56 protein-coding genes and 3 other annotated features (1 of these 59 running past the window's edge) are annotated in these 57,671 nt (G+C 38.8%); of the genes, 5 read left to right on the top strand and 51 right to left on the bottom strand.

The features are described from left to right. The 8 genes from CD31_RS03590 to CD31_RS03555 form a co-directional block, all read right to left on the bottom strand. Window positions 1-171, bottom strand: the 5' portion of a protein-coding gene (locus CD31_RS03590) for an adenine phosphoribosyltransferase (protein ID WP_016991635.1). 342 nt of this gene lie to the left of the window's left edge; only the first 171 of its 513 coding nucleotides appear in the window; the start codon lies at window positions 169-171; its stop codon lies beyond the left edge, outside the window. A 35-nt stretch (window positions 172-206) separates the two neighbouring features. Further along, window positions 207-2,525, bottom strand: a complete 2,319-nt coding sequence (gene recJ, locus CD31_RS03585) for a single-stranded-DNA-specific exonuclease RecJ (protein WP_036075827.1) — start codon at window positions 2,523-2,525, stop codon at window positions 207-209. A 190-nt stretch (window positions 2,526-2,715) separates the two neighbouring features. Next, window positions 2,716-3,507, bottom strand: coding sequence for a tryptophan synthase subunit alpha (gene trpA, locus CD31_RS03580; RefSeq protein WP_036075826.1), 792 nt, complete (start codon window positions 3,505-3,507; stop codon window positions 2,716-2,718). Continuing rightward, window positions 3,504-4,715, bottom strand: coding sequence for a tryptophan synthase subunit beta (gene trpB / locus CD31_RS03575; protein ID WP_036075825.1), 1,212 nt, complete (start codon window positions 4,713-4,715; stop codon window positions 3,504-3,506). The genes trpA and trpB overlap by 4 nt, the downstream gene beginning before the upstream one ends. Next, entirely contained in the window at window positions 4,715-5,329 is a 615-nt protein-coding gene (locus tag CD31_RS03570) for a phosphoribosylanthranilate isomerase (RefSeq protein ID WP_016991638.1), read from the bottom strand. The genes trpB and CD31_RS03570 overlap by 1 nt, the downstream gene beginning before the upstream one ends. Next, window positions 5,326-6,117 carry an indole-3-glycerol phosphate synthase TrpC gene (trpC, locus tag CD31_RS03565; RefSeq protein WP_036075824.1) on the bottom strand — a complete coding sequence of 264 codons (792 nt, stop codon included), beginning with the start codon at window positions 6,115-6,117 and terminating at the stop codon, window positions 5,326-5,328. The genes CD31_RS03570 and trpC overlap by 4 nt, the downstream gene beginning before the upstream one ends. Next, window positions 6,117-7,145, bottom strand: a complete 1,029-nt coding sequence (gene trpD / locus CD31_RS03560; protein WP_016991642.1) for an anthranilate phosphoribosyltransferase — start codon at window positions 7,143-7,145, stop codon at window positions 6,117-6,119. Before trpD ends, trpC begins: the two co-directional genes overlap by 1 nt. Then, on the bottom strand, window positions 7,145-8,473 hold the full coding sequence (locus CD31_RS03555) for a chorismate-binding protein (RefSeq protein WP_036075823.1): 1,329 nt from the start codon (window positions 8,471-8,473) through the stop codon (window positions 7,145-7,147). Before CD31_RS03555 ends, trpD begins: the two co-directional genes overlap by 1 nt. Window positions 8,474-8,572: 99 nt before the next feature. Beyond that, window positions 8,573-8,813, bottom strand: a binding site (T-box leader). A 320-nt stretch (window positions 8,814-9,133) separates the two neighbouring features. Here CD31_RS03555 and CD31_RS03550 point away from each other — a divergent pair. Next, complete coding sequence (locus CD31_RS03550) at window positions 9,134-10,822, top strand: methyl-accepting chemotaxis protein (protein ID WP_036075822.1); 1,689 nt, start codon at window positions 9,134-9,136, stop codon at window positions 10,820-10,822. A 105-nt stretch (window positions 10,823-10,927) separates the two neighbouring features. Here the strand turns inward: CD31_RS03550 and secDF are convergent, their stop codons facing one another. Then, window positions 10,928-13,195, bottom strand: coding sequence for a protein translocase subunit SecDF (secDF, locus tag CD31_RS03545; protein ID WP_036075820.1), 2,268 nt, complete (start codon window positions 13,193-13,195; stop codon window positions 10,928-10,930). 345 nt (window positions 13,196-13,540) lie between these two features. Continuing rightward, a complete protein-coding gene (locus CD31_RS03540) occupies window positions 13,541-13,849 on the bottom strand; it encodes a post-transcriptional regulator (protein WP_036075819.1) in 309 nt (102 codons plus the stop codon). 93 nt (window positions 13,850-13,942) lie between these two features. On the opposite strand from CD31_RS03540, the gene CD31_RS03535 reads away from it, so the two are divergent. Continuing rightward, window positions 13,943-15,460, top strand: coding sequence for a putative polysaccharide biosynthesis protein (locus CD31_RS03535; RefSeq protein ID WP_016991903.1), 1,518 nt, complete (start codon window positions 13,943-13,945; stop codon window positions 15,458-15,460). On the opposite strand, the gene CD31_RS03530 is transcribed toward CD31_RS03535, so the two are convergent. Further along, entirely contained in the window at window positions 15,457-16,092 is a 636-nt protein-coding gene (locus CD31_RS03530; protein WP_036075818.1) for a DUF421 domain-containing protein, read from the bottom strand. The genes CD31_RS03535 and CD31_RS03530 overlap by 4 nt on opposite strands. Window positions 16,093-16,229: 137 nt before the next feature. Here CD31_RS03530 and CD31_RS03525 point away from each other — a divergent pair, with 137 nt between their 5' ends. Continuing rightward, window positions 16,230-17,075, top strand: a complete 846-nt coding sequence (locus tag CD31_RS03525) for a polysaccharide deacetylase family protein (protein ID WP_036075816.1) — start codon at window positions 16,230-16,232, stop codon at window positions 17,073-17,075. A 73-nt stretch (window positions 17,076-17,148) separates the two neighbouring features. On the opposite strand, the gene yajC is transcribed toward CD31_RS03525, so the two are convergent. The 7 genes from yajC to CD31_RS23950 all read right to left on the bottom strand — a co-directional run bounded on the left by yajC (window position 17,149) and on the right by CD31_RS23950 (window position 23,342). Further along, complete coding sequence (yajC, locus tag CD31_RS03520; RefSeq protein WP_004226696.1) at window positions 17,149-17,415, bottom strand: preprotein translocase subunit YajC; 267 nt, start codon at window positions 17,413-17,415, stop codon at window positions 17,149-17,151. 249 nt (window positions 17,416-17,664) lie between these two features. Beyond that, window positions 17,665-18,810 carry a tRNA guanosine(34) transglycosylase Tgt gene (gene tgt, locus CD31_RS03515; protein WP_036075815.1) on the bottom strand — a complete coding sequence of 382 codons (1,146 nt, stop codon included), beginning with the start codon at window positions 18,808-18,810 and terminating at the stop codon, window positions 17,665-17,667. A gap of 56 nt (window positions 18,811-18,866) precedes the next feature. Further along, window positions 18,867-19,907: a tRNA preQ1(34) S-adenosylmethionine ribosyltransferase-isomerase QueA gene (gene queA, locus CD31_RS03510; protein WP_036075813.1), complete on the bottom strand. Its 1,041-nt coding sequence runs from the start codon at window positions 19,905-19,907 to the stop codon at window positions 18,867-18,869. A gap of 17 nt (window positions 19,908-19,924) precedes the next feature. Then, window positions 19,925-20,929 carry a Holliday junction branch migration DNA helicase RuvB gene (gene ruvB / locus CD31_RS03505; protein ID WP_016991899.1) on the bottom strand — a complete coding sequence of 335 codons (1,005 nt, stop codon included), beginning with the start codon at window positions 20,927-20,929 and terminating at the stop codon, window positions 19,925-19,927. Between the two features lie 18 nt (window positions 20,930-20,947). Beyond that, entirely contained in the window at window positions 20,948-21,568 is a 621-nt protein-coding gene (gene ruvA, locus CD31_RS03500; RefSeq protein ID WP_004226690.1) for a Holliday junction branch migration protein RuvA, read from the bottom strand. 111 nt (window positions 21,569-21,679) lie between these two features. After that, window positions 21,680-22,513 (bottom strand): phosphotransferase, encoded by an 834-nt coding sequence (locus tag CD31_RS03495; RefSeq protein WP_081977449.1) that lies wholly within the window; start codon window positions 22,511-22,513, stop codon window positions 21,680-21,682. 34 nt (window positions 22,514-22,547) lie between these two features. Then, a complete protein-coding gene (locus tag CD31_RS23950; RefSeq protein ID WP_036075811.1) occupies window positions 22,548-23,342 on the bottom strand; it encodes a LysM peptidoglycan-binding domain-containing protein in 795 nt (264 codons plus the stop codon). Window positions 23,343-23,483: 141 nt separating this feature from the next. Here CD31_RS23950 and CD31_RS03485 point away from each other — a divergent pair, with 141 nt between their 5' ends. Continuing rightward, on the top strand, window positions 23,484-24,017 hold the full coding sequence (locus tag CD31_RS03485; protein WP_036075810.1) for a transcription repressor NadR: 534 nt from the start codon (window positions 23,484-23,486) through the stop codon (window positions 24,015-24,017). A 132-nt stretch (window positions 24,018-24,149) separates the two neighbouring features. Here CD31_RS03485 and CD31_RS03480 read toward each other — a convergent pair whose 3' ends face one another. From CD31_RS03480 to CD31_RS03375, 22 genes are all read right to left on the bottom strand, one after another. Then, a complete protein-coding gene (locus tag CD31_RS03480) occupies window positions 24,150-24,542 on the bottom strand; it encodes a thiol-disulfide oxidoreductase DCC family protein (RefSeq protein ID WP_036075808.1) in 393 nt (130 codons plus the stop codon). Window positions 24,543-24,566: 24 nt separating this feature from the next. After that, window positions 24,567-25,445 carry a prephenate dehydratase gene (gene pheA / locus CD31_RS03475; RefSeq protein WP_036075807.1) on the bottom strand — a complete coding sequence of 293 codons (879 nt, stop codon included), beginning with the start codon at window positions 25,443-25,445 and terminating at the stop codon, window positions 24,567-24,569. Window positions 25,446-25,610: 165 nt separating this feature from the next. Continuing rightward, entirely contained in the window at window positions 25,611-26,066 is a 456-nt protein-coding gene (locus CD31_RS03470) for an ACT domain-containing protein (RefSeq protein WP_004226679.1), read from the bottom strand. A 24-nt stretch (window positions 26,067-26,090) separates the two neighbouring features. Further along, window positions 26,091-27,380: a GTPase ObgE gene (gene obgE, locus CD31_RS03465; RefSeq protein WP_016991894.1), complete on the bottom strand. Its 1,290-nt coding sequence runs from the start codon at window positions 27,378-27,380 to the stop codon at window positions 26,091-26,093. A 5-nt stretch (window positions 27,381-27,385) separates the two neighbouring features. After that, window positions 27,386-27,913, bottom strand: a complete 528-nt coding sequence (locus tag CD31_RS03460; protein WP_016991893.1) for a Spo0B domain-containing protein — start codon at window positions 27,911-27,913, stop codon at window positions 27,386-27,388. A 179-nt stretch (window positions 27,914-28,092) separates the two neighbouring features. Further along, a complete protein-coding gene (gene rpmA, locus CD31_RS03455; RefSeq protein ID WP_024363181.1) occupies window positions 28,093-28,392 on the bottom strand; it encodes a 50S ribosomal protein L27 in 300 nt (99 codons plus the stop codon). Continuing rightward, the gene (locus CD31_RS03450; protein ID WP_004226670.1) at window positions 28,389-28,745 is read right to left on the bottom strand and encodes a ribosomal-processing cysteine protease Prp; all 357 of its coding nucleotides are present in this window, start codon (window positions 28,743-28,745) and stop codon (window positions 28,389-28,391) included. The genes rpmA and CD31_RS03450 overlap by 4 nt, the downstream gene beginning before the upstream one ends. Window positions 28,746-28,761: 16 nt before the next feature. Further along, entirely contained in the window at window positions 28,762-29,070 is a 309-nt protein-coding gene (rplU, locus tag CD31_RS03445) for a 50S ribosomal protein L21 (RefSeq protein WP_036075803.1), read from the bottom strand. A gap of 14 nt (window positions 29,071-29,084) precedes the next feature. Next, window positions 29,085-29,162, bottom strand: a sequence feature (ribosomal protein L21 leader region). Between the two features lie 45 nt (window positions 29,163-29,207). Further along, window positions 29,208-29,819 (bottom strand): zinc metalloprotease, encoded by a 612-nt coding sequence (locus tag CD31_RS03440; protein WP_036075802.1) that lies wholly within the window; start codon window positions 29,817-29,819, stop codon window positions 29,208-29,210. Continuing rightward, complete coding sequence (locus CD31_RS03435) at window positions 29,809-30,363, bottom strand: peptidoglycan DD-metalloendopeptidase family protein (protein ID WP_036075799.1); 555 nt, start codon at window positions 30,361-30,363, stop codon at window positions 29,809-29,811. The genes CD31_RS03440 and CD31_RS03435 overlap by 11 nt, the downstream gene beginning before the upstream one ends. A gap of 94 nt (window positions 30,364-30,457) precedes the next feature. Next, entirely contained in the window at window positions 30,458-31,255 is a 798-nt protein-coding gene (minD, locus tag CD31_RS03430; protein ID WP_004226660.1) for a septum site-determining protein MinD, read from the bottom strand. A gap of 1 nt (window position 31,256) precedes the next feature. Further along, on the bottom strand, window positions 31,257-31,925 hold the full coding sequence (minC, locus tag CD31_RS03425) for a septum site-determining protein MinC (protein ID WP_036075798.1): 669 nt from the start codon (window positions 31,923-31,925) through the stop codon (window positions 31,257-31,259). A gap of 27 nt (window positions 31,926-31,952) precedes the next feature. Then, on the bottom strand, window positions 31,953-32,477 hold the full coding sequence (mreD, locus tag CD31_RS03420) for a rod shape-determining protein MreD (RefSeq protein WP_004226656.1): 525 nt from the start codon (window positions 32,475-32,477) through the stop codon (window positions 31,953-31,955). Beyond that, on the bottom strand, window positions 32,477-33,391 hold the full coding sequence (gene mreC / locus CD31_RS03415; protein ID WP_036075795.1) for a rod shape-determining protein MreC: 915 nt from the start codon (window positions 33,389-33,391) through the stop codon (window positions 32,477-32,479). The genes mreD and mreC overlap by 1 nt, the downstream gene beginning before the upstream one ends. A 13-nt stretch (window positions 33,392-33,404) precedes the next feature. Beyond that, window positions 33,405-34,424: a rod shape-determining protein gene (locus CD31_RS03410; protein ID WP_004226654.1), complete on the bottom strand. Its 1,020-nt coding sequence runs from the start codon at window positions 34,422-34,424 to the stop codon at window positions 33,405-33,407. A gap of 581 nt (window positions 34,425-35,005) precedes the next feature. After that, a complete protein-coding gene (radC, locus tag CD31_RS03405; protein ID WP_176408531.1) occupies window positions 35,006-35,677 on the bottom strand; it encodes a RadC family protein in 672 nt (223 codons plus the stop codon). A 33-nt stretch (window positions 35,678-35,710) separates the two neighbouring features. After that, window positions 35,711-36,304 carry a Maf family protein gene (locus CD31_RS03400; RefSeq protein WP_036075793.1) on the bottom strand — a complete coding sequence of 198 codons (594 nt, stop codon included), beginning with the start codon at window positions 36,302-36,304 and terminating at the stop codon, window positions 35,711-35,713. 98 nt (window positions 36,305-36,402) lie between these two features. Continuing rightward, window positions 36,403-37,047, bottom strand: coding sequence for a hypothetical protein (locus CD31_RS03395; RefSeq protein WP_016991885.1), 645 nt, complete (start codon window positions 37,045-37,047; stop codon window positions 36,403-36,405). A gap of 165 nt (window positions 37,048-37,212) precedes the next feature. Beyond that, window positions 37,213-38,463, bottom strand: coding sequence for a bifunctional folylpolyglutamate synthase/dihydrofolate synthase (locus CD31_RS03390; protein ID WP_036075791.1), 1,251 nt, complete (start codon window positions 38,461-38,463; stop codon window positions 37,213-37,215). After that, complete coding sequence (locus CD31_RS03385; protein WP_176408530.1) at window positions 38,460-39,740, bottom strand: glutamate ligase domain-containing protein; 1,281 nt, start codon at window positions 39,738-39,740, stop codon at window positions 38,460-38,462. Before CD31_RS03385 ends, CD31_RS03390 begins: the two co-directional genes overlap by 4 nt. 134 nt (window positions 39,741-39,874) lie before the next feature. Next, window positions 39,875-40,273 (bottom strand): hypothetical protein, encoded by a 399-nt coding sequence (locus tag CD31_RS03380; protein WP_016991882.1) that lies wholly within the window; start codon window positions 40,271-40,273, stop codon window positions 39,875-39,877. Between the two features lie 257 nt (window positions 40,274-40,530). Then, on the bottom strand, window positions 40,531-43,176 hold the full coding sequence (locus CD31_RS03375) for a valine--tRNA ligase (protein WP_036075788.1): 2,646 nt from the start codon (window positions 43,174-43,176) through the stop codon (window positions 40,531-40,533). 80 nt (window positions 43,177-43,256) lie between these two features. After that, window positions 43,257-43,515: a binding site (T-box leader), on the bottom strand. A gap of 102 nt (window positions 43,516-43,617) precedes the next feature. Between CD31_RS03375 and CD31_RS22830 the strand changes: the two genes are divergently transcribed. Beyond that, window positions 43,618-43,812 (top strand): hypothetical protein, encoded by a 195-nt coding sequence (locus tag CD31_RS22830; RefSeq protein ID WP_081977448.1) that lies wholly within the window; start codon window positions 43,618-43,620, stop codon window positions 43,810-43,812. On the opposite strand, the gene CD31_RS03370 is transcribed toward CD31_RS22830, so the two are convergent. The 11 genes from CD31_RS03370 to CD31_RS03320 all read right to left on the bottom strand — a co-directional run. Beyond that, window positions 43,789-44,553, bottom strand: coding sequence for a hypothetical protein (locus CD31_RS03370; protein WP_036075786.1), 765 nt, complete (start codon window positions 44,551-44,553; stop codon window positions 43,789-43,791). The two genes, CD31_RS22830 and CD31_RS03370, sit on opposite strands and share 24 nt — an antisense overlap. An 80-nt stretch (window positions 44,554-44,633) precedes the next feature. After that, window positions 44,634-45,080 (bottom strand): SRPBCC family protein, encoded by a 447-nt coding sequence (locus CD31_RS03365; protein WP_016991879.1) that lies wholly within the window; start codon window positions 45,078-45,080, stop codon window positions 44,634-44,636. Window positions 45,081-45,384: 304 nt separating this feature from the next. Next, complete coding sequence (hemL, locus tag CD31_RS03360) at window positions 45,385-46,677, bottom strand: glutamate-1-semialdehyde 2,1-aminomutase (protein WP_036075785.1); 1,293 nt, start codon at window positions 46,675-46,677, stop codon at window positions 45,385-45,387. Then, window positions 46,678-47,658 (bottom strand): porphobilinogen synthase, encoded by a 981-nt coding sequence (gene hemB, locus CD31_RS03355; protein WP_016991877.1) that lies wholly within the window; start codon window positions 47,656-47,658, stop codon window positions 46,678-46,680. Beyond that, window positions 47,655-48,416 (bottom strand): uroporphyrinogen-III synthase, encoded by a 762-nt coding sequence (locus CD31_RS03350; protein ID WP_036075783.1) that lies wholly within the window; start codon window positions 48,414-48,416, stop codon window positions 47,655-47,657. The genes hemB and CD31_RS03350 overlap by 4 nt, the downstream gene beginning before the upstream one ends. Continuing rightward, complete coding sequence (gene hemC, locus CD31_RS03345) at window positions 48,406-49,338, bottom strand: hydroxymethylbilane synthase (RefSeq protein ID WP_016991875.1); 933 nt, start codon at window positions 49,336-49,338, stop codon at window positions 48,406-48,408. Before hemC ends, CD31_RS03350 begins: the two co-directional genes overlap by 11 nt. An 18-nt stretch (window positions 49,339-49,356) precedes the next feature. After that, window positions 49,357-50,184: a cytochrome C assembly family protein gene (locus tag CD31_RS03340; protein WP_016991874.1), complete on the bottom strand. Its 828-nt coding sequence runs from the start codon at window positions 50,182-50,184 to the stop codon at window positions 49,357-49,359. A gap of 182 nt (window positions 50,185-50,366) precedes the next feature. Then, on the bottom strand, window positions 50,367-51,731 hold the full coding sequence (gene hemA, locus CD31_RS03335; protein ID WP_036075782.1) for a glutamyl-tRNA reductase: 1,365 nt from the start codon (window positions 51,729-51,731) through the stop codon (window positions 50,367-50,369). Window positions 51,732-51,927: 196 nt separating this feature from the next. Beyond that, a complete protein-coding gene (locus CD31_RS03330; RefSeq protein ID WP_036075780.1) occupies window positions 51,928-54,846 on the bottom strand; it encodes a VWA domain-containing protein in 2,919 nt (972 codons plus the stop codon). A gap of 18 nt (window positions 54,847-54,864) precedes the next feature. After that, complete coding sequence (locus CD31_RS03325) at window positions 54,865-56,310, bottom strand: S-layer homology domain-containing protein (RefSeq protein ID WP_036075779.1); 1,446 nt, start codon at window positions 56,308-56,310, stop codon at window positions 54,865-54,867. 169 nt (window positions 56,311-56,479) lie between these two features. Beyond that, window positions 56,480-57,671: hypothetical protein (locus CD31_RS03320; protein WP_036075776.1), on the bottom strand; the 1,192-nt coding region annotated here is incomplete at its 5' end.

Here is a 57,671-nt window from a genome sequence, read left to right as displayed (position 1 = left end):
AGCCTCAGGGCCAACTACAATTTCTGCTCCTACTTCTTTTGCATATTCTACAATTTGATCTGTCGCATATTTGTAGGCAGGTCCATTATCCATAATTGTCGTAATATCTCTGAAGGTAATGCCTTCTTTTGGCCAGTTTTCAACCGTTGTAACGTATTGCTTTAAATCCATATTCTTGCTCCTTCTACGAAACGTTATTCGTCCGTTTATGTTAATCGTTCATCAAACCATTGTTTTAATTCTATATAAGGAGCATAGACAAGCTTTTGCTCCATTTCAATCTGTTCTGAACGTTGTTTGTAAGACGGTGCCTCTGTTAGTGCTTGTTTTGGCGCATTCACGTTGACAGTCGTCAGTCCACTCTCCATTTTAACAAAACCAAGCTCAAAAAACACCTGTGTCATAAATTTTAATGTATCTAATGGCCACCCCGTATGCTTCGCTAAATCTGCGATATGCATATCAAGCGGAAAGGCTGGTCGATTTTTTAAGAACTTGTAATACCAAGCAAATTGCTCACGAGTAGGTAAACCACTGAAGTATTGCGAGTCAGGCATATAAAAATGAGCATAAATACGTGAAGGGGCTGTCTTCTGTAAAACGTCTTCTAGCTTTTGAACATTGTGTGGCAAGTCTAAGAGCACAATGTAATCACTTTGTTCAATATTTGAAAGGGCTGGGTCAACCAATGTAATAGGTGCTCCAATTAATGATTGATAATAGGTCACCGTTTCAGGACGAAAGGCAATAAATTTAGCCACGTCCTTCGGTACCGTATTCAGCCATCGAGCTGTTTGACGGATACCCCGAATATCAAAGAGTTGCCATTCTGTTGTTTGGACATCCTCGATCATAAATTGGGCTTTTTTACGTCCCTGCCATTCGTTAATTTGCAAATCACCAATAAAGGAAACTTTGATGCCATACGTTAATTCATCATGTAGATGCCCTTTGTTAAAACCAACACTATCCAATTTATCATAGCCGTTTGTTATTTCCATTTTAATGTGATTCTCGGCCGCTCCAATTTTACGCATGGAGGCGATTTCTACATCCTCAAGCACATACACAGGCTTCGGGAAATCGGTGCCAAATGGTCCTAATGTTGATATTTCCTCAATAGCATCTGCTGAAATTTCGTCAATGCTGAGTGGTATATCAATATGCACGACAGGTGTTAATTGCTCCTCAGTTAAACAGGCTCTTGCCTGAGCATCCAAGCGAGTACGTAATTCATCCACATGCTCTAATGATAGGGTCATACCTGCAGCCATAGGATGTCCGCCAAAGTGTGGTAAAATATCTCGATTTTTAGCTAGTTCATTATATAGATGAAACCCTTCAATACTTCGAGCAGATCCTTTTGCTATGCCCTTTTCGGGATCAAGTGACAGCACAATCGTTGGACGGTAATACAGTTCAACGAGACGTGAGGCTACAATTCCTACAACACCTGCGTTCCAGCCCTCGCCAGCAACAACAAGAACTAAGGAATTGCCGATTTTTTCATCTGCTTCAATCAGTGCGATGGCTTCATCTGTAATACTTTTCACAATATCTTTGCGCTCGGTATTGCAAGCATTCAGCTTTTTTGCCAATGCAGTTGCCTTAGCATTATCCTCCGCCATTAATAATTCGACACCAGGAGTTGCCTCACCAAGTCGACCAACAGCATTTAACCGCGGACCAAAATAAAAGCCAATCGTTTCTTCTGTAATTTTCGTTTGTTCTGTACTGGCTATGTCACACATCGCTTGTACCCATGGACTAAGTGAACGACGCATTTCTTGTATGCCCCGCTTCACGAGATAACGATTTTCGTCCACTAACGGAACCAAATCTGCTACAGTGCCAATCGCCACAAATTCGATGAGATGGCTTGGTAGTTCACCATATAGAGCATGTGCCAGCTTAAAGGCAACCCCTACTCCCGCTAACTCGCCAAATGGATATTGCCCTTCTGGTATTCGGGGATGAAGAATAATATCTGCTGGTGGTAGCTCCTCACCTGGTTCATGGTGATCTGTCACAATGACATCCATACCAAGCTCCTTCGCTACCCTTATAGGCTCAATACCAGATATGCCATTATCCACTGTAATGATTAGCTGTACACCCTCTTCATAGGCCTCCCGAAATAGGGCTTCATGCGGGCCATAGCCATGGATAAAACGATTAGGAATTTTAAAGGAGACGTCCGCGCCAAGATCTAGTAAAACATGTAACATAACAGTTGTGCTTGTCACACCATCTGCATCATAATCACCATACACTAAAATTTTCTCACCATTATCTAGTGCATGTTCAATTCGTGCTACTGCTTCCGCCATACCATGCATAAGAAATGGGTCATGGATATTTGCCTCAGTCATATTTAATAAGCTTTCTGCGTCAGCCGTTGTTTCGCAACCTCGTGCTGCTAAAATTTTTGCTGCAATCGCAGAAAGTTGTAAGTCATTTTGTAATGCTTGTACAAGTGTTGCGTCAGGACGCTCTACCTGCCATCTTTTTTTCGATAGAATCATCTTCTCACTTCCTTACGAAAGCTATTATACCGAATTTCTATAGGTTGCGCACTATCCGTTAGATTGATAGTTTTATCCGTTGCTTTTTAATTTCTATCCGTCACTTTTCCATTTCTATCCGTTACTTTTCCATATCTATCCGCCAATTACAGCGTTCTATCCATATCACTACAAAAAAAGCCTACTCTATCTAAAGAGTAGACTTCTCTAACATCCCTTTTGAGGCGGCTACTAATGCTTCCACCGTTGCCAAATCTCCTTCATGCAATGCCGTAACAATGGCACTACCGACAATTACACCATCTCCCAAAGCCCCCATCTTTTTCACTTGCTCAGGTGTTGAAATACCAAAGCCTGCAAGCACAGGGATTGGACTTGCTTGATTTAAGCTTGCAAAATGCTGTTCTAAATTATTGGCAAAACGCGATCTTGCTCCTGTGATTCCATTCACGGTCACTGCATAAACAAAGCCCTGACTAGCTGCCGCGATTCGTGCTATACGCTCTGGAGGGCTTGTTAATGAGACGAGCTGTACCACATCAATGCCATATGGATTTAGTGCTTCACGTAACAACTCACTTTCTTCCAACGGGACATCTGGTACAATTAATCCCTTCACTCCCCCAGCTACACAGGCTTGCGCAAAAGGCTTTAAGCCATATGCTAATACTGGATTGAAATAAGTCATGACTACGAGAGGCACTGTTATTTCATCTCTAAATGACGCGAGTGTTTGCAACACGCTTCTTAATGTCACACCAGCTGCGAGTGCACGTTCTCCTGCTCGTTCGATCGTTGGACCATCAGCAACAGGATCTGTAAAAGGAATCCCTACTTCAATAGCTGTTACCTTTAATTGCTGCAGTTTTAAGATAGTCGGCTTAATGGTCTCTAGCCCACCGTCACCTGCCATGATATAGGGTATAAAAGCCTTATGACCTGCAGCTTTTGCCTGTTCGATTGCTTGCTGTAAAGTCGTCATTTAACATCCCCTCCTAGTGCTGCTCGAACTGTATGAACATCTTTATCTCCTCGGCCAGATAAGCACACAACAATGACTTGATCTTTTGCCATGGTCTTAGCAAGTTTTGCCGTATAAGCAATGGCATGTGAACTTTCAAGTGCTGGCAGTATCCCTTCAGTCCGGCTTAATAATTGAAGTGCTTCTAGAGCTTCAGCATCGGTGATGGAGTCAAATTGCGCTCGACCAATATCATGTAAATAACAATGCTCAGGCCCTTTCCCTGGATAATCTAATCCAGCTGAAATAGAATGCGCTTCTTGGACAAAACCATTTTCGTCCTGTAATAAATACATGTAGGCGCCATGTAATACACCTAATTGTCCACCTGCGATGGCCGCTGCATGCTTCCCAGTTTCAAGACCACTTCCTGCTGCCTCAACACCGTATAAGGCAACTGATTCATCATCAACAAATGGATGAAACATACCGATCGCATTACTGCCGCCTCCAATACAAGCAACAACTGCATCTGGTAAACGACCCTCTTTTTGCACGATTTGCTTTCTTGTTTCTACCCCGATAACACGCTGAAAGTCTCGAACAATTTTTGGAAATGGATGAGGACCTAAGGCAGAGCCTAAAATATAGTGGGTATCCTCAACATTTGTCACCCAGTAACGTAGTGCAGCGTTCACAGCATCCTTTAATGTTTTGGAACCACTTTCCACCGATTGAACCTTTGTGCCAAGCAGCTCCATACGAAAGACATTTAACTGCTGACGTTTTATATCTTCTGCTCCCATAAAAACAACACATTCTAGATTTAATAATGCACATGCAGTAGCTGTTGCCACACCATGCTGACCTGCTCCTGTTTCAGCAACAATTTTCTTTTTGCCCATGCGTTTGGCTAGAAGTGCTTGCCCAATCGCATTATTAATTTTATGTGCACCTGTATGGTTCAAATCTTCACGCTTTAAATAAATCTTTGCTCCCTCTAGCGCCTTTGTTAAATTTTCTGCGTAATAAAGCGGTGTTTCACGTCCAACATACTCCTCTAAATAATAGGCCAGCTTCTCTATAAATGCAGGATCTAGTAATGCTTCCTCATAAGCAGCTTCTAATTCTAGCAAGGCTGTCATTAATGTTTCTGGCACAAACCGACCACCAAATTGTCCAAAACGTCCCTCTTTTGTCGGTACACTATTTGCTATTGAGATTCCCATCATCTGCTCCTCCTCTTTACTGCCTGTAAAAATGCTTGTATTTTGGTAGAATCCTTGATTCCATCTGTTTCCACACCACTTGATACATCGACCATAAAAGGACCTACATCTGTAATGGCTGCTTCAATATTGTCTACATTGAGACCACCCGCTAATAATAATTTTGCTTTAGGAATACCTACTTGCTCAAGCAGTGTCCAATCAAAAGTGTGACCACTACCGCCTTTAAACTCTGTACCAGGCGCGTCGAACAAATAATAATCTACTTGATAGTTAGCAGCTGCTTGAACGTCCTCTGTTCCTCGTATCGATAATGCCTTAATGGCAGGATAACCTTGCTCCTGAATAAATGCTGGCGTTTCCTCCCCATGATATTGCACATAATCTAAGGGCACTCGTTCAACCGCTTCCTTTAATTCAGCTGGCGTTGGATTGACAAAGACTCCTATTTTCAAAACGCCTTGTGGTACATGCTTCGCTAATTGTTGGGCCTGCTCAATGGATACACGGCGTTTACTCGGTGCAAAAACAAACCCTATCGCATCTGCACCCGCATGAACAGCTGTTTTGACATGTTCTTGTTCCTGTAGACCACAAATTTTGACCTTTGTCATACCGACGCACCCTCTTTACTTACTTGCAAATCTCGTAGTGCTTGCCCCGCATCTCCACTCCGCATTAAGGCTTCACCTACAAGGACACCACTAACCCCCATCGAGGCTACTTGCTTCGCATCTTCTCGTGTCCATATGCCACTCTCACTAATTAATACTCGATTCTCATCAAATGGAAACGTATTAGCAATTTCTTTTGTACGCTCTAGGCTTACTTCAAAGGTACGTAAATCTCGATTATTAACGCCAATTAACTTTGCATCTACTGCAAGAGCGCGTGCAAGCTCCTCACTATCATGTACTTCCACTAAAACTTCTAGGCCTAAGCCCGTTGAATAGCTATATAAATCACGTAAGGCATCGTCCGTTAAAGCAGCCACAATTAATAAAATAATGGATGCACCTGCTGCCTTGGCAAATCGAATTTGTACCCGATCGATCATAAAATCCTTACAAAGAAGGGGTGTATCGACTGCACCAGCAACTGCTGCTAAATCTTCAAAGGAGCCTTTAAAAAATTCCTTATCGGTTAAGACCGAAATAGCTGCTGCCCCTGCTCGTGCATAGATTTGTGCTTGTGCAACTGGGTCTGCCCCACCAGCTATTAACCCTTTGGAAGGCGAAGCACGCTTCATCTCAGCAATGACTTGCAGTGTATGGGCTTGTCGCAATGACTCAATTAACGAGCGACGTGGCGTATCTGTAAAGTTTGCTAAAGGGTCTGGCTGCTCTAACAAAGCGCCCACCTCAATCTTTTTTTGCTGCAAAATTTTATTGAGTATATTCATTATCCTACCTCCACTTCTTTAATTTGCTTGCTATACGTAACAACCGCCTCTAATTTTTGTTGTGCTCTCCCACTAAAAACACTTTCCTTTGCCATGGCTACACCCTCTTTGATGGTTTCCGCTTGACCATAACCAAATAAGCCGATACCAGCATTTAATACTACTGTATCTAAATAAGGACTCTGTTCCCCAGCCAATATTTTTTGCATAATCACCGCATTTTCATCTGCATTGCCACCACGGATGGCCTCTAAAGGTGCCGTTTGAAGACCAACATCTTCGGCAGTTAGAGAAAATGGAATTAAATCACCTTTATCTACTAAAACCAATGTATTTTGTCCTGCTAATGAAGCCTCGTCCAAGCCCTGTGGTCCTGAAACGACAATCGCCCGCTCACGTCCAAGCATTTGTAAGACTGAGGCATATTCCATGACAAAATTCGGACGATTAATACCTGTAAATTGTGTGGATAATGGGACCGGATTTGTTAAAGGACCAACAAGATTAAAGATTGTCGGTTTACCTAATGAACGGCGAATTTCACCAATCCTCTTTAATTTGGGATGGACATTCGGTGCATAAATAAAAGCGATCCCCTCTCTCTCTAGCAAATGAGCTGTTTGTGGGATAGAAATAGCTGTATGAATACCTAGTGCCTCTAGCACATCTGAGCTACCAGAGGAGGAAGAGATTTTACGGTTCCCATGCTTGGCAATTTTGACACCCGCTCCAGCTAACACAAAAGCAGAAGCTGTACTGATGTTAAAGGTATGAAGACCATCTCCACCTGTACCGCAATTATCCATATAGCTACCTTCTTTTACGGCTATATCAAGAGCAAAAGATCGCATAATAGTTGCTAATGCGGCTACTTCATGTGCAGTTTCTCCCTTCGCCGATAAAGCTGTTAAAAAGCTTGCTATTTCTTCTTTAGGTGTATCATCTTGAAATAACCATTGCGCTGCCTGTAACATTTCTTCGTACATGAGATGTGTTCCCTGCAGTACTTTCCTTTGTAATCGTTCCATTAGCTTTGCCCCCCATTGTTCACCAGTAACTGTAAAAATGCCTGTTCTTCCTCTTGCACTTGGTGTAAAACGTCTTGCACATTTGTATATTTGGTAACAGTTATTGTTGCTTGTAAAGTCATGCTATCCTGTTTAACTACAATAGATTTCCCTGTTAAAGCAAAATCCAAATGACCATTAAATCCAATAAAGCCAAGGGCACCAAAATTACCAGCTGTATGCGGAAGCTTCTTAGCTGAAAGTGGAGATATGGTTGCTGCTAAAACATCAAGGGCATGAAGCATTGGTAAAAGCTTTCCTTCAACCCTAGTCGTCATGTGCAGTGCCTTTTTAGACCGCTGGATACGCATTGCCTCCATGACCTGAACAGAATCTCGGAAACAAACCGACTGTAATTCTTGCTGAACAGCACTAACAAGAAGTGCATGGGATTGTCTAATGCTTTCATGGTTGTATAATTTGTGTTCATTTTCTAGGTCTTCATTTTTTGTTTCCCCTCGCGGATATGTTCCCTCTGTAGGAGTCGCAATAACTCTTTCACCTTTTACTTGAATTAGACTTTCAGGAGAAGTACCTAACACAACATGCTCCTCAAATTCTATATAATACATATAGGCTGCAGGCCTTTTTTTGCGTAGCTGCCGATACAAAGCAAACGTATCACCTTGAAAATTTGCTACATAATGATTCGGCAAAACTACCCTTGTTATATCATCATGTAAGTTAGCTTGCATTGTCTGTAAAACCTTTGCAAATGATTCATTTGTTGTAGCATCAAGCGGTTGATAACGATAAGATGCTTCGTCACTGATATGCCCGTTTACTATTTGTTGAGCCAATTCTTCCAAATCAGGTTCTTGCTTTTCTGCATCAATATTTGTATGAATCAATGTCACTTCATCTGTTTGATGATCGAAGACAATAATCGTTTCATAGACATGAAAATAAGCATCAGGCAATTCTATTTTTTTATCTACGAACATCGTTGTACCGCCAAAGCCTATATACCCAACGGCACCACCTGAAAAAGGAAATTGTGTCGTATTGGAAATACGTGGCATAAGGCGTTTAAGAAGAACAAAGAGTTCTCCTTGATGCACATATGTTTTTCCAGTTTTATAGGAAACCTCCTGAATTTCTTGGCCCACACCTTTATATGTTTTTCGTGGATTAGCCCCAATAAAGGAAAACCTTCCCGTTCCTTCATGTTGAGCAGAACTTTCCAATAAAAATTTATGTTTTCCCTGTAAACGTCTGAAAATCAAAATAGGTGTTAAAGAATCGCCATTGATCGTTTTCATTTTTGTTCTTGAACTCGTTGATTGCATAGCTATTTTGCTCCTTTTTCAAAGATTCCTTTAGCTAATGTCTAGACGAATGCTGACTGAAAATAAAAAAGCCCTCTGCAAAAAGGATTATTCCTAATTGCAGAGGACGATTATGACCGCGTTGCCACCTCATATTAGAGCATATGCTCTCACTTTTGTGCTTTTCATTATGGGTATGGTAAACCACACCTTGAAAGCACCCCTATAACGTGGGGAATTACGTTCGCTTTTTATAAGCGACTCTCATAAGTCCATTCACATAAGCTGTAAATCAGTTTACACCATCCACTGACTCTCTTTATTACGCACTTATGCTACTACTCTTATTCAACAATTTCTCAGCTATTCTCATCTAAACTCAGCTCATCTGTTCTTCGGCTGACCTCGCTCCCGAGACCTTCTACCTTGACCGAACAAAAAGTTAGCCTTAATTCTAAGCCAATCCAATACTATTGTCAATCAATTCTGACGAAAAAAGTTAATATTCCTATTTTATTTTGAAGAATTAAAAGTAGGTATATTATCCTTCTATAAAATCTTATTGGAGAATAAGATTTCCTACTATTGAAAATTCCTGGAGTATTGACCATGTAAATATATCAAGTTATAGTAATTTCAGAACATCAATTTTTCCATATAATAAAAGAAAGTAGGAAGTTTATGTCCGTTCGCAAAAAATTAAATATTGGTTTCATTTCCTTAACATGTTTACTACTTATCTCAAGCATCGTTTCATTTATTCAATTTAAAACAACACAGAATGATTTAGAAGAAGTACTCAAGCATCGGATGGTGCAAATCCAATTAACAGATAAAATCCAACAACAACTTGCGTCCCAAGGTTTATTTTTACGCTCCTATATTTTAAATAATAAGGATGAAGCAGCTAAGGCCAATTTAGAGCGCTATGAAAAGTTGTTACCTGAAACAGTTAATGAACTTTCTACTATTGTTCGATCAGATTATACAAAAAATATTATGCAGCAAATCACGGAATTGCAAAAAGAGTTACTTTCAAATTCACAGAAAGCTATACAAGCGTTTAATAGTGGCAACACGAATCTAGCACTCTCTATCATCAATAACGATGTGACAAAATACAATAAAGACATTTTTAAGTTAACAACGGAATTATTAGCTTATCACGATGAACAGCTTCAAAAGGTTGACCAATCTGTTAATCAAACCGTTTCACGAGCTATTGTCATTGCTATTAGCCTTCTAATTGCTAGTACCATTATCGGTTTATATTTTATGCATTTTGTCAAAAACTCCATTGTTCTACCACTACGTAAGGCCATCGGAGCAGCAGATACATTAGCACAAGGTGATTTAACAATCGCTAAGCTTGACCATCAATCAAAGGATGAGATCGGTACACTTGCAGATGCAGTCAATACATTAAAACAAAATCTAGCTGGTTTAATGACAAACATTCAAGATAGTGCATCCCATTTATCGGCTGTCTCAGAAGAGCTTTCTGCTAGTACAGAGGAAGTAACGGCAACCTCTGATAATATTGCGCAAAGAATTCAAGATAATGTAACACATATCACTTCTTCTGCTAGTGCCTCTCAGCAAAGTGCTGTGGCAATGGATGAAACCGCATCAGGTGTCCAACGCATCGCGGAGGCGACACAAAGCCTTCATCACAATGCTGAAAATCTGACTCAGCTTGCCCATACAGGTGGTGCAACGATTGCAACCGCAAAAGAACAGATGGATTTAATTGCACTCACAACTTCTGACATTGCAACACTAACGCAAAAACTAAGTAAGCAATCAGAAGAAATTGGACAAATTACAACAGTGATTACAGCTATCTCAGAACAAACAAATTTACTGGCACTGAATGCTGCCATTGAAGCAGCAAGAGCTGGAGAACACGGGAAAGGCTTTGCAGTTGTAGCGGATGAGGTACGAAAACTTGCTGAGGAATCAAATCAATCTGCCAATCAAATCGTTGCTATTACAAAAGAAATTCTAACAGATACGCAAAATGTTGCAGCATCAGTAGACAATGGTTTAGCCTCTGTAAAGGATGGTGTAGCCAAAATTCATGAGGCTGGAGATGCTTTCTATTCCATCACCTCTGCAGTTGCAGCATTCACAGAGCAAATTGAAGAAATTTCTGCCACATCTGAAGAAATCTCTGCCAGTGCTGAGCAGGTTGCTGCCTCTGTCACGGAAATCGCTAATGTCTCTCATCAATCAGCAACTAATTCTCAAATGATTGCAGAATCCGTTGACGAGCAAGTTGCGACGATGCAGCAAGTAAATACTGTTGCAGAAGAATTAAGTGAAAATGCGCAACAGCTACAAGGCTTAATTCAGCAATTTAAATTGTAAATACTATATGAAAAATCTGCTGCTTTTTATAAAAGGTAGCAGATTTTTTGCATAAAAAAAGCAGAGAGTAGAAAACCATTCGTTTTCCATTCCCTGCTCACTAGATTATACAGTAGGTTCGTCTGTACCCCATTGTTTTTTCTCTTTTTTGCGTAGCTTTCCATCTGATTTTTTCATTTCACGAATTTTTAATGAATACCAGATTTGAGCTGCGATACAGATTGAAGAATACATACCTGTAATCAAACCAATCAATAACGCGATTGAGAAGTTTTGAATAGATGGTGCACCAAAAATTAATAGGGCTACAACAACGATAATAACCGTTAATACTGTATTAACCGAACGACCCATTGTTTGGCGTAGCGATTTATTCACGATATTCGCCAATACTTCACGGTCATTAATTGTATCATAACGATCTAAGTTTTCACGCATACGGTCAAAGGTAACGATCGTATCATTGATGGAATAACCAACAATTGTTAATACAGCCGCAATAAACGTAATATCTACCTCTAAACGCATGAAGCTGAAGACGGCAACGATTAAGAATACATCATGCAATAATGAAACAATTGCACCAATACCCATGCGCCATTCAAAGCGAACTGCCACATAAATGATAATCCCTATTGCTGCAAGAGATAAAGCCTTAATCGCATTTTTTACAAGTTCCTTACCAACTGTAGGTGAAACAGTACTTACAGCTGGTTCATGACCATATTTTTCGCCAGCTTCTTTTTTAAATTTTAAAATTTCTGCTTGTGTAAGGTCATCTTTATAGCGAATGACTGCTGTATTACTTTTCTCACCAGAGAGTATGATATCTTCTGATGAAAAATCAATGCTATCTAGATATTTGGATACTTCTTCTTTTGTTAATGTTTGGTCAGATTCAATTTGGACACGAGTACCGCTTGAGAAATCAATGCCTAGGTTTAGGCGGAAAATACCAATAACCACTAAACCAGCCACTAAAATGGCTAAAGAGAACATATAGAATTTCTTACGGTTGTGAACAAAGTCAAATCGATCGAATTTCGTTGATAAATCTAATGTACCAATATTTTCATCAAGACTATGCTGTTTTGATTTTGCGATACCAAACCATGCTGGATTGTTGAAATACCCACTGTTAACAAGTAGTCCTAATAGGACACGTGAACCCCATACAGCTGTTAAGAAGCTCAATAAAATACTAATAATTAATGTTGTAGCAAATCCTTTAACAGAGCTTGTTCCCCATTGGAACAATACTGCTGCAGCTAATAAAGTTGTCAACTGTGCATCGACAATGGCTGATAAAGATTGTTTAGATCCAATTTGGAAGGCTTGTTTAGCGGAATAGCCCACTCGCAGCTCTTCACGTATACGTTCTGCCGCTAAAATATTGGCATCTACTGCCATCCCTATACCAAGGACAATGGCTGCAATACCTGGTAGCGTTAATACCGCATTAATCCAGTCAAAGACCACTAATACTAGGAATGTAAACACAACCAGTGTAATGATGGAAATAAAGCCTGGTAAACGATAGTAGAATAGCATAAATAAGAAAATAACTACTACGCCGACAATACCAGCAAAAATAGTACTTTTCAGTGCAGCATCACCAAACTGAGCACCAACAGATGTTGAATAAATTTCATCTAGCTTTACAGGCAATGCCCCAGCATTTAAAATATCTGCTAAATTTTTAGTTTCTTCAACAGAGAAATTACCGCTAATCATAACATCTGTTGTATTTAACGTTTGACTAACTGTTGCTGCAGATGCATAGCGAGGCTTTGCTTTTTGTGATTCCGCTTTATAGGAATCGACACCCTCTTCAAAGTCTAACCATACAACCAGTAAATTTTGACCTGCGGGTTTTGCCGCAATTTTACTTGTGATGTCAGCAAATTTTTTCGCATCTTTTAAAGTTAAGGATACAATCGGACGATTTTGTTGGTCAAAAGAGCCTTTAGCACCGTTGGCTTTCAAATCGTCTCCATCTAATAATAAATTATCATCCACATCACGGAATGTTAAATTCGCAGAAGTAGACAATAACTTACGTGCCGATTCCTGATCCTCAACACCAGCTAATTGCACACGAATACGATTTTTGTCCTCAACCTGAATACTCGGTTCACTAACCCCCATCGTATTTACACGTTCACCAAGTGCAGTGGATGTTGCTGTGACAATTTCTGGTGTAATTTTTTGTCCTTCTTTTAATTCATTTACCTCGTAAAGCACTTCAAACCCGCCCTGTAAGTCAAGACCAAGCTTGATGTCCTTTAAGACGCCGTTTACAGTCGTACTAATACCTGCTGCCAATAGCACGATAATCAGTAGGAATGCAACTATACGACTTTTTAGTTTCATCAATAAATCCTCCTCGAATTGGTGTAAGGGCTGTCCTTACACGCCAAACAAGTAACTAGCAATACCTTTTGAAACGTTTAATCCTCCTTTTCATTTAGAATCGTGTTACCTGTGCTTCAAAAAAGGTTGCTTTACTTATTTCAATCGTTCATAACGCGCAAGTTTATCTTTGTATTATTAGGTACTAGCCTTCTAAATGTCAATAAAAGCATAGAAGACTTATGTAAGTAAGAACTTATTCAAAATAAAAAAAGCGCAACACACTTATTATGAAACAGGTTGCGCTTGGTGTCAATTCAACACGTATAGGATTCTTTGAATTATTGTAAAATTTGACACATCATTTTACGTTCTGACTGGACCAAGCAGTAATTGTAACTCTTCTGTATTGACTTCTCCAAACCAATTATTACTTTGTAAAAACTCTACTTGATTAAATGAGACGATATCAGATGGTGATACGGAAAAAATAGTAGAAATGACTTCATGTAAACGTAGTTGTTCAATTTTCTTTTTACGCCATTTTTTTTCAATACAGTAGCGCCAGAGTTCTTCTGCTGTAATAGCATTGTATTGATAATGATGGAACTCTGCTATCTTACTATCAATTGCCGGACGAATCTTTTCAAATAGTTGCTCATATTGCATACTCATTTTGAATCATCTCCAATCAAAGTCGTAACGTAAGACATGCTTGCATACAAATAGTGTAAATGAATTTTTGCGGCTTGAGAAGGGACGGATGGCATGAGTTCTTTTGTACGAGGTACATTATTTTTAATGTTTGTGATTTTTTTATCTAAACTTTTTGGCTTCTTCTATAGAATGCAATTTATGCGAATTGCTGGTGAAGAGGCTGTCGGTATTTATATGACCGTCTATCCAGCATTTATTTTCTTCATCTCACTTATTCAACTAGGACTACCTATCGCTGTGGCTAAAATAGTGGCTGAATTACTAGCAAAAAATAAACGTGAAAACATCTTTGGTGTCATGCGTACAGCCATTCTTTGGTCATTCATTGGCATGATCGTTTTTATGCCACTCGTTGCATTAACAATACCATATATTTCAACAACGCTATTACATAATGAACAGACAACATTTACACTATGGATTGCACTCTTTGCTGTACCAGTATCAGTTGGATCTGGCTTATTACGTGCTTATTTACAAGGTGTCGCTAAAATTACACCGACTGCTTGGGCACAAATGATCGAACAAATTGTACGTATTAGCTTCATTACTTTAATGCTTCCTTATGTGGCTAATTACAATAATGCCGCTGTAACAGCTGCTGCGGCAATGGGTATTACGCTTCTTGCTGAAGTTGTAGCATTCTTATATTTATGGCTACATTATATTGTCTCGAAAAAGAAATTACTGACACGAAAAACTAAAATTGAAGGGTATCCTGCATCACCAATGTTGCGTGTTGCCCTTCCCTCTGCTGGCAGTAAGCTTTTTGGCTCTTTCACTTGGTTTTTAGAGCCGATTATCTTTTTAAAAGCCTTGACTGTAGCCGGTTTAACCGCTTCTGCTGCCACTATTTTATACGGTGTCATCTCAGGTGTTTTGGTGCCATTATTATTATTTCCTGCGTTTGTATCAACAGCCTTATCGATTGTGCTCATTCCAGCGGTTAGTGATGCCGTCGCTCGTCAGCACATCCCCCTATTGCAGGAAAGAATTTCGGTGTCCCTAAGATTGTCTTCCCTAGTGGGTTGCTTTGCTGCTACGTATTTCTTTGTGCACGGTGATGAATTAGCTATGAAGCTTTTCCATTTAGAAGAAAATCGTGGGTACGTTAAAATTTTAGCACCTATTTTTTATTTTTATTATATTCAAAGCCCTCTACATTCCATCTTACAGGCGATTGGTGAGGCAAGAGCTGCCATGATGAACTCCATCTATGGTGGACTAGGTAAACTATTTGTGATGTTTGTACTTGCCTCTCAGCCAGGTATCCAGGAAAAAGGAGCTGTTGTAGCCATTGGCTTTGGGGTTTTACTAACGTCCTTCTTGCATATTGCAACAGTTAGACAACGAAAAAACCTGCGTGCAGGCTTCAGAATGTTTGTCGTACCATATAGTTGCTTTATTGCCGTTTGCGTCGCCCAGTATTTCCTTATTCCCTTATTATCACTACCATTTATTTTAAGTAGTGGTGTCACATTATTTTTACTATTTACCTTTTTATTATTTACCAATCAGTTGCGCATTACAGATTTCCGTTACATCAAAAAATTGGCGAAGAAAGTTTAAGATTCCTTTAATTGGATATGCAGTTTACTGTCTTCCCAAATACAAAAAAATACCGTTTCACTGTCAGTAATATTATTTTTCGCTAGCTCACCCATTAGCCAATCTACATCTTTATGCATGGTAAATAGATGTCTTTCTTGAATATCACCGTCGATAATCAATGGATACACAAAGGCTTTTTCATCTTTTTTAAAGACAGAAAGATTGCCTGAAGGCTCTAAATACGCAAAGGCTACATCTGTCACAGATGCGATTCCGTTTTCTCGTAATTGCTGACATAAATCATCTAAATTATAGCGGTGTTTTCTCATCTCACTCTCTAAAATAACACCGTCTTTTACTAATAAAGCAGGGTCACCATCTACTAGGTCACGTATTTTTTTGAACTTTAAAGACAAAAAGGCACTTAAAATTTGAATAAAGAGCAAAATAATGATAGGTAGTATGGCATTAAAGAGAGGATTTTTATAATCGTCTAGGGCAAAGGCTGCCACTTCTGCAATTAATACAAAAACGACTAAATCGATGACAGATAATTCACCCACTTCTCGTTTACCCATTAAACGGAAAACGATGATGATAAACACATACAAAAAGCAAGTTCTAAAAATAATATGGTAATATTCTTCCATAAAAAACACCCCCATACTATCAAGGTGACCTTACTTATTGTTTTTTATACAATTTACAAGGAATAGTCCCAAATAGTTCGTACACACTAACAAGGAGCTAGATGCTTACCACTATAAAATGCAAACAAGGTGAGAACATGACAAGGAAAATAATTGTTTTCGTTTTTGTTTATATCCTTTTTCTTATTAGGCCTTATCCTATTTACGGGTATCAAGAACAAGAAATACCTATTCTTATGTACCATCATTTAGAGGACAATATAAACAATAATACAGTTATTTCACCCGAGAACTTCGAAGGCCAAATGAAATTACTTAAAATGGAAGGCTACCAGGCCATTTCTGTTCAGCAATTATATGATTACTTAAACGACCAAGCGCCGTTACCTCCAAAGCCTGTTTTAATTACCTTTGACGATGGGTATTTTAGTAATTATGAAAAAGCTTACCCGATATTGAAAAAATATAATATGCATGCAGAAATCTTTGTTATTGCAAGCCGAATCCTAGAGAAGAATGGTAACAATTATTATCCAAATGAAACAGTAAAGATGAGTTGGGATCAATTGAAGGAAATGAAGGATTATATTACAATCCAGAGTCATACTTGGAATTTACATTATAAATTACCTTCAAAAAGCGGTAAACCTATTGGCGCTGTATTTGGCCCTAGTTTTGTGAATGGGCAACTAGAGAGTCAGGCTGAGTATGAAGAAAGGGTAAGAAATGATTTTATTCATTCAAGAAAACGAATCAAAGAAAAGTTAGGGTATGAGCCAATAGCAATAAGCTATCCTTATGGGATTTATTCACCCTCCACCATCAAATTAGCCAAGGAAGCTGGTTTTAAGATGGCCTTTGTCATACAAAATAAGCATGTGAAAAAGGGCGATTCCATATTTACGTTAAGTAGAATCACTATTAATGGCAATGATACTGGTGAGGCATTTATTCAAAAATTAAAAACTGCCAAAAACACGTAAGCACAGCCAGCCAATATTGTATAAAAAAGGCCTACAATATAGCTATTGCCTATTGTAAGCCTTTTCTTCTGTATTACTGATTGTCATTGACAATTCGTCCAATTGCTTGACGGTCAAATTTCACTCGTACATTGTCAGCAATTTTTAATGTCACTGCTGTGTCTTCAATTGCATCAATAACGCCGTGTAAACCACCAATTGTAATGACTTTATCTCCACGTTGCAAACTACTTTGCATATTTTGTGTTTCCTGCTGTCTTTTTTTAGCTGGACGGATTAAGATAAACCACATTGCAACGAACATTAATAATATTGGTGCTAATCCTAATAATTGATCCATAATAGCATCTTGCCCCCTTTCCAAATCTCACTTTTTTAGTATAGACTATTCCACCATTAAAAAGCGATGGACAAGCCCAAAAATTTTCTCAATTACTAATATTTTTTCTATGATTGACAATATTTTGCTAGAAATATTCACTTTTTACAAAGTTTTGAATGATTTGCAAAACTATTGCTATTGATGATGGGACATTAGGGGATGCCTAATGTCCTTTTTTAATTATGCGCATGTAATAATCCGTCTAGATTAAAAGTTTTTTGCATCTGGCCCATTAAAGCCGTACTTTTCAAAGAACTCTTCACGGAAATCACCAAGACGATCTTGACGAATTGCCTCACGTACTTGCTCCATCAATTTTAATAGGAAGTGTAGATTATGATAAGATGTTAAACGAATACCGAACGTTTCTTCCGTGCGAATAAGGTGACGAACATAGGCACGGGAATAATTTTTACATGTATAGCAATCACAGTTCGGATCAATTGGACCAAAGTCACGTGCATATTTTGCATTTTTCACCACAAGACGTCCTTCTGATGTCATCAGTGTTCCATTACGTGCAATACGTGTTGGCAATACACAGTCAAACATATCAATACCACGAATTGCCCCGTCAATTAAAGAATCTGGTGAGCCTACACCCATTAAATAACGTGGTTTATTTTCAGGCATCATTGGCGTAGTAAATTCTAAAACGCGGTTCATCACATCTTTCGGTTCTCCAACAGATAATCCACCAATGGCATAGCCTGGGAAATCTAGTTCTACTAACGCTTCTGCTGAGCGACGGCGTAAATCCTCGTACTCTCCGCCTTGAATAATCCCAAATAAACCTTGCTCTTCTGGACGCTGATGTGCTTCCTTACAGCGTTTTGCCCAACGAGTTGTACGATCAACTGATTGCAGCATATAGTCATGTGTCGCAGGATATGGTGGACATTCATCAAAGGCCATCATAATATCAGAGCCTAAATCATTTTGAATTTCCATTGCCTTTTCTGGGCTCAAAAATAATTTATCTCCATTGAGGTGATTACGGAAATGAACACCTTCCTCCTCAATTTTTCGGAATTGACTAAGTGAAAATACTTGGAAACCACCTGAATCCGTTAAAATTGGACGATCCCAGTTCATAAATTTATGAAGTCCGCCTGCTTCTTTGACAATATCATTACCAGGACGTAGCCATAAATGGTACGTATTGGACAAAATAATACCGGCATTCATCTCTTTTAATTCTTCTGGCGACATGGTCTTAACCGTTGCTTGTGTGCCAACAGGCATAAATGCGGGTGTTTCAAAGGAGCCGTGCGGTGTATGGACGATGCCAAGGCGTGCTCCTGTTTGTTTACATGTATGAAGTAGTTCATATCGAATTGCTGGTTGTGTCATAAAATAAATAATCCTCTCTTATCTGAAGTAAAAACAGTACTCCGATTTTATCCCTATTATTTTTTTGGACGTATAAACATAGCATCACCAAAACTAAAGAAGCGATATCTTTCCTCTACGGCTTGCTGATAAGCACTTAAAATGGTCTCTCGAGTGGCTAGCGTACTAACAAGCATGACCAATGTTGATTTTGGTAAATGGAAGTTTGTGATTAACCCATCTACCACCGTAAAATTGTAGCCTGGATAAATGAAAATAGACGTCCAACCTTGTTCTGCTCGCACTTCTCCCCCATATTTAGAACCAATTGTCTCTAATGTGCGAGTAGAGGTTGTCCCAACAGCTATTACCTTGCCACCATTACGTTTTACTCGATTAATCGTATCTGCTGCTTGTTCTGTAACACTATAGAATTCCGCATGCATTTCATGATTCTCAATCGAGTCAACACTAACGGGACGGAAAGTGCCGAGACCTACATGTAGCGTAATAAAAACAACATCTACGCCTTTAGCCTTCACTTGTGCTAATAGCTCCTCTGTAAAATGCAGTCCTGCTGTAGGCGCTGCAGCCGAACCACGCTCTTTCGCATAAACGGTTTGATAACGATCTTTATCCTCTAGTTTTTCCCGAATATATGGAGGTAATGGCATTTCACCAAGCTGCTCTAATATTTCATAAAAGATACCATCATACTGAAATTCAAATGTACGTCCGCCATGTTCAAGCTCACCTGTGCAAGTAGCTGTTAATAAACCATCTCCAAATGTGATGACTGTTCCTACCTTTACACGCTTTGCTGGTTTTACAAGTGTTTCCCACTCATCTGTACCAGCCAATTGCTTCAATAGCAATACTTCTATATGTGCACCTGTTTCTTCTTTTACACCCATTAAACGAGCAGGTAAGACTCTTGTATCATTTAGTACAAGACAGTCTCCAGCATGTAGCTCCTCTAGTACATGGGCAAAATGGTGGTGCTCCACTTTATTTGAGCCTGGTGTTACGACCATTAATCGACTCGCTGTACGATCGACTAATGGTGTTTGGGCAATAAGCTCCTCTGGTAATTCAAAATCAAAATCTTCTACACGCATGAAAAAAACTTCCTTCTTTATGTTTGTTGGGGATACTCATATCCAAAATGTTCGTAGGCTAAATGTGTGGCTACTCTTCCTCTCGGTGTACGTTGGATAAGGCCAATTTGCATCAAATAAGGCTCGTATACATCTTCTATCGTAACCCGTTCCTCACCAATCGATGCAGCAAGCGTATCTAAGCCTACTGGACCTCCTCGGAATCGCTCAATCATATTAGTTACAAGTTTATGATCAATATGATCAAGCCCTCTAGGATCTACTTGTAGCAGCTCTAATGCTTGCTGTGCAAGGCCCTCCGTTATCATACCATCTCCAAGCACCTGTGCATAATCTCGCACTCGTTTCAATAAACGATTGGCAATACGGGGTGTTCCACGTGAGCGTCTCGCCATTTCCATTGCTGCTACTTGCTCAATTTGCACCTCAAATAAATGAGCACTTCTGACAACAATTTCAGCAAGTGATTGGTCATCGTAATATTCTAGGCGCAGCAACACACCAAAGCGATCTCTTAGAGGAGCTGATAAGGCACCCGCTCTTGTTGTTGCACCTACAAGGGTAAAGGGAGGTAAATCAAGTCGTACAGAACGTGCTTCAGGACCCTTCCCTACCACAATATCTAAACAGAAGTCTTCCATTGCTGGATATAATACTTCTTCAATAGCACGGGGAAGTCGATGAATTTCATCAATAAATAAAACATCCCCAGGCTCTAGTGAACTTAAAATAGCTGCCAAATCTCCTGGACGCTCAATCGCAGGGCCACTTGTCATGCGTACATTGACATTCATCTCATTCGCGATAACAGCAGCTAAGGTCGTTTTACCAAGTCCTGGAGGTCCGTATAACAACACATGATCTAAACTTTCTTGGCGAAGCTTTGCTGCTTCAATGAATATTTGTAAGTTTTCCTTTACTTTATGTTGCCCAATATACTGTGCTAATTTTTGAGGACGTAAAGATAACTCAAACTGCTCATCATAGCTACCTGCCTCACTTGCCATCATACGTTCAGACATGTACCTTCCCTCCTTTCCTTATTTTAGTTTTAGCAGTAGTTGCAATGCTTGTTTCATAAAGGCATCTGTCGTTTCTAGTTTGTCGTTATCTTCTAGCTGTGGTTTAATTTTTTCGAGCTCTTTTTCAGAATAGCCAAGTGCCATTAAGGCAAGTAAGGCTTCTTCTAATTCATGTTTATAAGCATTCACACCAAACAAAGGTAACTCATCTTCTGCACTAGGTAACTCCAGTGTATCTAATAATGAACCAAGCTTGCCTTTCAAGTCGAGGATCATTTGACGTGCTGTTTTTTTACCAACTCCGGGGAACTTCACTAAAAATGCTTCGTCCTCCCGTTCAATTGCGCTAATAACCTGCTGTGGATTCCCTGTCGCTAAAATAGCTAATGCGCCCTTTGGTCCTATACCCGACACTAAAATAAGCTTACGGAATAACTCACGCTGATCTAAATTAGGGAAACCATATAAAACTTGTGCATCCTCTCGCACATGCAAATGAACATATATCTGTTGTTCAAGGGCAGATGTCCGAAAAGCAAACGGATTGGGCGTATTAAGTTGCCAACCAATCCCTTGTTGTTCTAGCACAATAAATTCAGGCGTAATACGAGTAATTTGTCCTTTTAAATAATCATACATCTATAATCCCTCACAATCATCGTCTTCGATTATAGCATATAGCGAACGAATGCTCGACAAAAAGTAGCGGCGAAACGCCGTTCGCAGACAAAAATGACCGCCAATTGACGGTCATTTCTTGACAAATCTATCAATATCGTACCACAGTTTTGGCCAATAGGTGAGGGCTCGTTTTGTAAATGGCACTAAATAATCTAAAAATACTAGCTGCTGCTCGAGTGGTAAATCTATAGCAAACAGCCATTCTCGTAATAACTCATTCGGATATTTCAAGCGATGAAGCTTTCTTTTATCTAGTCTTTTCAGCTCAGGTAACTCTGCAAAAATCTTTCCAAGATCATAATCTACAGCAGGCAACACACGATGTAACCATAAAATATACTCGTCATCCGCTTCACCAAGGTGTGCTAAATCAAAATCAATTAAACGTAATTGTCCATCAGAGCACCATAAAAAATTATGATGGACTACATCCCCATGCAATAGCGTAATCTCTTTTTCAGGTGCATCTTCCAATGCAATCAATTGTAATGATTTATCACTATAATGCAGTATTTGATCAATTTCTTCTTTTGTTAAAAATGTTCGAAATTCATTTCTTCTACTTTTAAAACGCATATGACGCATTTGCCATTTTAAAAGCTGTGAGTAGGTATGCAAGCCTGGCATTCGCTGCCAAGCAATTTTTTTATGTGTGTCGTGTAAAGCAATTAATAGTCTTAGAGATTCCTTACGATCTTTTTTATGTGCGAAGTTAGCACCGTGGCTTCCTTCTTGCCACATTTGCACAATTAACTGCTCATCATCGCTCTGAACTAAAGGTAAGATCAACGAGGGTTCCATACGTCCTAATTGGCGATGAATGGTTTTTACCTTCTCTGCAATTTCCACTTGCTTTGCACGTTTGACAAAATAATTTTTCGATTGATACTTATATTTCCAAATATTTGGCTTTACTTCTTCTACAATATACGCTTTTTCACCATCGATAAGGCGTCATCCCGCCTGGGAAATAATGCGGTGACATCCAAGGACCTGCTGCTGATGGGCATGGTGGTGGACAATGTGTCGGACATGGTGGTGGCGGGCAATGACAAGGGTCCATTTGCCAATTTGGCATCATCATTGGTTGTGTGCCACAGCCACAAGATTGACCCATGTTCATATCAGGCATCATCATTGGTTGTGTTCCACAACCACAGGATTGCCCCATATTCATATCAGGCATCATATCCATTTGTGGCTTTTGTTGATCTTGCGTATGGAAGAATGGTGATGTGGACTCTAAAAAGTCTTCCATTCCACCTACTTTATGATCTGGCATGTCATAGGACATTGGCTGCTGTGGCATCGTATAATGCTCGACCTGCGGCTGCATTGGCATTGGCCACCACATCTGATGATAGATTGGCTGATGGCAACTTGAACAATGTGGTACGGCAGGCATTTGTGGCATGATATGCATTGGTGGATGTGGTGCTGGTTGTGGCGGTACAATTGGCGGCGGTGGTGGCATTGGTCGCTGTACCTCTTTTCTAGGACTTTCCTTCGGTGCCTCCTTATGCACTTGTGTTTCCTTTTTCGGCATTTCTTTATGTGAATCTCTATGCGGCTCTTTGTTTATTTTTTCAGGCAATATAATTTCCATGCCTGGAACAATATAATCTGGGTTGGCAAGATGGACATTGAGCCGCTTCAAATCTTCAAACGAAATGCCGTACTCCTTCGCAATCTTCCACAATGTATCTCCCTTTTGAACAATATGAATACGCAATTTTTTCCTCCCTTCCTCTCTACGTATCATATGTTCAATGTTTCATTTGGATACAAAAATTTCAGCAAGTTCGAAAAGCTTCATGGTACACTAATTCATAAGGAATACGGATTCCTTTATTACGAGCAGGGGTGATCTCTTATGAAAAAAATGTTAGGCGAAGAACGCCGACTGCAACTATTAGCGCAATTAAAAAAAAATAAAGCACCTATAACTGGGACAGACTTAGCTAAGTTCGCCAATGTTTCTAGACAAGTAATCGTCAATGATATGACTTTATTAAAGGCAAGAAATGAGCCTATTATTGCCACAAGCCAGGGCTATCTTTATATGCATCAAGAACAAATACAGCAAACCGTTGAACGAACATTCCCTTGCTTGCATACATCAGAGCAGACAGAAGATGAATTAATGACGATTGTAGACTGTGGTGGAACCGTCAAAAATGTCATTGTTGAACATCCGATATATGGTGAACTGACAGCCTCAATCATGGTATCCAACCGCCATGAAGTGAAACAATTTATCGAACGTGTAAATGCAACACAGGCCAATTATTTATCTGCTCTCACTGGTGGCATTCATTTACATGTCATCACAGCACCCTCTGTTGAAGTTTTAACATTAATTGAGCGAGCTTTACAAAAAAAGGGTTACTTAGTGACAGATCAATGAATAGCAAAAGCACCGTCTGAAAATTAATTTCAAACGGTGCTTTCTGTTTTTAATGCGGGTATTGTGTCGTTAAGCATGGGTATTTCTCTTTTCACCGCAGCTATTGCTCCCTTAAAGGCGGCAATTTCCCTATCAGGATAGAAATCTTTGTCGTTGATCGGGCGTAGGCAATAGGCATTCACTTTTTTTCCCAAACAAACGATAGCGTTGCTTTGCAAATAAGCGATACAACGCATTGCGAATAAATGGTGGTACAAGGATGAGGGCATAGAAGCAAGGCCACAATCCATCAAATTTACGGCATATGTTTAACGCAGCTGTAGATTCAACAGACACTTTCCCTTGTTCAATAAGAATTACACTATCTATATTCTTTGGTATATGATATTGAGCGAGAAGCGATTGACCAATCTCGCTTTGCAACGATGCAAATTGAAAATAGCCAGCTTGATCATGTTTGATGATAAATTGAACAGTGCTATCACAAAAATTACATACACCATCAAATAAAATAATCCCACCCATTACAATCCCTCCACTTTTAAGTTATTATGCTTCGTCTGATGTTACATACGTAAAATAGGTACCCAATGACTTTACTTTGCAGCCTAGCGCAGCTAATTCTTCCATTGCACCACGCATCATTGGTTCCTTTTCATCTGCTAATACATCAATCATAAAGAAATAATCGCCTAAACCTGTTTTTAATGGACGTGATTCGATTTTACTTAAATTCAGCTGACGCCATGCAAAAACAGAAAGCACCTGATGTAAAGCACCTGAACGATCTGTTGGTAGGGTAATCATAAACGTTGTTTTTGCTTGCCCGTCTGACAGTTCTTGTGGCAACCGTTTATTTTGCTTAGAAAGTACAAAGAAACGTGTATGATTAAAATGGAAATCATGGATATTTTGCTCAACTATTTCAAGGCCATACTTTTCCGCTGCTGCTGCATTGCCGACTGCTGCTATACACTCTTGTGGATTCTCTGATACATATTTTGCTGCTGCTGCAGTTGAAGTTGTTTGATGTAATGGTACATGGCTAAAACGATAAAATAAATATTTATGACATTGAGCTAGTGCGTGCGGATGAGAATAAACGCCTTCGATTGACTGCCAATGATCCTTTTGCGCTTTATTGACCATTAAATGCTGCTGAATTTTCAGCAATAACTCTCCAGTCACATAAAGTGTTGCCTCATGGAATAAGTAATCTAATGTTAATGATACAGAGCCCTCAAGAGCATTTTCTAGTGGCACGACAGCTAAATCTACCTTCCCCTCTGCAACAGCCTCTATACATTCTGGAATTGTTGCACACGGTACAAGCCACTCATTTGGAAAAGTAGCCTTTGTTGCTAAGTATGTAAATGATGCTTCTGGTCCTAAATAGGCGATTCGATTTTCCCATTGTTGCTTTGTCATTGCAAATACCTCCTTTATGGCACAATAAGGAGCAGTCCCTCGTGATGAATCTCTTTTGGGACAGCTCCTTATTTGAGCTTTGTTATCGTATCTTTACCCATTGGGCTTATACAACACGATGTTTGTCATTTTGTCAAAAATTAAAGGATTGAACACTCACTGTGATTATAATGCTCCAGAACTAATCACTTCCGCAGATTCTACAAAATCTAAGCGTTTTAATTGCTGGATAAGATCATCAAGATCACAGGTCATGCTTGTTACATCTAATGACAATGTAACATTTGCACGTCCCTGAATAGGGATGGTTTGATGAATCGTTAAGACATTACAATGTGTAATTGTCACAGTTTCTAAAAGCTTGGCAAGTGTTCCTTTTCTATCTTGAAGCTGTAAAAAGACTGTTAAAATGCGTTCCTGCACAATTGAATGAAAAGGAAAAACCGCATCACGATATTTGTAAAACGCACTTCGCGATAAATCCACCTGCTTTACCGCATCCCAAATGGAAGATACTGAACCACTTGATAGTAAGTGTTTCGCCTCCAAAGTTTTTTGCATTGCATCCGTTAAAACATCCTCACGAACTAAATAATATCGCTGATTCGCAACATTCTTCATACGCTTCCCCCTAAAACTCATGTCTTAATCGACAAATTCAAATTCAAACTCTTGTAGGCGTACTGTATCGCCATCCTGTGCTCCACGCTCACGTAGAGCCTCATCCACACCCATTGCACGCAATTGACGAGCAAAACGACGTATACCATCTTCACGGCTGAAGTCTGTCATTTTAAATAAACGCTCAATTGCATAACCACTAATAATAAATGTACCGTCATCATCACGTGTGATTTCGAAATCTTCACCTTTTGCCTCATGCTTGTACATTACGGTTGCGTCTGATTGCTCCTCTAGATCATCATATAGCGGGAATTCAGGCGTTACTTCTAATAGATCCGCAATGGCAAACAGAAGCTCTTTTAATCCTTGACGTGAAACAGCAGAAATTGGGAAAATTTGTACATCTTCTCCTACCTTCTGACGGAATGCTGTTAAGTTCTCTTCTGCTTCTGGCATATCCATTTTATTGGCTACTATAATTTGTGGACGCTCTGTTAAACGAAGATTATATTGTTTTAGCTCTTCATTAATTGTTAAATAATCTTCATATGGATCTCGACCTTCCATCCCTGACATATCAATGACATGAACGATTACACGTGTACGTTCGATATGTCGTAAAAATTGGTGACCTAATCCAACTCCTTGATGTGCTCCTTCAATAAGCCCAGGTAAATCAGCCATCGCAAAGCTTCGATGATCATCCGTTTCAATCATGCCTAAGTTCGGTACAATTGTTGTGAAATGATAAGCACCAATTTTTGGCTTAGCTGCGGAAACAACAGATAAAAGTGTTGATTTACCAACACTTGGGAAACCAACTAACCCTACATCTGCTAATACTTTTAACTCTAATATAACATTTAATTCTTGTCCTGGCTCACCTTTTTCAGAAAGTTCTGGCGCCGGGTTGGCAGGTGTAGCAAAGCGAGAATTACCTCGTCCACCTCGGCCTGCTTTCGCAATAACTGCTCTTTGCCCATGCTCGACTAAGTCAGCAATAACGGCATTTGTTTCTTCATTCATAACCACTGTGCCTGGTGGTACTTTAACAATTAAATCCTCCGCATTTTTACCATGCATGCCTTTACTCATCCCATGCTCGCCACGAGGTGCTTTAAAATGGCGTTTATAGCGGAAATCCATTAATGTACGTAAGCCCTCTTCTACTTCAAATACGACGTTACCGCCATGTCCGCCATCTCCACCAGCTGGACCACCATTGGGTACATATTTTTCTCGACGAAAGGCAACCATACCATCTCCGCCGTCGCCACCTTTAACATAAATCTTTACGTGATCGACAAACATTTAATTCACTCCCTATTTGCACTCAAGACATATTGCCAGCGTGTAGTTGTCTGCTCAATTGTTTGAATGTCGAATTGTTTCAAACCTTTTTCGGTGAATGCATCAGCACTCCATAACCCATTTAGCGTGAATGTCACGGCAAATGTATGATCGTCAACACGTACATCAAGCGTTAGGATCTGCTCTGTAAATGGATCTAATGTATCATAAACATGCATAACTGTTTTGTTTAAATAATCTACAACTTCCTGATCAATATCATTGGTCACAGGCTTTTTTATCTCACCGTTTAGCTTCCATGCTAATGATGGGTAACGCCATCCTGCTGTTTGAAGCCATTCAATTGTTTGTGGTAATTGTAGTCGATTGAGGATAGAAAACACTCGTAATTGTTCTGAATAATGTTGAATAAGTTTTTTCGATTCCTCGATTCTACCTAAATCTAAATTCATGCGAATCAGTTGCAGTTGATTCACATAATCATGATTTGCAAAACGTAATACTTCACTAATGGTTAGTGATTGATTGTTCATCCCATTCACTCCAATAAAGTTATCCTTACTAGTATAACAAGTTTTGCTGTATTTTTCCCTTAATTCTTTAATCAATTATACCTTGGTGTCATTGCGTCCAAAATCGGCTGTGTTGAAATTTAGCCAAAAAAAGGACTGCAATAAATGCAGTCCTCCGCTTTATGTTATCTTATAAAAGATTAAGCTTCTTGTGTTGCTGGGTATACAGATACTTGTTTGCGATCGCGACCTAAACGTTCGAATTTAACAACGCCGTCAACTTTAGCAAATAGTGTATCGTCACCACCACGACCTACGTTTGTACCTGGGTAAATTTTTGTACCGCGTTGACGGTAAAGAATTGAACCACCAGTTACGAATTGGCCATCAGCACGTTTAGCACCAAGTCGTTTAGACTCAGAGTCACGTCCGTTTTTAGTAGAACCTACCCCTTTTTTCGATGCGAAAAGTTGAAGATCTAATGCTAATAATAATTTCATCGAGTTCCACCTCCTACTTGGTTGTAGTTGATTTGGATGTATTGTCCGTAATTTTGCACCATAGAATACACTTGGGCAGTCATTACTTGAACAATTAACTGTAGTTTTGCATCTACTTCAGGCTCTAAATCTGATGGTAAATCTACCTTGAGATAGCCTCCACCTTCAGCAGCTTGTTCGATTTCTGGCTGAATTTGTAATAATGCATAAATAGCATTTACTGTACCAATGGCAATAGTTGATGCTCCTGCACATACTAAATCCTTACCAGATTCATCATAACCAGCATGTCCTGAAAATTCGAATGCTGACACATGTCTATTTTCATCGTGATGAATCGTAACTTGTATCATTCGCTATACCTCACAATTAAGCGTTGATTGCTTCAACAACTAATTTTGTGTAAGGTTGACGGTGACCTTGTTTACGACGGTAGTTCTTTTTAGCTTTCAATTTGAAAACAACGATTTTTTTCGCACGGCCTTCTTTAACAACTTTAGCTGTTACAGTAGCGCCTTCTACGAATGGAGCGCCAACTTTAACGTTTTCGCCACCTACTAATAATACTTTATCAAAAGTTACAACCTCGTCAGCTTCTACGCCTAATTTTTCAACATAGATTTCTTGACCAGCTTCTACTTTGACTTGTTTACCACCAGTTTCAATAATTGCGTACATTTTACTGCACCTCCTCTTAGACTCAGACTCGCCTGTTTCATAAGGTGATCTTACTAGACACTTAAACCTTTACAGAGCGGTTGTAGTAGCACGGGTGCTACAAACAATAACATTAAAATATTACCACATGATTTTTTTCAAGTCAATCTATTCATAACATATTTTTCAAAGGCCACTCGATATTTTCGATAACGCCATTCTTTCAATACTTGCAACCAAATGAATAAATTTATGATGGCTAAAAAAATAGATTGTGGCAAGAACTTGAAAGTAACTAGTAATAGTATAGTAGCTATGATGAAGGATAACCAATAATAAAGCTCAACAATAGGAGCTCTTGGATATTTTAAAAATAGCCCGGCTAACAATATCCTTCCACCATCTAACGGTATGATGGGTACAAGATTTACAGCCAATAACACGAATTGTACATTTATAAGCTTAGTAGCGAGTAAATCAGGCATAAAAAAAGCGAGGCCAATCCCAATAATCGTAGCGATTGGTCCTCCTAATGCAATCCATAGGAGTGACGAAGCTTGCACAACCGCTGGATTTTCAAATTGAATTTCTCCCCCGTATGGTGTAATTACGCAGGATTTTACCTTTACTCCGCACATTACTGCCGCAACTAAGTGACCTGCCTCATGCCACAGTAATGAAAATAGAATAATCGCGTAATATGCTAATTGACCACTAAAAATCATGACAAATACGAGAGGGATACACAAAAGATGTAATTTAATCCTCATTGGTCTCCGAGGTCTCAAGCCATTGTACAATTTGCTCTAAATCAAAATGGGCATCTCCCTTTTCGATGGACACATAAAGTTGACCCGCTTCTTTCATGCCAATTAAATCATTTGCTTGAATAGATGTGTAGGGTAGTTGAGCTAAACTATCTAACATACCATAGGAAACAGTTGTACCATCTTCATAGCTGATCGTCATGGTCTTACCTGTGTATTTTGTATGGCCAGTAAAAACGACTAACCCATTCTGACCAGCATAGATGGGTAAGCCTACATCATATTGCAAAAGATAGCCTTCTTTAAATACTTGGGCATTCGCAAATGTTAAAAGATCTGCTTGCCCTACATCACTAGAAACCATGATGGTCTCTTTTTCTTTCTCGAACCAGCTTTGACCGAGCTCACTTAAATACGTTAAATCAGCAGAGGTTGTTACAAGCTTCCGAACAGGGGTATCCACTACGCCCTGATCCTCTAAACGAATTACAAGCATAATTGCTGCCACAAGAAGTATCGTGACGAACCATTTCCATTTTTTAAACAAGCCCTCATCCTTTTTTCCTCACTATATGTGACTGCATGTCCAAACATGCACAAGAAAAAAACCTTCTCGTACACTCGCACGAAAAGGTTTTAATTTATTTTGAGAAAAGCGCTTTAAGTTTGGAAAACATCCCTCTTTGCTCATCTTGAATAGCCATTAATGGCACGGACTCACCAAGGATACGACGGGCAATATTTCGATAGCCCAATGACGCTTTATTTGAAGGGTCCATCACAATTGGTTCACCTTTATTAGAAGATGAGATAACGCCTTCACTGTCTATAATAATGCCTAATAAATCAATAGATAAATGAGTTGTAATTTCATTGACATCCAGCGTGTCACCGCTCTTCATCATATGTTGTCGAATACGATTAATGATGAGCTTAGGTGCTGTGATCTCCTCCTGCTCCAGTAAACCGATAATTCGATCAGCATCACGAACAGCAGAAATTTCAGGTGTTGTGACTACAATCGCATGATCTGCACCTGCAACAGCGTTACGATAGCCTTGTTCAATTCCCGCAGGGCAATCGATTAATACATAATCATAGTCTCTTTTCAATTCCTCTACTAAGCTCTTCATTTGCTCAGGGGTAACAGCATTTTTATCTGTTGTTTGAGCAGCAGGTAATAAAAATAGTTTTTCGTCTACGCGTTTATCCTTAATCAATGCTTGATGAATTTTACAGCGTCCCTCCACCACATCAACCAGGTCATAAATAATACGATTTTCAAGGCCTAAAATCACATCTAAATTACGTAGGCCAATATCTGTATCCACTAAACATACTTTTTTACCTTGTAGAGCCAATGCAGTCCCAAGGTTAGCCGTTGTCGTTGTTTTACCGACACCGCCCTTACCAGAAGTTATGACGATCGCTTCTCCCACACTAGCTTCCTCCCTTAGACACATTTAACAATGGTCGAATATTTTTTAAGGCATGAATTTGATCGTACGTAATGCGTCCATCGTAGCCAATAAATGCACAAGTCATTTCTACTTGATTTATCGCTTTTACATGTTCATCTGACATTACCTGAACTTGATCGGCAATCATGATATGCGTAGCTTCAAATCGAGATGCTGCAATGATTGCTTCTTTATTGCCTTGCACACCCGCATGTGCAATCCCTTTAAGTCTACCTAGGACATATACATTACCTCCAGCCTCAACACGACCGTTTGGATTCACATTTCCTATGATGGTAATGTCTCCTGATGAACGCAGAATTTGTCCTGATCTGACCACTCCTATATATGTATCTTGTTGGCTTTCAAACATCTTCTGGTTGCTTTCGTGGACAGTCAGTACTTCACTTTGCACCTTCGATACAATAAGCTGCTCTGTTTCTTCAATAATTTTTATAAGTTCATTTAATTGTTCTTCAGTACAGTATCGATAGCCTAAGTATAATTGTACATCAACTTTACCATCGATACCGCCCTCTAAAACCTTATTCTTTAATTCTTCCACTAGTTCACCATACGCACATTGGTCGTCTAGGCGTAGTACAAAACCGTCCTTCGTTCCCTTCATATTAACTAACTGTTTTTTCATGAATGCCTCACCTCACGTTGTTCTTTGTTAAGAAACCTCACGTGCTCTCTGTAAGACACGCGCATTAATTAGATACTTGAAGGCCCAACCAAGAATCATTAAAAATAAAGCATTCGCAATGATTGTTGGGAGTAGTCGTGAACGTAAGAAATCCGCTAAAGGAATTGCTGTAAAATCGATTAGGAAAAAGAATTGATAGAGAATAAATTCTAAAATCGCTACTAGTACAACTGAAATTGTAGTTGTTACAACTAAGTGCTGATGTATAACTTTCACGATAGACCCTGCCAAAAAACATATAAGTGGATAAAGTACGGAATATAATCCAATAATATCAATGTAAAACACATCATACAAGACACCAAAAAAAAGTCCATACATTACCGCTCGTTGACGGCTGTAATAGATGGATATAAAAATTAGGTATAAGATTAAAAAACGCGGTACCAAAAAATAGACTTCCCCTTTAATTTCAATCGGGGAAAGCATAGCAAATTCTGGTTCTAACAGGAATAGTAAAACCGCCACAGAGGGAATGAGAAATCGAACCATCACTCCGCCTCCTCTTTACTCGCCTCTTGCGGATTCGATAAATCCTCATTCGTTGCGTTGCCATCTGAGCCATCAATAACTGTTGATGTGCGCTTAGCAATCACAACATGTTCTAAAATTGAAAAATCAGCTGATGGTTTGACAAAAGCCATTTTTGTTAAGCCATAATCATCTGTACTAACCTCTGTAATTTCTCCGATTGGGACACCTTTAGGGAAAATACCACCTAGCCCTGAAGAAACTACTAGCTCGCCTTCTTTCACCTTCAAGCTAGAATCGATTCGCTTCATAATGAGATCATTACGTTCTTCATCAAAGCCCTCGATTAAACCGTATGCTTCTTTTTCTCCTAGCACCATCGCAGATACACGATAGTTTGGATTATTTGTATTTAAAAGCTCTACCTCAGATGTGAAAGGTGTTACTAGTGTAATTTTTCCCACTAACCCTTTCGCCGTCATAACTGCCATATTTTTTTGGACACCATGAGAAGATCCTTTATCTAAAATAATTTTCTCTTCCCACTGATCAGGATTTCTAGCAATCACTGTTGCATGAATTGGATTAAATGCCTTCAAGCTCTCGGTTTTATCCAATAGCTCTCGAAGCTTGTTATTTTCTGATTTTAAATCCGTTGCTTCAGCTTGTACAACTGCAAAATCTTCTAAGCGTGCTTTTAAACGTTTATTTTCTTCGTACGTGTTTAAGAGGGAGTCAATACTATTAAAAATACCATTAATATAATTCGCCGGCTTCGCAACAATGGATTGCGCGACGCCGACCGTATCTTTAATAATTTGCTCTGGTAAAGTTGCATTCGTCCGATCACGTAATGAGAAGCTAATCAATGCCACAAGAAAAACCATGCCTACGAGCAGCAAAATTACTTTCTTATTGAAAAAAAAGTGTGGCATTGCCTAAACCTCCTTACCCTTTAACTTGTTGTTGACGAATTAAGTCGATATGATCTAATGCCTTACCTGTACCAATTGCAACACAGTCTAAAGGATCTTCTGCGATGAATACTGGCATATTTGTCTCTTGGCTGATTACTTTGTCTAAGTTTGTTAACAGTGCACCACCACCAGTTAATACAATACCGCGCTCCATTACGTCAGCAGATAATTCTGGAGGTGTTTGTTCTAATGTTTTACGAACACCGTCAATAATAGAGGCAACCGCTTCACGCAATGATTCAGAAATTTCCTGTGAAGAGATTTCGATTGTTTTCGGTAGACCTGTTAACAGGTCACGTCCTCTAATATCCATTCGTGCTTCTGGTCCTTCTGCCAATGCTGTACCGATTTCCATTTTTACGGCTTCCGCTGTACGTTCACCAATTGTTAAATTATACGTTTTACGAATATACGAGATGATGGATTGATCCATCGCATCCCCACCAACACGTACAGATTCACTTGTTACAATACCACCTAAAGAAATAACGGCTACTTCTGTTGTACCACCACCGATATCAACAACCATTGAACCAGTAGGATCCCACACTGGAAGATTTGAACCGATTGCTGCTGCAAATGGCTCTTCGATTGTGAACGCCTCTTTTGCACCTGCTTGTCGTGCTGCATCAATAACAGCACGCTGTTCAACGGATGTAATGCCATAAGGCACACAAATCATCACATTCGGCTTTTTCCAATTGCCTCCTGAGTTTTTACATGCTTCTTTTAAATAATACTCGATCATTGCTGTTGTAATATCGAAGTCAGCAATAACCCCATCTTTCATTGGACGAATCGCTACGATTGAGCCAGGTGTACGACCAATCATATTTTTCGCATCATTACCAACGGCAACGATATCCCCTGTTTTTGTATTTTTTGCTACAACTGAAGGTTCACGTAATACGATTCCCTTTCCTTTAATAAACACTAATGTATTCGCTGTGCCGAGGTCAATCCCGACATCTTTGCTTCCTAGTCCAAACAAATTGTGTACTCCCTTTCTATATAAGCCATACTTTCGTTGACATCCAATATATTTGACGACAATGTATAGGAAATTGAATTGTGTAAATACACAATTGACTCCTTTCAAAGTCCATAACACCTGTCAAAGTTTTTTCATCTTCATCAGTTGGTGGTTTACACCCTTGAAAAAACTACACACTCATTCACCTCACCACCAATTTCGATGGGAGTCCTCCCTGAAATAAAGATAAAATTCATACCGTTCATTATAACGGAAAAACGCAAGAATTTGTAGTATCACATACTTCATCTCACAGAAAAGATACTATTTTAATTCCCTCTTAAACTAAAAATAGTACGTATAGATTAGCATATAATTTTTATTCTCATAAGACAATGTGTATCAGGCTACCAATTTTTGTGAAGATAATTGCTTTTCTATGAATACATTAACGTTATGTAAGAAAAAAGGTTCGCCAATATACCACAAAAAAGTACAAAATTTTTATGACTGATTGTAAATAAGGTCATTATAGCAATAAAATCTTCAATACAACAAAATGAATTCATCATAAAAAACTCTGCATATTGTATGCAGAGTTAAAAATATCCTTTTTCCTTTAAACTAATATATTGATGATCGCCGATAATAACGTGATCAATTAACTCTATCCCTATAATATAGCCTGCTTCAACAATTCGCTTTGTTACTTCAATGTCCTCTGTGCTTGGTGTTGGTACCCCACTTGGATGGTTGTGGGCACATATAATGGAAGCGGCAGACCTTTTGACAGCTTCTCGATAAATTTCCCTTGGATGAACGATGGAGGCGTTTAAACTGCCAATAAAAATCGTCTGCTTATGAATAATTTGGTTTTTAATATTCAAAAAAAGCACAACAAAATGCTCCTGATTAAGCGAAGTCATATCAGGCATTAAGTAAGTTGCTGCATCTTGAGGAGAACGTATTGTGAATTTCTCATCATTATGTTTTTGAGCCAGTCTTCTACCAAGTTCAATGGCAGCTATTAATTGAATGGCTTTCACCTCACCTATTCCTTTAATAGCCACCATTTCTTCGATGGTTGCGTGCTTCAAATGATGGAGTCGTTCAAAAACATTTAATACCCTGTTTGCAAGAACAAGCACAGATTCTTCCTTTGTACCTGTCCTCAATAAAATAGCGAGTAGCTCTTGATTGGATAAACTTTCAGCCCCTTGTCGTAATAGCCGTTCACGGGGGCGATCCTCTATATTGACATCACGTATCATCAAAGTTGGTAAAGCGTCTTCCAGCAAAAATATTCACTCCTTCGCAAATTGGACTATCTGTAGATCCACCAATTGCGAAAACAAAGCTGCAAGTGGTAGACCTACAACATTGTTATAATCTCCTTCAATTCGTTTAACTAATAGTGTGCCAATCGTTTGAATGCCATAACCACCCGCTTTATCAAAAGGATCTCCTGAATCTACATAAGCTTCGATTAATTCCTGCGATAGGCGGTGGAAAACAACTGTGGTTTCTTCCACAAAGGTCGTTTCCTTTCCATTCGGTTCGATTATGGCGACGGCTGTCATCACACTATGTTTGTTATTTGACAAACGTAATAAGTGAGAAATAGCTTCCTCACGCGTCTTTGGTTTATGTAGTAGCTCTTGATTGTAAACAACAATCGTATCTGCACCAATAATCGTGGCATTAGCTGCTTTTTTGGCTACATCACGCGTCTTCAATAAAGCTACTTCTTTTACATAATCCTGCATTGTATTAGCTTGTACACTTGTTTCTTCCACTTCACTTGTCAAGACTTCAAAGGGAAGCGCTAGCATGCTTAGCAATTCCTTGCGCCTAGGGGAAGCAGAAGCAAGGACAAGCTTATGATTTGTTTTCAACATTATCTGATCATTCCTCCTTATCCTTATGATACAGAAGAATGGACAATTTGAAAATTTTCAAAAAAACAAGATAATGATGATTTCGCTATTATTTGACGTTAAAATTTCACCTGAAGACACGTATTTTTAGATTGATAATGTGCAAAAACATGCAGACGAATGATGTTGATATCGTTGGAAATAGTAGAGGCCGCTGCTCCAATGGACTGCCAATCCTCTGGTAGTGTTGAGTCCTTGCCATTTTCCTTAAAATTTAATTTTGCTGCATTTTTATCTGCTAAAGCAGTTGGGATTTCTGCAAGGGTCGGCTCTTTACAGCTTTCACCACTGACGCTAAATGCCTTTTTAAAGGTAGCAGGGTCCTGTAAAAATTGGAGCTGACTTTCCTCCGTCACCATGCTTGTCCAAACATAAAACTTATCATCAACTTGAACAATCGCGCTCTCTTTTAAGGCAGGATACTCAGCAACAAATGAACTAGCGCTCTCATAGTTTGAATACACGCCAGCCTGGCTAGCATAAAACATTGATGCATTAGATGTATTGGTTGTCTCACCGGCAGTTGGAATCGTTTCTGTTTGTGATTGATTATTTGCCACTTCACTGCCATTTTTCTTTAAAGGTAACTGTGTACTTGCTTGTAAAACGCCCAAAAAAATGGCTACACCTAATAGACCAACAAATCCACCAATAATCATTGCTCGAAATATTTGTTTTTTCATCACATGACTTACAATTTTCATTCAACTATCACCTCTTCCTTCCACCTATCTATGCACTAGTAACGTTGCCAACTTTATATGGTATAAGTATATGTAGATTCCGAAGGGTAAATGCGAATTTATTATTTTTTGATAAAGGCTCCTTTATAAAAAAACTAGGACTCACTATCAAGAGTCCTAGTCGTTTCATTGTTTTAATCTATTACGAACCTCTGTTAATAAATATAACGAGCCTGATACAATGGTTCTTTGCTGTCTATATGATTGTCCCTGTATAAAGGATGCATAGTCAACCAACGTTGTTTTCGATGCTGCATGAGAAAGTTTGACCATTTGATGGGCTGGCATTGCTCGTGAATTAGCAAAGTCAACGAAGTAAAAATCATCACTCACCTGCTCTAAAAGCCCGAGAATCTGCTGGACATCTTTATCTGCTAGTATGCCAATGACAAATGTTATCTGCTCATTTGGATATTCACACTGGATCGTTTCTACTAATTTTTCGGCACTTGCAGGATTATGTGCACCATCCAAAATAACGAAAGGCATTATTTCTTCAAAGCGTCCCAAAATAGAGGCCTTTTGCACAGCTTGACGAATAGCTGTTTTATCCATAGACACGCCTAATACTGACGCCACTTCGAAAAATGCTGTAATGGCGAGTGCCATATTGTTCCCCTGATGTGCTCCCTTCATCGAACGAGTTAGGTTCGCAATTTGGAACTGCTGTACGTCATTCGTGTAGCTTTCTCCATCAGTTGTCGGCTTTATGGCAAAATGCTTACCTAATGCAAATAGCGTGGCATTTTTTTGATTGGCTACTTCATCCACAACACGCATCGCCTCATCTGGCAAATCACCAATAATAACTGGACGTTGTTGCTTAATAATACCTGCTTTATGGTGCGCAATGCTTTCAAGCGTATCCCCTAAAAACTTTGTGTGTTCTAAAGCAATACTTGGGATAATAGAGACAATGGGTGTTACCACATTTGTGCTATCCAATAAGCCACCCATTCCCGCTTCAATCAGTGCAATATCCACCCTGCCATTCACAAAATGTAAAAATGCCGCCACCGTCAGCAATTCAAAATCGGTTAGTTTACTACTAAGCCCAGCCTCATGCATCTGTTGAAAAACTCGATCCATTTCAGCTTCTTTAATAGGTTGACCAGCTATTTGAATTTGGTCATGAACATCTACTATACAGGGTGACATAAATTTGCCCACACGTAAGCCATGTTCTTGTGCAATTGCCTCTAGAAACGTTAACGTAGAGCCTTTGCCATTTGTACCTGCTAAGTGGACGACATGCAAAGTTTGTTCAGGATTACCTACTAACGATAAAGCCTCTTCAATCGCTGTAAGACCTGGTTTAATTACATCATCACTTTTAACCTGCCATTTCTCTTTATAATGATCAAAGTTTGGGATCATTGTCCTTCCTCCTGTAACCACTGTCGAGCTTGTGCTATAAAGTATAAAGAGCCTGTTATGACAATAATATCCTCTTTATGGCGTCCTTGTAATACGGGTTGAAGGCTTTTTAGCCACTCTGTATGATATGTTTTATTTGCATGTGTCGACAACTTCGCTAAGCTTTCAGCAGGCATTGCATTCGGTAGGTCTATTTGTGTAAAAGTGATCGAGGTGGCAACAGCATCCATTAGTTCTATACTGTTGGCATGATCCTTGTCTGCTAATGCCGCATAAATAAAGTGATAATTGTTTCTTGGATAGACGTTTTTTAGTGTTTGGATAAGAGCAGCTGTACCCTCGGAATTATGAGCACCATCTAGCACAATTTGATTCGGCCATTGCTCGAAGCGGCCTGCCCATTGCGCACATTGTAGACCCTGACAAATAGAATCATCAGCAATGGCAATTGCCCCCTGTTCACGTAATGTTAGCATGGCTGTGATGGCCAAACTTGCATTATTTATTTGATGTTGACCAGCCATTTTTAATGGTACATCCTTCATCAAGACATGAGCATTTTCATATGTAAAGTGCTGATAGTCAGTGCTCTGCCAACTATTTGTCACTGTGAAGTCTTGTCCTAAAACAAAGCATGATGCATGTCGTTCCTCTGCAGTAGCTTTAATGACAGCCAATGCCTCCTCATTTTGAACGCCTACAACAACTGGAATGCCTTCTTTGATGATACCAGCTTTTTCAGCGGCAACCTTTGCGAAGGTATCACCTAAAAAGGCTGTATGCTCTAGCGAAATCGTTGTAATAATAGATAAAAGCGGCCTTACGACGTTTGTCGCATCCAAACGTCCTCCAAGCCCTGTCTCAATAAGTGCTATATCTACTCCTTCATGTGCAAAATATTGAAACATAATCAATGTAACTACCTCAAAAAAGCTTGGAAAATCGCCATTGTAGTGTTCTTCTATAATTTTCGCAAGTTTATTGAAATAGTAGAGAAATTGCTCATCTGAAATTTGGCGGCCGTTAATGGTCATACGTTCATTGACTCGCTCTAAATGTGGAGACGTAAATGCCCCTACTGTGTAGCCTGCATGTTGTAGCATTTCTCTTAATGCGTTCACCGTAGAGCCTTTACCGTTTGAACCTGCTACATGGATTACTCTTAGTTTGTTGTGAGGCTCATCTAGATGTCCTAGTACTTTACGCATAAGGACAAGTGGTGCACGTTTATGATCAACTGCTTTTAATGTAAAAATAAATTTTGTACATTCGTTCATTGTGTGAAACAAAATAAACACTCCCTCTTACTGCAATATCTTTATTTTAGTACAAGTAACGTTTAATAACATAGCAAAATGGTAAAATACAAAAAACACGCAGCTAGCGACTGCGTGTTCATATTAATATTATATTAGTGTACCTTGTGAGCACCTAATAAAGCACCCATATTGTTTAAAATAGTTTTTGCATCACTATTTAATAACGGATGTACATCTGGACGTTGCACTAATTCAAAAGCGTTTTTTAACGTTCTTTTTAGCATTGATATATCAAAGTCTGAGCAATACTCATTAATTTTTTGGATTGTTAATAAATCAGTCCTTGATAATTTAATGCTATCCTGCTGAGGATTACTATTTGCTAATATGTGCTTAATAAGGACACGGCCACTTGTATTCAATAAACGATAATACTTTGCTTCGGATAATTTTAAGAGATTCGTTTCGATCAATACTCTCGCACTTACAAAGTCTAGTTCATCACATGCTTTGTTGACTTTTGTAATAATGGTTGCAATATTTCCTGACATTCCCAACACCTCCATTGGCTCTTATTTTTTAATGAAAAAGACTGTCTATCTAAAATACCGTCCATTCACCCAAGCTTTTTTTCACGGCTAAATAACACGGATTTAGGTTTTGTTTCCTACCAAATCAACCCTATACACCATCTATTAGTCTAATTTATTTTAAATAATACTATATATTTTTTCCTAATACAATGCATATCTTTAGATCTATAAAAAAAAAGCAATGGATGACTTTTTCGTCATCCACTGCTTCAACTTTACATTTGTTTCAATTCTTCTAAACGTTTTAACACAACTGCATGCTTGCTTTCATAATCTGCTAATTTCTCACGTTCTGCGTTAACTAACGCTTCCGGCGCTTTCGATACAAACTTTTCATTCGATAACTTACCTGTAACAAGCTTCACTTCTTTTGCCCATTTCTCTAATTCTTTTTCAAGGCGAGCAATTTCTTCCTCTAGATTGATCAGTCCAACAAGAGGTAGGAAAACCTGTGCTCCTGTCACAACAGCCGTCATTGATTGTCCTGGAGCCTCTAAACCTTCACCAATTGTTAAAGTGTCAGGATTACAGAATTTTTCTAAATATGCTTGATTCTCTTCAAGTACAGCTGCTGTTGCTGCATCTTTCGCTGAAATAAACAACGGTACTTTTTTGCTCATTGGGGTATTTACTTCCGCACGAATATTACGTACTGAACGTATAATATCCATTAGGAGCTTCATATTATCTGCTTCATCAGCAAAATGAAGATCTGTACGTACTGTTGGCCATGCTGCCACTGTAATAGATTCACCTTCATGTGGTAAATGCTGCCAAATTTCTTCTGTAATGAAAGGCATAAATGGATGTAATAGACGCATTGTTTGATCTAGTACGTAAGCTAAAATAGAGCGAGTTGTCTTTTTAGCTGCTTCATCCTCACCGTAAAGAGGTAATTTTGCCATTTCAATATACCAAGAACAGAAATCATCCCAAATGAAATTGTATAATTCACGGCCAACTTCACCGAATTCATAACGCTCTGCAAGAGAGGTAACGCGTTCAATCGTTTCATTTAAGCGCGTTAAAATCCATTTGTCAGCTACTGATTTTTCACCAGTTAAATCGATCTCATCATATGTCATGCCATCCATATTCATAAGCGCAAAACGTGATGCATTCCAAATCTTATTGGCAAAGTTCCATACTGCTTCTACTTTTTCAGTTGTATAGCGTAAATCTTGACCAGGTGATGAACCAGTAGCTAAGAAGTAGCGTAATGAATCTGCACCGTATTGTTCAATAACATCCATTGGATCTACACCATTGCCGAGTGATTTACTCATTTTACGCCCTTCACCGTCACGTACTAAACCATGAATTAGCACATCTTTAAATGGACGTTGCTCTGTAAACTCAAGGCCTTGGAAAATCATGCGAGAAACCCAGAAGAAAATAATATCATAGCCTGTTACTAATGTATTTGTTGGATAGTAACGTTTATATTCTTCATTTGCTTCATCTGGCCAACCCATAGTAGAAAACGGCCATAGCGCTGAAGAGAACCACGTATCGAGTACATCTTCATCTTGCGTCCAGTTTTCTGCATCTGCTGGGGCTTCTTTACCTACGTATATTTCGCCTGTTTCATTATGGTACCAAGCTGGGATTTGATGGCCCCACCATAATTGACGAGAAATACACCAATCGCGAATATTCTCCATCCAGCGAGAATATGTGTTTTCAAAACGAGCAGGAACAAAGTTTACTTTCCCTTCTTCGTCCTTTTGTAGCTCTAGGGAAGCATCAGCAAGTGGTTGCATTTTAACGAACCATTGTGCTGAAAGGTATGGCTCAACAACGGCACCAGAACGTTCAGAGTGTCCTACTGAATGCATATGCTCTTCAATGCGAATTAACACTCCTGCTTCTTGTAAATCAGCAACAATTTGCTTGCGGCATTCGAAGCGATCCATTCCTTTATATTTGCCAGCAAGATCATTCATTGTGCCGTCTTCATTCATTACTAGAATGCGCTCAAGATTGTGACGATTACCAACTTCAAAGTCGTTCGGATCATGGGCTGGTGTCATTTTTACAACCCCAGTACCAAATTCCATATCAACGTAGTCATCAGCAACAATCGGAATTTCGCGACCTACAATCGGTAAAATAACGGTTTTACCAATTAAATGCTGGTAACGCTCATCGTTCGGGTGAACAGCTACCCCAGAGTCACCAAGCATTGTTTCAGGACGTGTTGTAGCAACTTCTACATAGCCTGAGCCATCAGCTAATGGATATTTCATATGATAGAAGGCACCTTGCACATCCTGATAAATTACCTCGATATCAGATAATGCTGTTTTTGCTGCTGGGTCCCAGTTGATAATACGCTCACCACGATAAATTAAACCTTTTTCATATAACTGAACAAAAACGGTTTTTACCGCATCTGAAAGACCTTTATCTAGCGTGAAACGTTCACGCGTATAGTCTAATCCAAGACCAAGCTTTGCCCATTGATCACGAATATGTCCAGCGTACTCTTCTTTCCATTCCCATGTTTTTTCAAGGAATTTTTCACGTCCTAAATCATAACGTGTAATATTATCCTCACGCAGCTTTGCTTCTACTTTTGCCTGTGTTGCAATACCTGCATGATCCATACCTGGCAACCAAAGGGCATCATAGCCTTGCATGCGTTTCATACGGATGAGGATATCTTGTAATGTTGTATCCCAAGCATGGCCAAGGTGTAGTTTACCTGTTACGTTCGGTGGTGGAATAACGATTGAATAGGGCTTTTTCCCACTTTCAGGCTGCGCCTCGAAAAACTTCCCTTGTAACCACCATTCATAGCGACCAGCTTCAATGGACTGTGGGTCATACTTAGTTGGCATTGAAATGTTTTCTGTCATATTGACTCCTCCTATTGTTTGAAAACTGTAGGTAAAGAAATGCTGTTCATTTTTTACCCAATAAAAAAACTCCTCTCGTCTAAAAGGACGAAGGAGTTTTAGTTCGCGGTACCACCTTTAATTCCAGCAGTGGTTAAGATAAATGTTCAATGACATATTTTCTCAGCCTACCCTACTGGCTCTCAATTCGGTAACGGTGTTTAACCGGCTTTAACTACTATTAGTTCACTAAAGCTGCTCAAGGGCTACCTTCAATTCCGTACAAATAGAAACTTCACAGCTACCGTTTCTTCTCTGAAAATGTAGACAAAATTTACTCTTCCCTATCATAGCATCTGTATTTGATTTTCCTAATTGTACCGCAGGATCGTGTCATTTTTCAAGTGATTTAGTCATCTTTTAGTAAGAGGAAAGTAAATAGAAAAGGAAGTGACAATTCAAATGCGACGACGCAAGTATAACCCTTGGCTTTTACCACCTTGGCTACGGCAAGTTCGTTTTTATTGTAGAACCATTATCGTGCCGATTTGTGCTTTTCAGTTTATCCGTGTCATTATTGTGCCAACATCAGGTGATTTAATCTTCTTATTACTTCTGCTACTTCTCTGCTATTTACTTTTGAAAGATATCATTTGAAACACGAACTTTAAGCGGTGTATATTCTTCTGTTAGATCCCAAATCATAGAAGGCACTTCATGCCAAGTACTGGATTCACGTACAACAATATGGCTTGAGGATTCTCTTAATACAGCTTTTTGGTCAACTGTTGTAGAATTCTCTTGGCGTGAAGCTGCTGCTACTGCGGCAGGTTGTTTCACTTGAACACTTTCTTCGATTACGGCCATTGTTTCCTCTTGTTCGAAAGCATGTGTTGATAGGTGCGGATTGTCTAACACAGCTTTTTCATCAACAGGTTCATATTCATTAAAAACACTTGTAACGGTCCACTCAAGCTGACACATCTGATTTGTTAGACTAGAGCGAATATCCTTGACCATTAAATCTTTGACATCGGATTCTTTTGGTAAATCCACATGTAAAGGTACAGCATACTCAAAATAACCAGTATCTCCTTGGATGTCTAGAGCATCAATTGTAATTAAATCTTCATTTTCTGCAAATGCTTGCATATCTTGAAAATCAAAGCGAACGTGTGCGGTGATATGATAGATGCCCATAAGTCGCAAAGAATCTTCTAATTGCATTGCCTGCCATTGTGGCTTAATTTGTACAGCTGCTATTTCAGTTGGGCAGCCATATCCAGGAAAACAAAATGCTTCGCGCATATTCCAAGTTTTGTGTTCGATAATAATCCCTCCCTTTGCATCATATGACGATTTAAAGGAGAGTATGCTAGGGTGTTGCCATTTGAACACATTTAAAAATAGATACTACTAAAAAACTGGCATGCTAGAAGCAATATTCTAGCATGCCAGTTTCATGAATGTTCATATCTTTAAACATTTACTAATTTAATTTTATTCGCTACACGATCTGTTAGCATTTGCGTTGCCTTTGGTACAATCGGTTTGAAAATAGGATTTAAAACAGGGCCAGCTAACCCGCCCGCAACGACTTCTAAGAATCCTGTCATTTTTGTATTTTCAGGATCAATACTTTCTGCGAGGAAATAGCCATTTCCTGTGAAGTTATCAGAAAGCCCCTTTAATTCGAATGTAACTTTTGATGGTGCTAACCATTCTAAGATTGTAATTTCTACTTCAACTGTTTTTTTCAAAACGCCAACATTGCCTTTAAAAGTCCAAGTGGAGTGTTTTTCATCAATCATTTCATGTGCATTATAACCTGGGACAAGCTTTGCCCATTTTTCCATATCACTAACGAAATCCCATACATGCTCAATCCCTACAGGAACTTCGACCGTGTGTGTGCCTGTTGCCATATCAATTCACTACTTTCTTTTATGAATAGCTATATTATAAACGATATCGCCCACAATTTGGCTATGCTGAAAGATGTAATTTTGACAAAAGCAGGTCCTTCATCCAGTATAGAAGATCTTGTTTACTAGTAAATATATGCTATTCTCTCTTTTTGTCCTTACATTTCTCTAGCACTATAATGCTTTCTGCTTGATCCATTAAAAAAGTACAACGGTAGAAAAAGCAAGTTTGACGGGCGAAGGGCTTTGTTTTTCAAAAATATGAGAGCATGCTAGAAATAATTCTAGCATGCTCTATCAAATTTTATTTGGCTAATTGCGCAAATACTTTATGGAATGCAGCCACTGTTTTCGCAATATGCTCTTCCGTATGGGCTGTTGAGATGAATAGTCCTTCAAATTGAGAAGGAGGTAAGAAAACACCTTCCTCTGCCATTAGACGGAAGTATTCAGCGAATAATTGTAAATCAGATGTTTTAGCAGAAGCAAAATCAATGACATTTTCATTTGTAAAGAAGAAGCCAATCATAGAGCCTGCACGATTGACAGTGTGCGGGATATTATATTTTGTTGCTGCTTCACGGAAACCAGCCTCAAGCTGATCTCCTAATTTTTTAAAGTAATCATACGTACCATGGTCTAAACGGGATAACGTTTCATAACCGGCTGTCATCGCTAGTGGATTCCCCGATAATGTTCCTGCTTGATAAATTGGTCCAGCAGGGGCTACTTGCTCCATAATTTCTTTTTTCCCAGCGAACGCACCTACAGGGAGACCCCCTCCGATTACTTTACCTAAAGTAGTCATATCTGGTGTTACCCCAAAATACCCTTGTGCACAGCCATAATCTACGCGGAAACCTGTCATAACTTCGTCAAAGATTAATAATGCACCGTGCTCTGAAGTAAGCGCACGTAAGCCTTCTAGGAAACCGGGCTGTGGTGGAACAACCCCCATATTTCCTGCGACTGGCTCCACAATGACTGCAGCTAACTCTGCGCCAAATTTCTCGAAAATCACTTTTGCCCCTTCTAAATCATTATAGGCAACTGTCAACGTATTCCGTGCGATATCTGCAGGCACACCAGGGCTATCAGGAAGGCCTAATGTGGCAACACCAGAACCGGCTTTAATTAATAAAGAGTCACCGTGACCATGATAAGACCCTTCAAACTTTAAAATCTTATCACGCCCTGTAACACCACGTGCTACACGTAATGCAGACATAGTAGCCTCTGTTCCTGAAGAAACAAAGCGGATCATTTCCATTCCTGGTAGACGGTCTAATACTAATTGGGCTAAGCGATTTTCTGTATAGCTTGGAGCACCGAACGAAGAACCCTTCGCAGCTGTATCTGCAATTGCTTTCACTACCTCTGGATGTGTATGTCCTAAAATTAGCGGACCCCACGACAATACATAATCAATATATTCATTGCCATCAATGTCTTTAATGATTGCCCCATGACCAGATTCCATGAAAATCGGGTCCATATTTACTGATTTGAATGCACGTACTGGGCTACTTACACCCCCCGGCATTAATTGAACAGCTTCAGCATAGGCTTGTTTTGATTTTTCGTAAGAACGTGTCATTTATTTCTCCTCCAACCAACGTGCAACATCTTTTGCATGATACGTAATGATTAAATCAGAGCCTGCACGTTTCATACCTAATAATGTTTCAAGCACAACTTTTTTCTCTTCAATCCAACCATTTATAGCAGCCGCTTTAATCATTGCATATTCACCTGAAACATTATACGCAACAAGCGGTAATGGGTAGTTATTTTTCATATCTCGAATAATATCTAAATAGCTAAGAGCAGGTTTGACAATTAAGAAATCTGCGCCCTCTTCAATATCTGACTCTGCCTCACGGAATGCCTCTAGACGGTTTGCAGGATCCATTTGGTAGGATTTACGATCACCAAATTGTGGAGCGCCATCTGCAGCGTCACGGAAAGGTCCATAGTAACTGGATGCATATTTGACTGCATAGGACATAATCGGAATATGTTCAAAACCAGCTTCGTCTAGACCAGCACGAATTGCCGTTACAAAGCCGTCCATCATATTAGAAGGAGCAATAATATCAGCACCAGCTTTTGCTTGTGATATCGCCGTGCGGGCTAAAACATCTAATGAAGGATCATTCAAAATTTGATCGCCCTCAATTAAGCCACAATGTCCATGATCCGTAAATTCACATAAGCATGTATCCGCGATGACTAATAACTCAGGATGACGTGTTTTAATGAGTCGAGTTGCTTCCTGCACAATCCCATGATCATGAAATGCACCTGTTCCAACCGCATCCTTTTCAGCTGGCAAGCCAAATAAAATAACCGCAGGAATACCTAAAGCTACAACCTCATCCACCTCTGCCTCTAGATTATCCAATGAAAATTGAAAAACGCCAGGCATTGACTGTACTTCATTTTTAATATTTTCGCCTTCTATTACAAAAATAGGATAGATCAGGTCCTCTTTATGTAAGTATGTTTCTTTTACCATTGATCGCATCGTTGCATTGGCACGCAAACGACGATGTCTTTGAAATTGTAGTTTTGTCATGATTTGTCCCCTACTTTCATAATTTCTTCGATGACTGCTTGCATTGTATAAACACTTGGCATAATATCCACAATAGCACCGTATTGTTCAAGAGCCGCTTCCGTAATATGGCCGATGGCTGCAATGCGAGCTGCATGCCAGCCGATATGTGGCACAACATCCCTTGCATACACGTCAACTGCTGAAGGACTAGCAAAAATCACTGTGACATTTTGATGTTGCTGGATGCAATTGACAATAACAGATGTTTGATCATGTCGTTCTATTGTTTCATAGACTGTCCATTCTTTTAACTCAAAAGGCAGTCCATCCTTCAGCGTACTTTTCGCCTTTTCGCCTCGAATAAACAGACATCTCGGATGATTACCCGCTACGCTTGGAAATTCTTTAACGAAAATATCAGCACTAAATACGGAAGGCATAAAGCTTACTTGAAATCCTAAATTTTCTAATGCTGTCGTTGTTTTTGTGCCAATGGAAGCTATTTTTCCTTGGAAGTGATCCGCATTCAATTGATGTCGAAGCATTTTACTAGCAAAAGCTTCTACAGCATTTTGACTAGTAAAAATCAACCAATCATATTGCTTCGCGTGATTCAATAGTTCAGCATCCTTACTATCTAATCGTTCGCAAGTTTCAATTAATGGGGCTATGATGGCATGGCCACCTAAAGATGTTATGTTTTCGACAATGGTTGTTGTCTTAGATGTGCCTGTTAAAAGTATGGTTTTACCCTTTAGAGGTAAATTACTTGGCATCTTGTTCTGCCTTTACACGCTGAATTAAATCGAAAGCACCTTGTTCTGTTAAAATTGCAGCTAGCTCTTCTCCAATTTTTTGTGCATCTGTGCCAACTACTGTTTCCTTATATACAACAGATGCGTCTGGAGCAGCAACAAGGCCTGTTAATGTAATTTCTTCCCCATTTGAAGTAGCATACCCTGCGATTGGTACTTGACAACCACCATCCATTGCTGCCAAAAATGCACGTTCTGCATGTGCTTCTTGCCATGTAAATGAATCAGTCAGCTTACCTAATTCGGCTAAAAGCTCCGCATCATCGGCACGACATTCGATGCCTAGAGAGCCTTGTGCTACAGCTGGCAGACAATGTTCTACAGGTAAAAATTCAGTGACTACATCATCACTCCAACCAAGGCGTTTCAAACCAGCTGCAGCTAAAATAATAGCATCGTATTCTTCTGTTTCAAGCTTCGCTAAACGTGTGTCAACATTTCCACGAATCCATTTAATTTCGATGTCAGGACGTACTGTTAAAAGCTGTGCACTACGACGTAAAGAACTTGTACCAACGACTGCTCCTGCAGGAAGGTCAGCAAATTTAACATGCCCTTTCGAAATAAATGCGTCACGCGCATCTTCACGTGGTGGAATACAACCAATCACTAGCCCATCTGGCAATACAGCAGGCATATCTTTCATAGAATGAACAGCAAAGTCAATTTCTTTATCGTAAAGGGCTTGTTCAATTTCTTTCACAAACAACCCTTTCCCACCTACTTTTGAAAGCTGAACATCTAATATTTGGTCACCTTTGGTTACAATCTCTTTTACTTCAAATTCGAATGGTACACCAGCCGCTTTTAATTCATTAATAAACCAATTTGTTTGCGTTAGCGCTAGCTTACTTCTCCTAGAACCTACAATAATTTTTCTCAACAGTCTCCAACCTTTCTTCTAATACCATAAATGGAATCGCGATAAACTACTTCCTAGGAAGAAGTTCACAACAACTAATAGATAGGCATAAATATGTACCCATGCATAAGTTGTACCTGTCAGCTTGCTTTTGCGATTCACATATAAGATAAAACAATACAAAATTAAAATAATGAAGGACCCTATGATTTTCGCATCGAAAATCGAAAGACTCTCTAATGTTAATAGTGCCCATTCAAAGCCTAATATTAAACTTATAAATAACATCGGAATCCCAATAAAAAAAGAAATATTCATCCAGCTACTTGTCTGCTGCAAGGAAGGCAACCTAGTCCATAAATGCGACCATTTTTTCTTTTTCAGCAAACGATATAGCACGAGATACAAAATGGCAAACACAAATGTTAAAGTAAATGCTGCATAAGACAGTATTGCAAATGATATATGAATAAAAAGCAACTCCGAAATTAAAGTATCCCCGACAGCTCCTGTAGGACGTTTCGGCATAAAAGTAAATATACTAGCGAACAAAAATCCTAGTATATTAATAATAAACACAGGTAAATCCACCCTTGCTATGCAATGAAGGATAATGGATAACGTCACAAGTAACCAGGAATAAAAAAGTATTCCCTCAGACAAGGATAAAATCGGAAAACGCTTCGTTTCCACAAACGTTAAAATGATAATGGCACTTTGAATCATCCATACAAATGAAACAAGCCAAAAAGCAATGCGCCTTGCACGTACTTGCTTATAAAAATAATCAGTAAAGTAAAAAACTAGACTGATCGCATACAAGACGATCATCACTTCATAGAGCCTCGTCATGGTCAAATCAGCCAATAGACATCCCTTCTTTGTCGCGAAATTAATAAACTATTCTAATATAGAAAACAAAAAAACGTTTTCGTATCCTTAGTTTACCATACAGATACGAAAACGCCTCGTGTAATATCAGTAGAAAATCCAATTGCGCACAATACCTCTGTACAACCATGGCTATCTATATGAGCGCAATAGATAATTTAGAAAGAGTACTTTGGTTCAGTAGAAGTCTGAGATACCTGTGAGCGTTCTTTGCGCTCAAGCTCTTGCTTTGTCATCTCATGAACTTCAGCTTCCACAGCATCCTCTATACCAAAAATTTGTTGGAATAAACGTAACTGTTCATTTGCTTTTGGAGAATTAGCCATTTCTTTAGCTTGTAAGATTGGCTCCTTTAACAATTGATTGATAATAGATTTTGTATGTTTACTTAAAATTTTACGTTCACGTTCCGTTAAATCAGGCATTTTATTTTCGATACTTGTCATTGTCTCTTCTTGGATACGATTTGCTTTTTTACGTAATGCTGAGATGACTGGCACTACCCCAAGCGTTGCTACCCAGTCTTTAAATTGCACAACTTCTTTGCCAATCATATCAGTTATATCAGCAGCAGCACGTTCACGCTCTGCTAAATTCGCTTCGACAATACCTTGTAAATCATCGATATCATATAGAAAAACATTTGATAGGTCGCCAACTCGTGGATCAATATCACGAGGAACCGCTATATCTACCATGAATAATGGTTTTCCTTTTCGTAAACGTTCCACGAATTGCATTAGCTCGTAATCAATAACATAATCTGTTGCACCTGTTGAAGTAATTAAAATGTCCGCTTCTAGCAAAGAACATTGTAATTCCTTCATTGATTTAGCTTCACCATGGAATTTAGCCGCTAAGCTTTCTGCTTTTTCAAATGTACGGTTAATGACAGTAACTTTCCCTACACCACTACCGTAAAGGTTTTCAATCGCAAGTTCCCCCATTTTCCCTGCACCTAAAATAGCTACATGCTTGCGTTGTAATGAGCCAAAAATTTTCTTTGCTAATTCTACGGCAGCATAGGAAACAGATACCGCATTCTCACCGATTGCTGTTTCATTATGAGCACGCTTTGCAAATGTTACTGCTTGTTTAAATAGCTGATTGTATACCGTTCCTGTTGTACCAATCTCTTGTCCACTTAAAAAGCTTTTTTTTACTTGCCCTAAAATTTGTGTTTCACCTAGAACCATTGAATCGATTCCAGCTGTCACTTTAAATAAATGTTCGATTGCCTCATCCTCTTCACGAATCGTTAAATATGAAGAAAATGTCTCCACAGGCAAATCAAACCAGTTGGCTAAAAATTGTTTCACAAAATGACGTCCAGTATGCAATTGATCCACAACAGCATATATTTCTGTACGATTACATGTCGAAACAATTACGTTTTCTAATATACTTTTTTGCTTTTGCAGCGCTTCCATTGCTTGTGGCAGTTCACTCTCAATGAATGATAACTTCTCACGTATTTCAACAGGCGCTGTTTTATAATTCAAGCCTACTACGATGGTATGCATGAATAACACCTCACACGTTCTAATTCACAAATCTCATTATAGCACAGTTCGACAATAGTTCATCAATAATTTGTGAACATGTCATGAAGAACTGCAATTCGTCATCTACATTAGAATTATTATAAACTAAGTGTAACAAATTATACGTGTTGTTTCAAATTAAAAAACTGCCCCACAATCGGAGGCAGTTTTCTCATTAATTTGTTATTGTAACAGTCTTTATTGCAATTATATTTCCATCTTTATCGTATGCTATAAACTCAATCTCATCATTGACTTTAAAGTCCTGCATAGTTTGAACAGTTTTCGTTAACATATAAACTTGATCACTACGCTTTTGCAAATCAAATTGGACATCTCCACTGATGGAATTAAAACGTACATTCATCTTTGCAACATTTGGGCAGTTACTATCAACACGAGCGCTCATTGTAATATAACCTTTTCGTAGTGAAACACTTGTTTCTTCAAATAAATCTTCCGGATTGATACAGCTTGAAGCGGACGTTTTACATAAAATTGTATCAATTAGCTTCTGGAAGACTTGATGCAATTGTAAATTATCAATCGCATGGAAGTACGTTCCGCCTGTTTCTGAAGATAATTGCATTAAAGTGGCGTCATTTACTTGTGATTTCTTGCCCATACTTACTGTGTATACCTTGACGCCTTGTTTTTTCGCTTCATTTATAACTTTTGTCATTTTTGATTTACTAGTTTTTCCATCAGATACAACGACAATCGCTTTGGATGTTTTCGAATCATTCGAGAATTTTGTTAAAGCAATATCAATGCCTGCAAAAATATCGGTTGCACCCTTTTCTTTCGATGCTTTATAAAGATCTTTTTTCAACACATTTTCTGTAGTGCCTTCTCCAAGTATTGTTGCTTTTGTATTCGTTTCAATGACTATGTTATTTTTAGCCTTTAATTGATTAATTAGTTCAATCATTTTCTTTCCACGATAGTTTGTTGGATCAACTGCCTTCATGGAAGAAGAATAATCTACTACATAGGCAATTTCTGTTGCTAAAGAACAAGAGTTTTTACTGAAGTATGGATTCGTAAAAATATCTTTCGTCACTGTTTTATCTTTTAAACCCTTCAAGGATGTTGCATAGCGAGGATCTATTGGATTGACGAGTATTGCTTCCACTTTAGATTTTCCATAAATAACGGAATCAAAGTAGGCTACGGCAGTACCTGGATTTCCTGTGTTATTTAATGGATCTGAAGTGTTCGTAATGAATGAAGCTGTTTTTTCTACTCCGTCATACTTAATTTTGACTGTCCCTTGATAATCTGTAATAGGCTCTCCACCAGGACGCACTAAAGTCACCATTACTTTTGTATAACGATCTTTTCCTGATGGTCTTGATGCCGCCTCAGCACTTTCTTTTAGAGCCTCTACTCGTTTTTTAAAGGCCTCTACTTGTCCAAGTAATTTACCACCTTGGTATTTTAATAATACCGTACGATCATAGTTACTTAAGTTTGTGAAAATCGAATAAATCTTCATCACACTATCATAATGCTCTAATGTTAAATCCTTTTCGTCAGGCAATTCTTTCATAAGCTGAATAATGGCGCCGACTGGATTAATGTTTTCTACCTGTGAGGCAATATCATCGTCAATACCTTGAACGCGATAAATAGGACGACCATCGTCAGCAATTAAATACATAATTTCTGTTTTAGCTGGCGTTGTAACAGAGTTTTCAAAACGTGTCTTTAAAAGTTCTTCAAATAAGTAAACAGAAATATTATAGTTTTCAAATTGAAGAATAGCATTTTCATAACCTAAAGCCGGATATTTAGGATCAGATCCACCGTAACGTAAATAAATGTTTTGCACATTCCCTAAAACGTCCTTCACATTTGTTTGCTGCCCAATACTAAATAATTTTTTATCTGAATTGGGGTCTAAAGGAACTGGGCTATAGACATCAATTAAGTTTTGCGTAAAGAACTCTGGAATATCTTCACTTTTCGGAAATTCAGGTATCACACTGCCATTATCTTCTGTATTTCCTGGGTCGTATACTTGGTAATCAATACGCAATTCAGGCTGTGGTGCATAACGTACTTCTGCATTTAGCTTCTCTCCAACAAGACACTTCATTGCTGGGTCTGTATTATTAATTAGCTCAAAAGTTATGGTATCACGTACTGATTTAGTTAATTTTGGTGCTACAACGATAGCGGATACAGTTGAACCATCCGATTGAACAATATCAACTGCTTCACCTGCAGTATCAACAATATTTCCGTAGGATGCTTTCACGCGGAATGAATAGGATTTATCATCTGCGATAGGGTCACCATTACAAGCCTTTAAAGACACCGTAACAAGTGTTGTATCAACGTTATTTGCAATTAAATCAGGCTTTTCCACCACAATACTTTGCAATGCATTATTTACATTATTGGGTCCAGTAAAATCATTGGAATTATCCTTTGGCTCTTCAAAATCAGCACTACTTGAACCCATAAAACCAGGAGGTAACGTAATGCTATCATTATCACGACCAGCTGGACTACGTTTTAATCCTTGTACTGCGAAAGTGCTATTTTGAACAGCACGATATAAAAATACAGCAACATCACCACGTGTTAATTTTGTAGATGGATTGAAGCTAGCAAATGTCTTTTTGTCTGTAGAACTTGTAGATAAATCATTTGAATATAAATATTGCACTGCCTGTGGCTCATCTAAATCTAAGCCTTTAAAAGCAGCGTAAATTCGGGCAAATTGGCCACGTGTTACAGCTTTTGTTCGATTCGTATTCACATGTGTACCATTAAATGGTAAATAAAAATCACTATAGAAATTATAAGCAACACTATCAACATAAGATAACGCATAGTTACGATCTAGCTTGGCAAACATTAGTACAAGATCGCGATCTGTCACTTGATCATTTGGTAAAAAATTATTTGCGCTATTTAAGGACATGAGATCATTATCCACCGCCCAGGAAATAGCTTTATAATTATTGCTATTTGTTGGAACATCTCTAATTGTTGTAGCTGCTTGCGTGACAGTAGGTGTCGCTGTCATCAGTAGAAGCATGAAGCAAAGCATAGCAAGCAATGCTTTTTTTACATAGGTCATTTTTGTTCCATCCTTTCTTTAGTTAAAGAACAATATGTCATCACGATAGTTTTGTTTTAAGTCATCCTCTAAATATTTCAAGAATCGTTCTAGAACAACTGACGCCTCCGCACGCGTTAGCGGTTTATTTGGATTAAAACGACCAGCAGAATCACCAATCATTAGGCCAAGCTCATTTGCAATATAGATGCCATCTCGCGCATAATTTGGAATCTGATTGTCATCTGTAAATTTAGTTAAGTAGCCAGGATCAGGGGCTCTATTTTCAAGTCCTAAAGCACGAACAAAGATAGTTGCAGCCTGTGCTCGATTAATCGCATTATCTGGCTTAAAGTAATCAGCTGAAACACCTTTAATTATCCCTTTATTTAACGCTGATTCAATATAGCCGTAATCCTTGATAGAACGCTTCAAGTCTTTAAAAACACTTGTAGTAGGTGTCTTTTTTGATTTCTTTTCTTCAAACACACGTAAATCAACTGCTTTACCAATAGCCGTCGTAAAATCAATACGTTTCATTGGTGTATTAGGAGAAAAGAAGTTACTTGAATCTGAGTAAATACCTAGAGAATAAAGTTTTTCAATTGCTTCTTTCGCGTAATGGGTTGTTAAATCTCTGAATTTAGGAATGATAAGACGTTCAATTGTTGGCATGTACTCTGTATCTAAATCAAGTGTACCTTTTTGTCCTGAAGATAGGTCGTATGTATATTCAGAAATAACATCCTTTTCACTTACAACTGCATAGCCACCTTCAAAACTCCCTAAGCTACCGAGATTTTCCTCATAATTTAAAACACGTGATTTACTTGTAGATAAACGATTTTTCACATGACTTGTTTTACCATCACTATAGGAATAAACAGACTCCGTGATTTGAGTTTCAGTCGCACCCCAGAAGTTCTCATAGCCTGCATGTCGGCTATCTGTTTCAATTGTTACTGTGTTTTGAACAGCATTCTTTCCTTTTCCTGTTTCAAAGGCATAGGTTTTTCTAGAAATAATATTTCCTGAGTAATAATCAGAGGCTGCACGATTATCAGTAACAGTTCCTTGTGAAAATTGATAATCGACTAACGTATAAGTAATGGCACCGATTGTAATTTTTTCAGTGTATTTCTTTACTTCACCATTGGATGTTTTTTGACCAAGAACTGCATAATCCACTACATCTGATTCATAGGCAATATTTCTTGTCAATGTAGCGCCATTGCTTGCAGTTAACTTCATGTTATACGTTTCAGTTAATTTACCTTTTGATTCTTTTTGTGCAATTTTAATATCTTTACTTGTCCCTTTAAAAATAACAGGTGTCCCAGACAGGAACACGGCTTCTTCATATGTATACTCGTTTTTTACAGCACCCGTTGTTTCTAATGAAGCAGCTGATGCATTGAACGGAATAGTAGTTCCAATCAAAAAAATAGTCAGAACTAGCATTACTTTAGATAATTTTTTTTGCATTCGCTTTTCCTCTCTTTCACTGTGCATTTGCGTGCATAATGAAGCTTGTTTCTACTATCACTAAAAAAATCTGCTCGTCTTGCGAATGTATTCAAAGTAACTTTTTCATCTTTAGCTTATGAAATATATTCGCTTAAGACTCGCAAATTTTTTTAGTTTCATATTCATACTAATCTACCAAAATAAAATGAGCTTTAACAAATCGATCTGATAATACAACTAAACGATCAGATGGCTGTAAGTCAGAAGCTTGAATCACCTTACCTGCTTTTATCAGTGTCGCTTGGTCAATATTCATATTAACCATTTCACCTGCTTCATACCAACGACCATTTTGCCATTGACTAACACTCTTGACATTAATAACAGCAGGATACGTAGATTTCACAGACTGTAGCTTCCCTGCGAGCATTAGAGGGGCAACAGGTTTAGCATTGTCTAAAATATGAAGAGCTTGTACATGGCCATTCTTCACATAGAAATAACCATAGTCACCCTCTGATAAGTAAAGTTCAATATCTGGCATGACACTATATGTTTTATTGCCGTCATCTACCATAGCTTTTGTGGAATTACTAACTGACAATACAGTACGATCTGCTTTTTTGAAAACATTTGATTCAATCTTCATCGCATCATCAATTTCAATTACATATCCATCAGCTTGAGATAAGCGTCCATAATATAATTCATGACCAGCAAGATTAGGTGACATAAAACTATCACTTGTTACTTGTATTACTTGAGCATAGTGATCGCGTGTAGCACCATCAGCCACGACAAAAGCAGTACCATATGCCATAAGACCAGTAGGTTCGATTAATCGCCCATTTCGAATTAAAATCGTCCCATTATGGAAATACATTGTTCCTGCTGTTTTCAGTTTCAATAGTTGGTAATCTGTATCTACAGACAGCATTGGTTCGTAATATGTTCTTTCATTATTTTTCAATACGACAATTTTCTCGATTACTTCCTTACCAAATTGTTTAACGGTCGCATAGTATGCTTCGCTACCTATATAATTTTTCAGCTGACCTTTCTCGACTTTCGTATTCCCAACATATATTGGTACTTTGGATGTAAAAGGCATAGTGGAAAGTTCATTTGTTGTTTGAGAGCCAAATTGCCAGTTAACAAAGGCATGTTGATTTTTCACGGTAAGCTTATTGGCATTAGGATTGACCGCTTGTATCTCACCTTTATATAAATTTTCTACTAGTGTACCTGTTTCACTGATAGCTACCTTTGAGATGACCGAGGAAGTTTTATTTTTAAAGCTTAATTTAACTCGATCCCCGACGTATAATGCACTAATATCCGTTGCAGAAGAACCTTTTTGATAATTGGTTTCTTTGTTT

It is taken from the genome of Lysinibacillus boronitolerans JCM 21713 = 10a = NBRC 103108 (genome assembly GCF_000772935.1).
Classification (GTDB): Bacteria; Bacillota; Bacilli; order Bacillales_A; family Planococcaceae; genus Lysinibacillus; species Lysinibacillus boronitolerans.
Note: the sequence above shows the minus strand (reverse complement) of the source record. Positions and strands in the feature narration are given on the sequence as shown.

Coding starts and splice junctions, on each gene's coding strand:
- CD31_RS03470 (WP_004226679.1), bottom strand. CDS start 26,066: ATGAAGAATGTTGCGAATCAGCGATATTATTTAGTTCGTGAGGATGTT.
- CD31_RS03550 (WP_036075822.1), top strand. CDS start 9,134: ATGTCCGTTCGCAAAAAATTAAATATTGGTTTCATTTCCTTAACATGT.
- rpmA (WP_024363181.1), bottom strand. CDS start 28,392: ATGAAATTATTATTAGCATTAGATCTTCAACTTTTCGCATCGAAAAAA.
- trpA (WP_036075826.1), bottom strand. CDS start 3,507: ATGACGACTTTACAGCAAGCAATCGAACAGGCAAAAGCTGCAGGTCAT.
- ruvA (WP_004226690.1), bottom strand. CDS start 21,568: ATGTATGATTATTTAAAAGGACAAATTACTCGTATTACGCCTGAATTT.
- CD31_RS03330 (WP_036075780.1), bottom strand. CDS start 54,846: ATGACCTATGTAAAAAAAGCATTGCTTGCTATGCTTTGCTTCATGCTT.
- CD31_RS03540 (WP_036075819.1), bottom strand. CDS start 13,849: ATGAGTATGCAATATGAGCAACTATTTGAAAAGATTCGTCCGGCAATT.
- secDF (WP_036075820.1), bottom strand. CDS start 13,195: ATGAAACTAAAAAGTCGTATAGTTGCATTCCTACTGATTATCGTGCTA.
- hemB (WP_016991877.1), bottom strand. CDS start 47,658: ATGACAAAACTACAATTTCAAAGACATCGTCGTTTGCGTGCCAATGCA.
- trpB (WP_036075825.1), bottom strand. CDS start 4,715: ATGGGAATCTCAATAGCAAATAGTGTACCGACAAAAGAGGGACGTTTT.
- CD31_RS03570 (WP_016991638.1), bottom strand. CDS start 5,329: ATGACAAAGGTCAAAATTTGTGGTCTACAGGAACAAGAACATGTCAAA.
- trpD (WP_016991642.1), bottom strand. CDS start 7,145: ATGGAACGATTACAAAGGAAAGTACTGCAGGGAACACATCTCATGTAC.
- CD31_RS03390 (WP_036075791.1), bottom strand. CDS start 38,463: ATGATCCCAAACTTTGATCATTATAAAGAGAAATGGCAGGTTAAAAGT.
- radC (WP_176408531.1), bottom strand. CDS start 35,677: ATGATACGTGATGTCAATATAGAGGATCGCCCCCGTGAACGGCTATTA.
- mreC (WP_036075795.1), bottom strand. CDS start 33,391: ATGCCACACTTTTTTTTCAATAAGAAAGTAATTTTGCTGCTCGTAGGC.
- CD31_RS03485 (WP_036075810.1), top strand. CDS start 23,484: ATGAAAAAAATGTTAGGCGAAGAACGCCGACTGCAACTATTAGCGCAA.
- CD31_RS22830 (WP_081977448.1), top strand. CDS start 43,618: ATGCGACGACGCAAGTATAACCCTTGGCTTTTACCACCTTGGCTACGG.
- hemL (WP_036075785.1), bottom strand. CDS start 46,677: ATGACACGTTCTTACGAAAAATCAAAACAAGCCTATGCTGAAGCTGTT.
- CD31_RS03395 (WP_016991885.1), bottom strand. CDS start 37,047: ATGAAAATTGTAAGTCATGTGATGAAAAAACAAATATTTCGAGCAATG.
- CD31_RS03385 (WP_176408530.1), bottom strand. CDS start 39,740: ATGAACGAATGTACAAAATTTATTTTTACATTAAAAGCAGTTGATCAT.
- CD31_RS03380 (WP_016991882.1), bottom strand. CDS start 40,273: ATGTCAGGAAATATTGCAACCATTATTACAAAAGTCAACAAAGCATGT.
- minC (WP_036075798.1), bottom strand. CDS start 31,925: ATGAAAAAACAGTTAGTTAATATGAAGGGAACGAAGGACGGTTTTGTA.
- CD31_RS03365 (WP_016991879.1), bottom strand. CDS start 45,080: ATGGCAACAGGCACACACACGGTCGAAGTTCCTGTAGGGATTGAGCAT.
- CD31_RS03375 (WP_036075788.1), bottom strand. CDS start 43,176: ATGACAGAAAACATTTCAATGCCAACTAAGTATGACCCACAGTCCATT.
- CD31_RS03525 (WP_036075816.1), top strand. CDS start 16,230: ATGACAAGGAAAATAATTGTTTTCGTTTTTGTTTATATCCTTTTTCTT.
- tgt (WP_036075815.1), bottom strand. CDS start 18,810: ATGACACAACCAGCAATTCGATATGAACTACTTCATACATGTAAACAA.
- CD31_RS03460 (WP_016991893.1), bottom strand. CDS start 27,913: ATGAACAATCAATCACTAACCATTAGTGAAGTATTACGTTTTGCAAAT.
- CD31_RS03450 (WP_004226670.1), bottom strand. CDS start 28,745: ATGATACAAGTTACGATTCATCACGATGAAAATAGACATGTGTCAGCA.
- recJ (WP_036075827.1), bottom strand. CDS start 2,525: ATGATTCTATCGAAAAAAAGATGGCAGGTAGAGCGTCCTGACGCAACA.
- ruvB (WP_016991899.1), bottom strand. CDS start 20,929: ATGTCTGAACGTATGATGGCAAGTGAGGCAGGTAGCTATGATGAGCAG.
- CD31_RS03535 (WP_016991903.1), top strand. CDS start 13,943: ATGAGTTCTTTTGTACGAGGTACATTATTTTTAATGTTTGTGATTTTT.
- CD31_RS03325 (WP_036075779.1), bottom strand. CDS start 56,310: ATGCAAAAAAAATTATCTAAAGTAATGCTAGTTCTGACTATTTTTTTG.
- mreD (WP_004226656.1), bottom strand. CDS start 32,477: ATGGTTCGATTTCTCATTCCCTCTGTGGCGGTTTTACTATTCCTGTTA.
- rplU (WP_036075803.1), bottom strand. CDS start 29,070: ATGTACGCAATTATTGAAACTGGTGGTAAACAAGTCAAAGTAGAAGCT.
- CD31_RS03350 (WP_036075783.1), bottom strand. CDS start 48,416: ATGCCAAGTAATTTACCTCTAAAGGGTAAAACCATACTTTTAACAGGC.
- CD31_RS03480 (WP_036075808.1), bottom strand. CDS start 24,542: ATGGGTGGGATTATTTTATTTGATGGTGTATGTAATTTTTGTGATAGC.
- yajC (WP_004226696.1), bottom strand. CDS start 17,415: ATGGATCAATTATTAGGATTAGCACCAATATTATTAATGTTCGTTGCA.
- hemA (WP_036075782.1), bottom strand. CDS start 51,731: ATGCATACCATCGTAGTAGGCTTGAATTATAAAACAGCGCCTGTTGAA.
- CD31_RS03555 (WP_036075823.1), bottom strand. CDS start 8,473: ATGCAATCAACGAGTTCAAGAACAAAAATGAAAACGATCAATGGCGAT.
- pheA (WP_036075807.1), bottom strand. CDS start 25,445: ATGACAAAGCAACAATGGGAAAATCGAATCGCCTATTTAGGACCAGAA.
- CD31_RS03400 (WP_036075793.1), bottom strand. CDS start 36,304: ATGTTGAAAACAAATCATAAGCTTGTCCTTGCTTCTGCTTCCCCTAGG.
- trpC (WP_036075824.1), bottom strand. CDS start 6,117: ATGAATATACTCAATAAAATTTTGCAGCAAAAAAAGATTGAGGTGGGC.
- CD31_RS03440 (WP_036075802.1), bottom strand. CDS start 29,819: ATGAGGATTAAATTACATCTTTTGTGTATCCCTCTCGTATTTGTCATG.
- CD31_RS03530 (WP_036075818.1), bottom strand. CDS start 16,092: ATGGAAGAATATTACCATATTATTTTTAGAACTTGCTTTTTGTATGTG.
- obgE (WP_016991894.1), bottom strand. CDS start 27,380: ATGTTTGTCGATCACGTAAAGATTTATGTTAAAGGTGGCGACGGCGGA.
- queA (WP_036075813.1), bottom strand. CDS start 19,907: ATGCGTGTAGAAGATTTTGATTTTGAATTACCAGAGGAGCTTATTGCC.